This window comes from Acidovorax sp. 35-64-16, from assembly GCF_002281195.1.
In the GTDB taxonomy this organism is placed as follows: domain Bacteria; phylum Pseudomonadota; class Gammaproteobacteria; order Burkholderiales; family Burkholderiaceae_C; genus Acidovorax; species Acidovorax defluvii.
In genome coordinates, this window is the sequence record NZ_NCFM01000004.1 from 1 (window position 1) to 56,423 (window position 56,423).

52 protein-coding genes (1 of these 52 running past the window's edge) are annotated in these 56,423 nt (G+C 63.8%); 24 read left to right on the forward strand and 28 right to left on the reverse strand.

The genetic code is table 11. The annotated features are described in order from the left end of the window. Positions 1 to 195: 195 nt before the first annotated feature. Positions 196 to 1,842: an acyl-CoA synthetase gene (locus tag B7Y64_RS04475; RefSeq protein WP_291328425.1), complete on the reverse strand. Its 1,647-nt coding sequence runs from the start codon at positions 1,840 to 1,842 to the stop codon at positions 196 to 198. Between the two features lie 166 nt (positions 1,843 to 2,008). On the opposite strand from B7Y64_RS04475, the gene dnaG reads away from it, so the two are divergent. Then, entirely contained in the window at positions 2,009 to 3,988 is a 1,980-nt protein-coding gene (gene dnaG, locus B7Y64_RS04480) for a DNA primase (RefSeq protein ID WP_291328427.1), read from the forward strand. Between the two features lie 253 nt (positions 3,989 to 4,241). Beyond that, a complete protein-coding gene (gene rpoD / locus B7Y64_RS04485; protein ID WP_114655255.1) occupies positions 4,242 to 6,611 on the forward strand; it encodes an RNA polymerase sigma factor RpoD in 2,370 nt (789 codons plus the stop codon). Between the two features lie 206 nt (positions 6,612 to 6,817). Here rpoD and B7Y64_RS04490 read toward each other — a convergent pair whose 3' ends face one another. Genes B7Y64_RS04490 through B7Y64_RS04500 form a run of 3 tightly spaced genes read right to left on the reverse strand, consistent with a single transcriptional unit; the run spans position 6,818 to position 8,429 of the window. Beyond that, on the reverse strand, positions 6,818 to 6,991 hold the full coding sequence (locus B7Y64_RS04490) for a hypothetical protein (protein ID WP_236637047.1): 174 nt from the start codon (positions 6,989 to 6,991) through the stop codon (positions 6,818 to 6,820). 38 nt (positions 6,992 to 7,029) lie between these two features. Next, positions 7,030 to 7,185 (reverse strand): tripartite tricarboxylate transporter substrate-binding protein, encoded by a 156-nt coding sequence (locus B7Y64_RS04495; RefSeq protein ID WP_291326570.1) that lies wholly within the window; start codon positions 7,183 to 7,185, stop codon positions 7,030 to 7,032. Further along, complete coding sequence (locus B7Y64_RS04500) at positions 7,182 to 8,429, reverse strand: CaiB/BaiF CoA-transferase family protein (protein WP_291328429.1); 1,248 nt, start codon at positions 8,427 to 8,429, stop codon at positions 7,182 to 7,184. Before B7Y64_RS04500 ends, B7Y64_RS04495 begins: the two co-directional genes overlap by 4 nt. A 17-nt stretch (positions 8,430 to 8,446) precedes the next feature. Here B7Y64_RS04500 and B7Y64_RS04505 point away from each other — a divergent pair, with 17 nt between their 5' ends. From B7Y64_RS04505 to B7Y64_RS04515, 3 genes are all read left to right on the forward strand, one after another. After that, complete coding sequence (locus B7Y64_RS04505) at positions 8,447 to 8,734, forward strand: LysR substrate-binding domain-containing protein (protein WP_291326155.1); 288 nt, start codon at positions 8,447 to 8,449, stop codon at positions 8,732 to 8,734. Between the two features lie 167 nt (positions 8,735 to 8,901). Next, positions 8,902 to 9,210 carry a winged helix-turn-helix transcriptional regulator gene (locus B7Y64_RS04510; protein WP_024814563.1) on the forward strand — a complete coding sequence of 103 codons (309 nt, stop codon included), beginning with the start codon at positions 8,902 to 8,904 and terminating at the stop codon, positions 9,208 to 9,210. Between the two features lie 137 nt (positions 9,211 to 9,347). Further along, complete coding sequence (locus B7Y64_RS04515; protein ID WP_024814562.1) at positions 9,348 to 9,704, forward strand: FKBP-type peptidyl-prolyl cis-trans isomerase; 357 nt, start codon at positions 9,348 to 9,350, stop codon at positions 9,702 to 9,704. Between the two features lie 321 nt (positions 9,705 to 10,025). Here the strand turns inward: B7Y64_RS04515 and B7Y64_RS04520 are convergent, their stop codons facing one another. From B7Y64_RS04520 to ppsA, 3 genes are read right to left on the reverse strand one after another with little or no spacing between them, the layout of a single operon-like run. Then, entirely contained in the window at positions 10,026 to 12,125 is a 2,100-nt protein-coding gene (locus B7Y64_RS04520) for a VC_2705 family sodium/solute symporter (protein ID WP_291326137.1), read from the reverse strand. After that, positions 12,118 to 12,453 (reverse strand): DUF4212 domain-containing protein, encoded by a 336-nt coding sequence (locus tag B7Y64_RS04525; protein ID WP_024814560.1) that lies wholly within the window; start codon positions 12,451 to 12,453, stop codon positions 12,118 to 12,120. Before B7Y64_RS04525 ends, B7Y64_RS04520 begins: the two co-directional genes overlap by 8 nt. 47 nt (positions 12,454 to 12,500) lie before the next feature. After that, positions 12,501 to 14,891 (reverse strand): phosphoenolpyruvate synthase, encoded by a 2,391-nt coding sequence (gene ppsA, locus B7Y64_RS04530; RefSeq protein ID WP_291326139.1) that lies wholly within the window; start codon positions 14,889 to 14,891, stop codon positions 12,501 to 12,503. A 191-nt stretch (positions 14,892 to 15,082) separates the two neighbouring features. Between ppsA and B7Y64_RS04535 the strand changes: the two genes are divergently transcribed. Beyond that, entirely contained in the window at positions 15,083 to 15,904 is an 822-nt protein-coding gene (locus tag B7Y64_RS04535) for a pyruvate, water dikinase regulatory protein (RefSeq protein WP_291328431.1), read from the forward strand. A 182-nt stretch (positions 15,905 to 16,086) separates the two neighbouring features. Here the strand turns inward: B7Y64_RS04535 and B7Y64_RS04540 are convergent, their stop codons facing one another. The 3 genes from B7Y64_RS04540 to ahpC all read right to left on the reverse strand — a co-directional run bounded on the left by B7Y64_RS04540 (position 16,087) and on the right by ahpC (position 19,942). After that, complete coding sequence (locus B7Y64_RS04540; protein ID WP_291328433.1) at positions 16,087 to 17,247, reverse strand: GGDEF domain-containing protein; 1,161 nt, start codon at positions 17,245 to 17,247, stop codon at positions 16,087 to 16,089. Between the two features lie 394 nt (positions 17,248 to 17,641). Further along, entirely contained in the window at positions 17,642 to 19,210 is a 1,569-nt protein-coding gene (ahpF, locus tag B7Y64_RS04545; protein ID WP_291326143.1) for an alkyl hydroperoxide reductase subunit F, read from the reverse strand. Positions 19,211 to 19,378: 168 nt separating this feature from the next. Beyond that, a complete protein-coding gene (ahpC, locus tag B7Y64_RS04550) occupies positions 19,379 to 19,942 on the reverse strand; it encodes an alkyl hydroperoxide reductase subunit C (RefSeq protein ID WP_024814555.1) in 564 nt (187 codons plus the stop codon). Between the two features lie 244 nt (positions 19,943 to 20,186). On the opposite strand from ahpC, the gene bfr reads away from it, so the two are divergent. Continuing rightward, positions 20,187 to 20,663, forward strand: a complete 477-nt coding sequence (gene bfr, locus B7Y64_RS04555) for a bacterioferritin (RefSeq protein ID WP_114655282.1) — start codon at positions 20,187 to 20,189, stop codon at positions 20,661 to 20,663. 203 nt (positions 20,664 to 20,866) lie between these two features. Here bfr and B7Y64_RS04560 read toward each other — a convergent pair whose 3' ends face one another. Continuing rightward, positions 20,867 to 22,792 carry a radical SAM protein gene (locus tag B7Y64_RS04560; protein WP_291328435.1) on the reverse strand — a complete coding sequence of 642 codons (1,926 nt, stop codon included), beginning with the start codon at positions 22,790 to 22,792 and terminating at the stop codon, positions 20,867 to 20,869. A 115-nt stretch (positions 22,793 to 22,907) separates the two neighbouring features. Between B7Y64_RS04560 and B7Y64_RS04565 the strand changes: the two genes are divergently transcribed. After that, entirely contained in the window at positions 22,908 to 23,267 is a 360-nt protein-coding gene (locus B7Y64_RS04565; RefSeq protein ID WP_291326147.1) for a VF530 family protein, read from the forward strand. Positions 23,268 to 23,312: 45 nt separating this feature from the next. On the opposite strand, the gene B7Y64_RS04570 is transcribed toward B7Y64_RS04565, so the two are convergent. The 5 genes from B7Y64_RS04570 to B7Y64_RS04585 form a co-directional block, all read right to left on the reverse strand. Then, positions 23,313 to 24,518: a PLP-dependent aspartate aminotransferase family protein gene (locus tag B7Y64_RS04570; protein ID WP_024814546.1), complete on the reverse strand. Its 1,206-nt coding sequence runs from the start codon at positions 24,516 to 24,518 to the stop codon at positions 23,313 to 23,315. 141 nt (positions 24,519 to 24,659) lie between these two features. Then, entirely contained in the window at positions 24,660 to 25,619 is a 960-nt protein-coding gene (locus B7Y64_RS04575) for an alpha-E domain-containing protein (RefSeq protein ID WP_024814545.1), read from the reverse strand. Next, a complete protein-coding gene (locus B7Y64_RS18990) occupies positions 25,613 to 25,759 on the reverse strand; it encodes an alpha-E domain-containing protein (RefSeq protein WP_114655263.1) in 147 nt (48 codons plus the stop codon). The genes B7Y64_RS04575 and B7Y64_RS18990 overlap by 7 nt, the downstream gene beginning before the upstream one ends. After that, positions 25,753 to 27,216, reverse strand: a complete 1,464-nt coding sequence (locus B7Y64_RS04580; protein ID WP_291326149.1) for a circularly permuted type 2 ATP-grasp protein — start codon at positions 27,214 to 27,216, stop codon at positions 25,753 to 25,755. The genes B7Y64_RS18990 and B7Y64_RS04580 overlap by 7 nt, the downstream gene beginning before the upstream one ends. 80 nt (positions 27,217 to 27,296) lie before the next feature. After that, positions 27,297 to 29,858, reverse strand: coding sequence for a DNA internalization-related competence protein ComEC/Rec2 (locus B7Y64_RS04585; protein ID WP_291326151.1), 2,562 nt, complete (start codon positions 29,856 to 29,858; stop codon positions 27,297 to 27,299). Positions 29,859 to 30,007: 149 nt separating this feature from the next. Here B7Y64_RS04585 and B7Y64_RS04590 point away from each other — a divergent pair, with 149 nt between their 5' ends. Continuing rightward, positions 30,008 to 30,466 (forward strand): RidA family protein, encoded by a 459-nt coding sequence (locus B7Y64_RS04590; RefSeq protein ID WP_024814542.1) that lies wholly within the window; start codon positions 30,008 to 30,010, stop codon positions 30,464 to 30,466. Positions 30,467 to 30,508: 42 nt separating this feature from the next. On the opposite strand, the gene B7Y64_RS04595 is transcribed toward B7Y64_RS04590, so the two are convergent. From B7Y64_RS04595 to B7Y64_RS04610, 4 genes are all read right to left on the reverse strand, one after another. Then, positions 30,509 to 32,296: a methyl-accepting chemotaxis protein gene (locus B7Y64_RS04595; RefSeq protein WP_291326159.1), complete on the reverse strand. Its 1,788-nt coding sequence runs from the start codon at positions 32,294 to 32,296 to the stop codon at positions 30,509 to 30,511. A gap of 142 nt (positions 32,297 to 32,438) precedes the next feature. Further along, positions 32,439 to 34,793 (reverse strand): DNA topoisomerase IV subunit A, encoded by a 2,355-nt coding sequence (gene parC, locus B7Y64_RS04600; protein WP_291328438.1) that lies wholly within the window; start codon positions 34,791 to 34,793, stop codon positions 32,439 to 32,441. After that, complete coding sequence (locus tag B7Y64_RS04605; RefSeq protein ID WP_291328440.1) at positions 34,790 to 35,623, reverse strand: lytic transglycosylase domain-containing protein; 834 nt, start codon at positions 35,621 to 35,623, stop codon at positions 34,790 to 34,792. The genes parC and B7Y64_RS04605 overlap by 4 nt, the downstream gene beginning before the upstream one ends. Before the next feature lie 36 nt (positions 35,624 to 35,659). Next, the gene (locus B7Y64_RS04610; protein ID WP_291325632.1) at positions 35,660 to 37,642 is read right to left on the reverse strand and encodes a DNA topoisomerase IV subunit B; all 1,983 of its coding nucleotides are present in this window, start codon (positions 37,640 to 37,642) and stop codon (positions 35,660 to 35,662) included. 123 nt (positions 37,643 to 37,765) lie between these two features. On the opposite strand from B7Y64_RS04610, the gene B7Y64_RS04615 reads away from it, so the two are divergent. From B7Y64_RS04615 to B7Y64_RS04640, 6 genes are all read left to right on the forward strand, one after another. Continuing rightward, a complete protein-coding gene (locus B7Y64_RS04615) occupies positions 37,766 to 38,983 on the forward strand; it encodes an MFS transporter (RefSeq protein ID WP_291328443.1) in 1,218 nt (405 codons plus the stop codon). Between the two features lie 35 nt (positions 38,984 to 39,018). Continuing rightward, on the forward strand, positions 39,019 to 39,168 hold the full coding sequence (locus B7Y64_RS04620) for a hypothetical protein (protein WP_201740952.1): 150 nt from the start codon (positions 39,019 to 39,021) through the stop codon (positions 39,166 to 39,168). A gap of 80 nt (positions 39,169 to 39,248) precedes the next feature. Next, positions 39,249 to 39,800, forward strand: a complete 552-nt coding sequence (locus B7Y64_RS04625) for a class I SAM-dependent methyltransferase (RefSeq protein WP_024814536.1) — start codon at positions 39,249 to 39,251, stop codon at positions 39,798 to 39,800. 34 nt (positions 39,801 to 39,834) lie between these two features. Beyond that, positions 39,835 to 40,731, forward strand: a complete 897-nt coding sequence (dapA, locus tag B7Y64_RS04630; protein ID WP_291325636.1) for a 4-hydroxy-tetrahydrodipicolinate synthase — start codon at positions 39,835 to 39,837, stop codon at positions 40,729 to 40,731. Between the two features lie 41 nt (positions 40,732 to 40,772). Continuing rightward, the gene (gene bamC, locus B7Y64_RS04635; protein ID WP_291325637.1) at positions 40,773 to 41,861 is read left to right on the forward strand and encodes an outer membrane protein assembly factor BamC; all 1,089 of its coding nucleotides are present in this window, start codon (positions 40,773 to 40,775) and stop codon (positions 41,859 to 41,861) included. Positions 41,862 to 41,873: 12 nt separating this feature from the next. Beyond that, positions 41,874 to 42,653, forward strand: a complete 780-nt coding sequence (locus B7Y64_RS04640) for an MBL fold metallo-hydrolase (RefSeq protein ID WP_291325638.1) — start codon at positions 41,874 to 41,876, stop codon at positions 42,651 to 42,653. A gap of 146 nt (positions 42,654 to 42,799) precedes the next feature. On the opposite strand, the gene B7Y64_RS04645 is transcribed toward B7Y64_RS04640, so the two are convergent. The 3 genes from B7Y64_RS04645 to B7Y64_RS04655 all read right to left on the reverse strand — a co-directional run bounded on the left by B7Y64_RS04645 (position 42,800) and on the right by B7Y64_RS04655 (position 45,026). After that, positions 42,800 to 43,096, reverse strand: coding sequence for a hypothetical protein (locus B7Y64_RS04645; RefSeq protein WP_161555626.1), 297 nt, complete (start codon positions 43,094 to 43,096; stop codon positions 42,800 to 42,802). 275 nt (positions 43,097 to 43,371) lie between these two features. After that, positions 43,372 to 43,890, reverse strand: coding sequence for a hypothetical protein (locus B7Y64_RS04650; RefSeq protein WP_291325640.1), 519 nt, complete (start codon positions 43,888 to 43,890; stop codon positions 43,372 to 43,374). Next, positions 43,887 to 45,026 (reverse strand): cupin domain-containing protein, encoded by a 1,140-nt coding sequence (locus tag B7Y64_RS04655; RefSeq protein ID WP_291325667.1) that lies wholly within the window; start codon positions 45,024 to 45,026, stop codon positions 43,887 to 43,889. The genes B7Y64_RS04650 and B7Y64_RS04655 overlap by 4 nt, the downstream gene beginning before the upstream one ends. Positions 45,027 to 45,080: 54 nt before the next feature. On the opposite strand from B7Y64_RS04655, the gene B7Y64_RS04660 reads away from it, so the two are divergent. Beyond that, complete coding sequence (locus B7Y64_RS04660; protein ID WP_111865348.1) at positions 45,081 to 45,605, forward strand: peptidylprolyl isomerase; 525 nt, start codon at positions 45,081 to 45,083, stop codon at positions 45,603 to 45,605. A gap of 39 nt (positions 45,606 to 45,644) precedes the next feature. Here B7Y64_RS04660 and B7Y64_RS04665 read toward each other — a convergent pair whose 3' ends face one another. From B7Y64_RS04665 to coaBC, 3 genes are all read right to left on the reverse strand, one after another. Next, complete coding sequence (locus tag B7Y64_RS04665; protein ID WP_024814529.1) at positions 45,645 to 46,160, reverse strand: glycine zipper 2TM domain-containing protein; 516 nt, start codon at positions 46,158 to 46,160, stop codon at positions 45,645 to 45,647. Positions 46,161 to 46,364: 204 nt separating this feature from the next. After that, the gene (gene dut, locus B7Y64_RS04670) at positions 46,365 to 46,811 is read right to left on the reverse strand and encodes a dUTP diphosphatase (RefSeq protein WP_291325641.1); all 447 of its coding nucleotides are present in this window, start codon (positions 46,809 to 46,811) and stop codon (positions 46,365 to 46,367) included. A gap of 503 nt (positions 46,812 to 47,314) precedes the next feature. Next, complete coding sequence (gene coaBC / locus B7Y64_RS04675; RefSeq protein WP_291325642.1) at positions 47,315 to 48,538, reverse strand: bifunctional phosphopantothenoylcysteine decarboxylase/phosphopantothenate--cysteine ligase CoaBC; 1,224 nt, start codon at positions 48,536 to 48,538, stop codon at positions 47,315 to 47,317. A gap of 90 nt (positions 48,539 to 48,628) precedes the next feature. Here coaBC and B7Y64_RS04680 point away from each other — a divergent pair, with 90 nt between their 5' ends. From B7Y64_RS04680 to B7Y64_RS04705, 6 genes are all read left to right on the forward strand, one after another. Next, the gene (locus B7Y64_RS04680; RefSeq protein WP_291328445.1) at positions 48,629 to 50,284 is read left to right on the forward strand and encodes a CTP synthase; all 1,656 of its coding nucleotides are present in this window, start codon (positions 48,629 to 48,631) and stop codon (positions 50,282 to 50,284) included. Positions 50,285 to 50,299: 15 nt separating this feature from the next. Next, a complete protein-coding gene (gene kdsA, locus B7Y64_RS04685; protein WP_291325644.1) occupies positions 50,300 to 51,157 on the forward strand; it encodes a 3-deoxy-8-phosphooctulonate synthase in 858 nt (285 codons plus the stop codon). A gap of 3 nt (positions 51,158 to 51,160) precedes the next feature. Next, positions 51,161 to 51,451: a DUF1330 domain-containing protein gene (locus B7Y64_RS04690; protein ID WP_024814523.1), complete on the forward strand. Its 291-nt coding sequence runs from the start codon at positions 51,161 to 51,163 to the stop codon at positions 51,449 to 51,451. A gap of 99 nt (positions 51,452 to 51,550) precedes the next feature. Further along, entirely contained in the window at positions 51,551 to 52,837 is a 1,287-nt protein-coding gene (eno, locus tag B7Y64_RS04695; RefSeq protein ID WP_291325646.1) for a phosphopyruvate hydratase, read from the forward strand. Between the two features lie 120 nt (positions 52,838 to 52,957). Further along, positions 52,958 to 53,236: a septum formation initiator family protein gene (locus B7Y64_RS04700; RefSeq protein ID WP_024814521.1), complete on the forward strand. Its 279-nt coding sequence runs from the start codon at positions 52,958 to 52,960 to the stop codon at positions 53,234 to 53,236. Between the two features lie 29 nt (positions 53,237 to 53,265). Continuing rightward, entirely contained in the window at positions 53,266 to 53,763 is a 498-nt protein-coding gene (locus tag B7Y64_RS04705) for a hypothetical protein (RefSeq protein WP_236637051.1), read from the forward strand. A gap of 8 nt (positions 53,764 to 53,771) precedes the next feature. Here the strand turns inward: B7Y64_RS04705 and B7Y64_RS04710 are convergent, their stop codons facing one another. Together B7Y64_RS04710 and B7Y64_RS04715 are read right to left on the reverse strand one after the other, a co-directional pair. Then, on the reverse strand, positions 53,772 to 54,764 hold the full coding sequence (locus B7Y64_RS04710; RefSeq protein WP_291325648.1) for an Hsp33 family molecular chaperone HslO: 993 nt from the start codon (positions 54,762 to 54,764) through the stop codon (positions 53,772 to 53,774). A 40-nt stretch (positions 54,765 to 54,804) separates the two neighbouring features. Beyond that, positions 54,805 to 55,329, reverse strand: coding sequence for a gamma carbonic anhydrase family protein (locus tag B7Y64_RS04715; protein ID WP_291325649.1), 525 nt, complete (start codon positions 55,327 to 55,329; stop codon positions 54,805 to 54,807). 95 nt (positions 55,330 to 55,424) lie between these two features. Between B7Y64_RS04715 and B7Y64_RS04720 the strand changes: the two genes are divergently transcribed. Together B7Y64_RS04720 and B7Y64_RS04725 are read left to right on the forward strand one after the other, a co-directional pair. Next, positions 55,425 to 56,228 carry a ferritin-like domain-containing protein gene (locus B7Y64_RS04720; RefSeq protein ID WP_291325650.1) on the forward strand — a complete coding sequence of 268 codons (804 nt, stop codon included), beginning with the start codon at positions 55,425 to 55,427 and terminating at the stop codon, positions 56,226 to 56,228. An 89-nt stretch (positions 56,229 to 56,317) separates the two neighbouring features. Then, on the forward strand, positions 56,318 to 56,423 hold the beginning of the coding sequence (locus B7Y64_RS04725; RefSeq protein ID WP_291325651.1) for an HDOD domain-containing protein. The gene runs 1,157 nt beyond the window's last position; 106 of the gene's 1,263 nt are visible here — the first part of the coding sequence; its start codon is at positions 56,318 to 56,320; the stop codon falls past the right edge of the window.

Sequence of the window (56,423 nt, forward strand, 5' to 3'; positions counted from 1 at the left end):
CAAAGTGCTTTCCTTTGCGACTGGCCGGTCAACAAGAGAGCATCCTATGCACTCTTGGCCCAACCTATTGCTTGGTGCACTTCGTTCTGGAATCCGCCACCAAATAGGGCACTAGCCCTTATGGATAAAGCGCAACCAGCTATTAATACAATAGCAATCAAAACACTGCCAGCGTGGCCGGCAGTGCTGCCTCGGTCAGACGTTGATCGCCGTGGCCGAGCCGGCCTGCTTGCGCAGCTCGAACTTCTGGATCTTGCCCGTGGCGGTTTTGGGTATTTCGCCAAACACCACGGCGCGCGGCACCTTGAAACCGGCCAGGTGCTTCTTGCAATGCTGCACGATGTCATCGGCCGTGGTCTGCGCGCCGGCTTTCAGCTCCACGAAGGCGCAGGGGGTTTCGCCCCACTTCGCGTCGGGCTTGGCCACCACGGCGGCGGCCAGCACGTCGGGGTGGCGGTAGAGCACGTCTTCCACCTCGATGGACGAGATGTTCTCGCCGCCCGAGATGATGATGTCCTTGCTGCGGTCCTTGATCTTGATGTAGCCGTCGGGGTATTGCACGGCCAGATCGCCGCTGTGAAACCAGCCTCCGGCAAAGGCTTCCTCGGTGGCCTTGGGGTTCTTGAGGTAACCCTTCATGGCAATGTTGCCCTTGAACATGATCTCGCCCATGGTTTCGCCGTCCCAAGGCACGGGGTGCAGGGTTTCGGGGTCGAGCACCTGCACATCACGCTGCAGGTGGTAGCGCACGCCCTGGCGGGCGTTGAGGCGGGCGCGCTCGCCGATGTCGAGGTCGTTCCAGGCATCGTGCTTGGCGCACACCGTGGCCGGGCCGTACACCTCGGTGAGGCCATAGACATGGGTCAGATCGAAGCCCATCTTCTCCATGCCCTCGATCATCGAGGCGGGCGGCGCAGCGCCGGCCACCATGGCCTTGACGCCTGCGGGCACCCCTTCCTTCATCGCGGCCGGGGCGTTGACCAGCAGGCCGTGCACGATGGGCGCGCCGCAATAGTGGGTAACGCCGTGGTTGCGGATGGCATCAAAGATCGCCTGCGCCTCCACCCGGCGCAGGCACACGTTGACACCCGCGCGCGCCGCCACCGTCCACGGAAAGCACCAGCCGTTGCAGTGGAACATGGGCAGCGTCCACAAATAGACCGCGTGCTTGGGCATGTCCCACTCCAGCACGTTGCTGATGGCATTGCTGGCCGCGCCCCGGTGGTGGTAGACCACGCCCTTGGGGTTGCCCGTGGTGCCGCTGGTGTAGTTGAGGGCAATGGCATCCCACTCGTCGGCGGGCAGTTGCCATGCGAATTGCGGGTCGCCGCTGGCCAGAAATTGTTCATAGGTGCGCTCGCCCAGGCGCTGGCTGGCGGGACCATACAGTGCGTCCTCCACATCAATCAGCAGCAGCGGCGCCTGGCTCTGGCGCAGCGCCAGAGCCTTGGCCATGGTGCCCGCAAACTCGGGGTCCACGATCACGGCCTTGGCCTCGCCGTGGTCGAGCATGAAGGCAATGGCCTCGGGGTCGAGCCGCGTGTTCAGCGCGTTGAGCACGGCGCCCGCCATGGGCACGCCAAAGTGCGCCTCCACCATGGGCGGCGTGTTGGGCAGCATCACGGCCACGGTGTCGTTCTTGCCGATGCCCGAGCGCGCCAGCGCGCTGGCCAGTTGGCGGCAGCGCGCGTAGGTCTGGGCCCAGGTCTGGCGCAGATCGCCATGCACGATGGCCAGGCGGTCGGGATAAACCTCGGCGGTGCGCTCGATGAAACCCAGCGGCGACAGGGGCGCAAAGTTGGCTTCAGTGCGGGGCAGGTGCTGGTCGTAGATACTGGTCATGATGGGCTCTCCGGTACGGGGACCCTCGAACTGTATCCGCCCCGGGATCGGCTGGCGCTGGGGATGACCGAGAGATTGCGAACGTGGACATCATCGTGCGCGTGCACGTTCGCAGCCGCAAAATCGTGGGCTGAGCCGCACGCGCCGAATCGTTCAAAATACCCGGGTGTCGATCCCCCAATCTTTCATCCAGGAACTGCTCGCGCGCGTTGACGTGGTGGATATCGTGGGCCGCTACGTGCAGCTCAAAAAGGGCGGAGCCAATTTCATGGGGCTGTGCCCCTTTCATGGCGAGAAATCGCCCTCTTTCAGCGTCAGCCCCGCCAAGCAGTTCTATCACTGCTTTGGCTGCGGCAAGAACGGCAACGCCATCAGCTTTTTGATGGAGCACGCCGGCATGGGCTTCATCGAGGCCGTGCAGGACCTGGCCCAGCAGGTGGGCCTGCAGGTGCCGGACGATGACATTTCCCCCCAAGAGAAAGAGCGTGCAGCCGCCGCCCGGCAAAAGCAGGCCACGCTGACCGATGTGCTTGAAAAAGCCGCCGAGGCCTACCGCCAGCAACTGCGCACATCACCCCGGGCCGTGGCGTATTTCAAGGGCCGGGGCGTGTCGGGCGCGGTGGCCAAGCGCTATGGCCTGGGCTATGCCCCCGAAGGCTGGCGCAGCCTGGCCAGCGTTTTCCCGCACTACGACGACCCGCTGCTCGAAGAAAGCGGGCTGGTCATCGTGAACGACGAGGACGGCGGCAAACGCTACGACCGCTTCCGCGACCGGGTGATGTTCCCCATCCGCAATGTGAAGGGCGAGTGCATCGGCTTTGGCGGGCGCGTGCTGGGGGACGACAAGCCCAAATACCTCAATTCGCCGGAAACCCCGGTGTTCCACAAGGGCCGCGAGCTCTATGGCCTGTTCGAGGCCCGCACCGCCATCCGCGAGCAGGGCTATGCACTGGTCACCGAGGGCTACATGGACGTAGTGGCGCTGGCGCAGCTGGGTTTCCCGAACGCCGTGGCCACGCTGGGCACTGCCTGCACGCCCGAACATGTGCAAAAGCTGCTGCGCTTCACCGACTCCGTGGTGTTCAGCTTTGATGGCGACACCGCCGGCCGCCGGGCAGCCCGCAAGGCGCTTGATGGCGCCCTGCCCCATGCCAGCGACACGCGCAGCATCAAGTTTTTGTTTCTGCCGCCCGAGCACGACCCCGACAGCTTTGTGCGCGCGCATGGCTCCGACGCCTTTGCCCGCCATATTGGCGATGCCGTTCCGCTGAGCCGCTTCCTGATCGAAGCCGCCAGCGAAAGCTGCGACCTGGGCACGGCAGAAGGCCGCGCGCACATGGCCAGCAATGCCCGGCCGTTGTGGAGCGCACTGCCCGAGGGCGTGCTGCGGCGCCAGGTGCTCACCGAGCTGGCCCAGCTGGCCCAGCTGGACGCGCACGACCTGTCCGACCTCTGGAGCAAGACCGCCGCCCAGGAGGCAGCGCGCCACCCCGGCGCCAGCGCCAGCGCCTCACATCGCCATGCCGCCGCACCGGCAGACGAGCCCCCGTGGGGCGCGCCGGCCGAACCCGGCTGGCAATCGCCCGGCGGCGGCTACGGCTCGCCCCAGAAACCACCCTTTCGCAAGGGCAGCGACTGGAAAGGCGGCAACTGGAAAAAGAAGGACGCCGCACCCTGGCCGCCCCAGCCACGCCTGCCGCGCACCCCCACCGCCAGCCGCGCAGACCACGCCGCACGCCTGCTTTTGTCGCACATGGCGTTTCTGGAAGATCTGACACACGACGACCACGCCGCGCTGTGCGCCCTGCCCGCTCCGCACGGCCCGCTGTTCAGCTGGCTGGAAGGGCAATTGCACGAGCACGGCCCGCTGGCCTGGGCGCTGCTGCGGGAAAGCCTGCGGGGCCATCCCTGTGAAGCCCTGGCAGTGAAAGTGATGACCGGCTCGCACGCCCAGACCGAGGGCGATCTGCACGAATTGCGGCTGGAACTGCGCGATCTTTTGAACCGCATGCTGATCGAAGACATCAACGCCCAGCAAAAAGCCCTGATTCTTCAGGCCGCGCAAGACCCCACTGCGCTCGAACGCTACCGCGCACTGGAGCAGCGGCGCAACATTCTGCAGGGCATCGCGCCGCGTAGCGCTTGAAATACAGTGCGGCCGGTATAATGTAGGGTTTGTCGGCAAGAGCGACAGCAGCACCTCCGAGCCGGACCACCGTGACAAACGCGCACAACCGTCCACCCATCGCAAGGACTGCACACCAAATGTTCGCCCAGACATCTTGCCCTTGAGGATCACTCCTCTACCTGCAGCAGCTCTGCTTTTGCAGTGTCACCCGCGCCGGGATCCGAGGCGCTTGCGTTTTCTTTGTGTCCGTTTTTGACTCCGAGGTTGTTTTATGCCTGCTCAAAAGTCCGCGAAGCCGCTCAAGTCCGCCCCAGGCACCGCCGCGAAGGCTGTCTCCAAAACCGCTGCCAAAGCACCGGCCAAAGCCGCGCCTCCCAAGGCCGCCGCTGCCGCCCCTGCCCCGGCTGCCAAGAAAGTGAAAACTGTGTCCGTGAAAAGTTCTGCCGAGCTGATTAAAGCTGCCGATGAATTGCTGAAGAAAAAGCCTGCCCGCGCCGCAGCGGCCCCGTCCGATGGCGACGAACCCCCTAAAAAGCGCCCCGGCCGTCCGGCCAAGGCCGCCGGCACCGCCGAAGCCAAGGTCCCCGCCAAACGCGGCCGCAAGCCCAAGGCCGCTGCAGGCGAAATCAGCAGTGACGACGCAGACCTGTCCGACATCGAATCCGATCTCGAAGGCGAAGTGGAACCCGAGACAGAAGCCACCCCCACGGCCGAGAAGGTCAAGCCCCTGCGCATGAAGATCAGCAAGGCGAAAGAGCGCGCCTTGATGAAAGAATTCGGCCTGGACGAAACCGTCCTGTCCGAAGAAGACATGGCCAAGCGCCGGGCGCGCCTGAAGACCCTGATCAAGCTGGGCAAGACGCGCGGCTACCTCACGCACGTTGAAATCTCCGACCACCTGCCCGACAAGCTGGTCGATGCCGAAACCCTCGAAGCCGTCATCACCACGCTGAACGATCTGGGCGTGGCGGTTTACGAGCAGACGCCCGATGCCGAGGCGCTGATCATCACCGACAACGCCCCCGCGGGCGCCACCGAAGAAGAAGCCGAAGAAGCCGCCGAGGCCGCACTGTCCACCGTGGACAGCGAATTCGGCCGCACCACCGACCCTGTGCGCATGTACATGCGCGAAATGGGCACCGTGGAGCTGCTCACGCGCGAAGGCGAAATCGAAATCGCCAAGCGGATCGAAGGCGGCCTGATGGCCATGATGGAGGCGATCAGCGCATCGCCCGCCACCATTGCCGAAATCCTGAACATGGGCGAAGACATCCGCGAAGGCAAGGTGGTTATCTCCACCATCGTGGACGGTTTCTCCAACCCCAACGAGGCCGACGACTATGTGGCCGAAGAAGACTTCGACGAATTCGACGAAGCCGATGACGACGACGGCAAGGGCGGCTCCAAGGCCCTGACCAAAAAGCTCGAAGAGCTCAAGAAGCAGGCGCTGGAGCGCTTTGACAAGCTGCGCGAGCTGTTCGAAAAAGTGCACAAGATCTACGACAAGGAAGGCTACGGCACGCCTGCCTACGTGAAGGCCCAGGCCGCCTTGTCCGAAGAGCTGATGACCATCCGCTTCACGGCCAAGACCATCGAGAAGCTGTGCGACATGGTGCGCGGTCAGGTCGATGATGTGCGCAAGAAAGAGCGCGAGCTGCGCCGCATCATCGTGGACAAGTGCGGCATGCCCCAGGAAACCTTCATCAAGGACTTCCCGGCCAACCTGCTCAACCTCAAGTGGGTGGAAAAGCAGGCTGCGGCCGGCAAGCCATGGTCGACCATCATGGCGCGCAACATCCCGCCCATCCAGGATCTGCAGCAAAAGCTGACCGACCTGCAATCGCGCGTGGTCGTGCCGCTGGCTGAACTCAAAGGCATCAACAAGCGCATGAACGAGGGTGAATCGACCTCGCGCGATGCCAAGAAGGAAATGATCGAGGCCAACCTGCGCCTGGTTATTTCGATCGCCAAGAAGTACACCAACCGTGGCCTGCAGTTCCTCGACCTGATCCAGGAAGGCAACATCGGCCTGATGAAGGCGGTGGACAAGTTCGAATACCGCCGCGGCTACAAGTTCTCGACCTATGCGACGTGGTGGATCCGCCAGGCCATCACAAGGAGCATTGCCGACCAGGCCCGCACCATCCGCATCCCGGTGCACATGATCGAAACGATCAACAAGATGAACCGCATCAGCCGCCAGCACTTGCAAGAGTTTGGTTTTGAGCCCGATGCGTCCATCCTGGCAGCCAAGATGGAGATCCCCGAGGACAAGATCCGCAAGATCATGAAGATCGCCAAAGAGCCGATCTCCATGGAAACCCCCATCGGCGACGACGACGACAGCCACCTGGGCGATTTCATCGAAGACGGTGCCAACACCGCTCCCATCGAAGCCGCCATGCAGGCCGGTCTGCGCGACGTGGTCAAGGACATTCTGGATGGCCTGACCCCACGCGAAGCCAAGGTGCTGCGCATGCGCTTTGGCATCGAAATGACCAGCGACCACACACTGGAAGAAGTGGGCAAGCAGTTTGACGTGACGCGCGAGCGCATTCGCCAAATAGAAGCCAAGGCGCTGCGCAAGTTGAAGCACCCCAGCCGCTCGGACAAGCTGCGCAGCTTTATCGACTCGCTGTAAACCGCACCGCAATCACCCTGGCAACAGGGTCTGGTCGCGCAGACGCCCCAGCCACCCACCCGGTGCTGGGGCGTCGTGCTTTGGGGGTGACCTGGTACTGGGAACAGGCCGCTTCAGAGAATATGAATCAAAATAGCCTCCAGCGCTTTATGGATAAGCGCCCATAGCTATATAAATAATAGCAATCAATCCAGCTTGAACCCTGACTACGCCACCAGTTTGGCCATGCGGCTGACCTCGCTGCGAAAGAAGGCGGCCGTTGAATCAGGAGGCGGGCTTTGCAGCTGGTAGCCCTGCGCCAGCAAGGCAACGCGCACCTCTGAAACCGCCACCGCGCTGCGCACCGCCTGGTAGGCGCGCTCCACCCCGGGTTTGGGCACGCCTGCAGGCCCCGCCACCGCCACCCAGCCGTCCAGCGCTAATGGGGCAGGCCCTGCGCGACGATCGTCGGCAAATCGGGCAGCATGGGCGAACGGGTGGGGGACGACAAACCGATGGCCCGCCGTGCGCCCGGCTTCACATGGGACGCCGCCACGGCAATGGCAACGAACGCTATCTGGATCTGGCGATTCATGCCACCGCCCCTTGTGCCCGTAAGGCCTGCACCTGCTCGCCGGTGTAACCCAGCTCTTCCATGAGCTCGACGGTGTGCTGGCCCAGCACGGGCGGCTGCAGGCGCACGCCCAGCCGCTGGCCGTCCATGCGCAACGGGAACAGCGTGGTGCGAGCGGTCTGCCCGGCACGCTCGCCATCGGGCAGCGTGATGTCGGCCAGGCCACCGGTGGCGTTGAGGTGCGGGTCGTCAAACAGCTGGTCGGGCCGCAGGATGGGCGCAAACGGCAGTCCGTTTTTCTCGAAGATGACCGTCAGCTCGGCAGCGCTGTAAGCGGCCAGGCGCTGGCGCAGTTCGGGCAGCATCGTGGCACGCTGGCGCACGCGGTCGTTGTTGGTCGCCAGTTGCGGATCGGCCTTGAGGTCGGCAAAGCCCAGGGCATCACAAAAGGTGATCCACTGCGCATCGCTCACAGCGGCCAGAAAAATCTGCTCGCCATCCTTCACGCTGAACACGTCGTACAGCGCCCACGACGAAATGCGCTCGGGCATGGGCGCGGCAGGCTGGCCGGTGACGGCGTATTGCATCATGTGCTGGCCCACCAGAAACACGTTGTTCTCGAACAGGGCCGAGTCCACCTCCTGCCCGCGCCCGGTGATGCCGCGCTGCATCAGCGCCGCCATGGCCCCGATGGCGCCAAACATTCCGCCCATGATGTCGTTGACGCTGGTGCCCGCGCGCAGCGGGTCGCCGGGGCGGCCCGTCATGTAGGCCAGGCCGCCCATCATCTGCACCACCTCGTCCAGCGCGGTGCGGTGCTCGTAGGGGCCGGGCAGAAAACCGGTGTGGTTCACGTAGATGAGGCGCGGGTTGAGCTGGCTCAGTGCCGCATAGTCGAGCCCGTATTTGGTCATCACGCCGGGCTTGAAGTTTTGCGCCACCACGTCGGCCGAGGCCGCCAGCTTGCGCGCGACCTCCAGCCCCTCGGGGCGGCGCAGGTCGAGCGCGATGCTCTTCTTGTTGCGGTTGAACATGGGGAAAAAACCCGCGCCCGCGCCCAGCAGGTGGCGGGTGCGGTCGCCCTCCACGGGCTCGACCTTGATGACTTCGGCCCCCAGATCGGCCAGCACCATGCCGCAGGTGGGGCCCATGACCATGTGGGTGAACTCCACCACGCGCAGCCCCGCCAGGGGCAAGGGGCGCGATGCGGTGCCAGGGGTGGACGATGAAGCAGGGGCAGCAGGTGACGAAGGTGCAGAAGTCATGGGGCTCACGATAAAGGATACAGTGGAACGATGAAGCCACGGCAGCCGGCGCGCTGACCGCAGCGGCCACTTGCGCCCGGGCCAACCTGGCCATCAGCGTGGTGCCGCGCGAGGTGGCCGGGCCCTTTGCCCGCACGGCCCCGGTGCGCATTGTTCCCCTGAGCGATACCTGGGCGCGGCGCCGCTTTGCCGTGTGTTACCGCAGCAGCCAGACGCTTCCACCCTGCGCACGGCTGCTGGTGGACCACCTGGCGTGTGCCGGCGGGCCCGATCACCTGGTTCGTGGCCAGCATGCAACACTTTGAAATGGTTTGAGGCAATTTACGGGGCAGGTGCATGTGCACTGTGCCTTTTGAGCTACCAAACTTGTAGCAAAACGGGTTCCGCGCTATAGTCGCAGCGCTCCCTCGGACGTGGTGCCTTTCGCGCCACCCCGAAATTTGACCCAACACTCGCGCGAGGAGAAACATCCATGAGCTCCAAAGAAAATGCCGCCATCAACCAGCTGTTTGAACGGCTCGAATGCCGTTACGCACTGCGCGTGCTCTGGGCCCTGCGCGATGGCCACCCCCAGACCTTCCGCCTGCTGCAAGACAGTGTGGGCGGCATCACGCCCAACACCTTGAACACCCGCATCAAGGAACTGCGCGAGGCCGGCTTTGTCGACCACGGCAGCGACGGTTACACCGTCACCCCGTCGGGCGCCGATCTGCTCAAGCGCCTGTCGGACGTGCAAGCCTTTGCCACCCGCTGGGTAGCGGGCCGCGCCAAGAAGGCCTGAAGCAGCGCCCATCCGCTGACCCGCGCTGCCCTGCCCGCTTGCCGGGCTTTTGCTAAAATACGGGCCAAAATGGCTGCTAGCGCACTATCCATAAGCGCTAGCAGCTATATTTTTAATAGCACTCAAGGAATTTCACCATGGCACTGACCACCACCGCATCCGGCCTGCAATACGAAGACACCGTCATCGGCGAAGGCGCCGAAGCCACCAAGGGCCAGAACGTCTCGGTGCACTACACCGGCTGGCTTTACAACAATGGCGAGCAAGGTGCCAAGTTCGACTCTAGCCGCGACCGCAACGACGCCTTCGCGTTCTCGCTGGGCGCGGGTATGGTCATCAAGGGCTGGGACGAAGGCGTGCAAGGCATGAAGATCGGTGGCCAGCGCACCCTGATCATCCCGGCCGCACTGGGCTATGGCGCACGCGGCGCCGGCGGTGTGATTCCCCCCAACGCCACGCTGAAGTTCGACGTGGAACTGCTGGGCGTGCGCTGAAACAGCGGCTCCCCTCTCCCTGCACCAAGGGATGACCTGCATAACTCCCTGCGGTCTGTGATAGCGCGGTCTCGGGCGGTCCACTGCGTTGTTTATCTTTCCAATAGTGGGGCTACTGGCTGCAAAAAGACGCCTTGCGGCCCATCCCGATCCGCACTACCACCGACGCGCGAGGGTTGTGCAGGTCATCCAAAGCGGCCCCTGTGGCCGCTTTTTTGATTGCGGGGTTGTGCAGGCTGGCCGGCACACCTGGCACACTCTGCGCGGTATTGGCTGTCGGCGAAACGGCTCCTGTTGCCCGATTGCGCAGGCTGGCAGTGCCTACATCTCGGAGCGCACCAGGGGCAGCGCGGGAGCCGGTCGGGTGATGCGGCTCACCACCACCGCCACGATCAGCCCTGCGGGCACGCCAAACACCCCCGCAGAAATGGGCTGGATGCCAAACCACAGGCGATCCGCCAGCAACCAGCCCGCCCAGGTGCGCAAGACGGGCACATGCGAAAGCATGTAATACACGGCAATGCCCAGCCCGGCGAGCATGCCGGCCACCGCCCCCTGGCGCGTGGTTCCGCGCCAGAAGATACCCAGCACCATCACCGGCACAAAGGCCGACGCAGCCAGAGAAAACGACGCAGACACGAGCGGCAGAATTTCGGCCGGCTTGAGTGCCGCTACAAACGCCGCCGCCAGCGCCACCGACAGCAAGGTGAACTTGGTCAGGATGACGCGCTGTTCGGGCGATGCCTCCCGGGGAGCCCCGCGGTAATAGAGGTCGCGCACCAGCGCGTTGCTGATGGTCAGCAGCAGCCCGTCGGCAGTGGACAATGCCGCCGCCAGCCCGCCCGCAGCCACCAGGCCCGACACGACATACGGCAGCCCCCCCAGCTCTGGCGTGGCCAGCATGATGAGGTCGGCACCCAGCCGGATTTCGCCAAACTGCACCAGGCCATCGCCGTTCACGTCTTCCACCGACAACAGCGATGCGTCCACCCGGGCCCATTGCGCCAGCCAGTTGGGCAGGGTTTCAAAACTGCTGCCCACCAGGTTCTGCATGACCTCGAACTTCACCAGCACGGCCAGCGCTGGCGCGCTAAGGTAAAGCAAAGCAATGAAAAACAGCGACCACGCCACCGACGTCCGCGCCGCAGCCACCGAGGGCGCCGTGTAGTAACGGGTCAGCAAATGTGGCAGGCCCGCAGTGCCCACCATCAGGCAGAACATGAGCGCCAGGAAGTTGCGCCGCGCCAGTTCATACTCCTTTCGCTCATGCGGCGAGCCGTTGGGGTCGCCTGCGAAGGCCTGGCTGTGCAGTGGCAGGCCTCCCAGGGGGCGGGCGCGCTCATAGTTCTCGCGCATCTCGCGCGTCCAGCGCTCGCGCGCCGATGCCGCATCGCGGGGCAGCGAGACCAGCTCACGGCTGGCCGAAACAATCAGGCCCACATCGGCATTCTGGTCACGCAGGGCACGAACGCGTTCGCGCGCCTTTTGGCGCTCGCGCTCCAGCGCACCCTCCACGTCCTGCAGCCGCGCCTCGAAGTCCTGCGCCCGGCGCAAATAGGCCACCACCACCTGGTGCTCAGCCGGCGAGTCGAGCAGCCGCTCTTCCATATCGGCGATCTTGCCCAGCTGCGCGCCATACACCAGGGGCGCCATCGGATTGCCCAGCTGCTTGTAGGCCAGCCAGGACACCGGGATCAAAAAGGCCAGCAGCACCACCACATATTGCGCCACCTGCGTCCAGGTGATGGCGCGCATGCCGCCCAGAAACGAGCACAGCAGCACACCGCCCAGCCCCAGCATGATGCCAATCTCGAATTGCACCCCCGTGAGGCGCGATGCAATCAGGCCCACGCCATAGATCTGGGCCACCACGTAGGTGAACGAGCACAGCACCGCCGCCAGCGCCGCAATGATGCGCGGCCAGCGCCCGCCAAAACGCACATGAAAAAAGTCGGGCACCGTGTAAAGGCCCATGGCACGCAGATGCGGTGCGATCAACAGGGCCACCAGGCAAAAACCGCCGGTCCAGCCCAGCAGGTAGGCCAGCCCGCCCGCCTGGCCCGGCGTGCCAGAAAAACCCTGCAGATACAGCGCACCCGACAGGCTGATGAACGAGGCGGCGCTCATCCAGTCGGCCGCCGCCGCCATGCCGTTGTAGATGGGCGGAATGCGCCGCCCCGCCACGTAATACTCTTCGGGATCGGTGGTGCGGCCGTACACACCGATACCGGCGTAGACCATTACCGTGAGAAACAGGAAGATCGGGCCGATCCAGTGCCTCGAAAGCCCCCGCTGCTCTGCCCAGGCCATCAGGGCCAAAAATGCCACCACCCCCACCACATACAGGGCAAAGATGCGGTGCAGACGCCAAAGGTAGGCCTTGTCGTCACCCCCCTGTTTAGCACCACCGGGATCAGCCATGGGGTCTGGCCGGTACCGGCGCGCGCTCTGCCATCTGCGCAGCCGCCTGTGCGGCGTCCTGGCGCTCAAAGCGGTTCATGGCCCAGCAGTAGGCCACGACGATGGCAATGAACATCAACACCGCGCCTTGGGCGGCGATCCAGTAACCCAGCGGCCAGCCGCCGGCCACCAGCAACTGCAGATCGCGGGCAAAGAATGTGGCCACAAATGAGACCAGCACCCACAGCAAGAGCAGCCCCCCCTTGAGCCACAGGTGGCGCACATCGTGCAGGTCTGGTGGGAAGGGCCCGGCCAGCTCGGGCTCGTGGGTTTTTTTCAGGGGCCGCATCCAGGGTGCTCGCTACCGTGGGTTGACAAAGTGCAGCCCCTGCTCGCTCAGCGTGCGAGTTGCTGCCAGGTGGCGATCACGCTGTCAGGGTTCAGCGAAATCGACGAAATGCCCTCTTTGGCCAGCCACTGCGCAAAGTCAGGGTGGTCTGACGGGCCCTGGCCGCAGATACCGATGTATTTGCCCTGCGCCAGGCAGGCCTTGATGGCCTGGTGGATCAGCGCCTCGACGGCCGGGTCGCGTTCGTCAAAGTCCTTTGCCAGCAACTCCAGGCCCGAGTCACGGTCCAGGCCCAGGGTGAGCTGGGTCAGGTCGTTGGAACCGATGGAGAAACCGTCGAAGAACTCCAGGAAGCGATCGGCCAGGATGGCATTGCTGGGCACCTCGCACATCATGATGACCTTGAGGTCGTCCTTGCCGCGCTCAAGCCCGTGGGCAGCCAGCAACTTGGTAACGCGCTCGGCCTGGCCCAGTGTGCGCACAAACGGCACCATCACCTGCACGTTGGTCAGGCCCATGTCGTTGCGCACGCGCTTCAAAGCTTCGCATTCCATCGCAAAGGCTTCGCCGAACTCGGTGCTGATGTAGCGCGCTGCACCGCGAAAACCCAGCATCGGGTTTTCTTCCTCGGGCTCGTAACGGCTGCCGCCAATGAGCTTGCGGTATTCATTGCTCTTGAAGTCGGACAACCGCACGATGACGGGCTTGGGCCAGAAGGCGGCCGCAATGGTGGCCACACCTTCGGCCACCTTGTCTACATAGAAAGCGCGCGGGCTGGCATGACCTCGTGCCACCGATTCCACGGCCTTTTTCAGGTCGTTGTCGATGTTCGGGTAGTCAAGAATAGCCTTGGGGTGCACGCCAATGTTGTTGTTGATGATGAACTCGAGCCGCGCCAGGCCCACGCCCTCATTGGGCAACTGGCAAAAGTCAAACGCCAGTTGCGGGTTGCCCACGTTCATCATGATCTTTGTCTTGATGGCTGGCATCTCGCCGCGCTGCACTTCGGTGATCTCGGTTTCAAGCAGACCGTCATAGATGCGGCCGGTGTCGCCTTCCGAGCAGCTCACCGTGACCAGCGTGCCGTCTTTCAGGCGCTCGGTGGCGTCACCGCAGCCCACCACCGCCGGAATGCCCAGCTCGCGGGCAATGATGGCGGCGTGGCAAGTGCGGCCACCGCGGTTGGTGACGATAGCGCTGGCGCGCTTCATCACGGGCTCCCAGTTGGGGTCGGTCATGTCGGTCACCAGCACATCGCCGGGCTGCACCTTGTCCATCTCGCTGATGTTGTGCACGATGCGCACGGGGCCGGTGCCGATCTTCTGGCCAATGGCACGGCCTTCGGCCAGCACGGCGCCATGGCCCTTGAGCTTGTAGCGCAGTTCGGCCTGGCCTTTGGCCTGGCTCTTCACCGTTTCAGGGCGGGCCTGCAAGATATAAAGCTGGCCGTCGGTGCCGTCCTTGCCCCATTCGATGTCCATGGGGCGGCCATAGTGCTGTTCAATCACCACGGCATAGTGCGCCAGCAGCTCCACGTCGGCATCGGTGAGCGAATAGCGGTTGCGCTGCTCGGTGGGCACGTCGATGGTCTTGATGAGCTTGCCGGTCTGGGCCTTTTCGTCGGGCGTGGCAAACACCATCTGGATCAGCTTGGACCCCAGATTGCGGCGGATCACCGACTTTTTGCCCGCCTTGAGCATGGGCTTGTGCACATAGAACTCGTCTGGGTTCACGGCGCCCTGCACCACGGTTTCACCCAGGCCGTAGCTGCTGGTGATGAACACCACGTCTTCAAAACCGCTTTCGGTGTCGATGGTGAACATCACACCGGCCGCGCCCAGGTCAGAGCGCACCATGCGCTGCACGCCGGCAGACAGGGCCACCACATCGTGCGCAAAACCCTTGTGCACGCGGTAGCTGATGGCGCGGTCGTTGTAGAGGCTGGCGAAAACCTCCTTCATCTTGTGCAGCACCTCGTCGATGCCATGCACGTTCAGGAAGGTTTCCTGCTGGCCAGCAAAGGATGCGTCGGGCAGGTCTTCGGCCGTGGCGGACGAGCGCACGGCAAAGCTGGCCTCGGGGTTGCCTTCGGACAGGGTGGCAAAGGCCTCGGTAATGGCTTTTTGCAGATCGGCCGGGAAAGGCTGGGCCTCCACCATGGCACGGATCTCGGCGCCCACGGCAGCCAGGGCACGCACGTCTTCGGTGTCGAGCGCGGCCAGCTTGGCGCTGATGCGGTCGGCCAGGCCTTCAAAGGCTAAAAATTCGCGGAACGCATGGGCCGTGGTGGCAAAGCCCGTGGGCACGCGCACGCCGTGCGGCAGCTGCGAGATCATCTCGCCGAGGGAGGCGTTTTTTCCGCCTACCGCCTCGACGTCGGTCATTCTCAGGTTTTCAAACGGTACGACCAGGGCGGTCGGGCTGAAAAGTGCAGACATGGGAGAGCTCCAGAAGTTAAAACCGGGTCTGCGCGCCCGCCCATGAGGAGCAGGGGGCGAGCGGCCATGCACGGGCTGCAGCTTTGTGGTTGTGGTTGTTGGCCGACCGGGTGCATGGTGAGAATTGGATAATTGACACAATTGTAGGCCTGCCGCACTGGCGACAGCCTGACGCTCTTGAAAAGGCCCCCATGCACTCGCGCACCGTATTCTTTGTGTCTGACGGCACCGGCATCACCGCCGAAACCTTTGGCAACGCCATCCTGGCCCAGTTCGAACTGGTGCCGCGCCGCGTGCGCCTGCCCTTCGTGGACACCGAGGACAAGGCCCACCAGGCCGTGCGCCAGATCAACCACACCGCCGAACTGGAGGGCAAGAAACCGGTGGTGTTCACCACGCTGGTCAACATGGAGGTGCTCAAAGTCATCCAGGAGGGCTGCAAAGGCATGCTGCTGGACATGTTTGGCACCTTCGTGCACCCACTGGAGGAAGAGCTGGGAATCAAGTCGCACCACCGGGTGGGGCGCTTTTCGGATGTGAGCCGCAGCAAGGAATACACCGACCGCATCGAAGCCATCAATTTCAGCCTGGCGCACGACGATGGCCAAAGCCACCGCGACCTGGCGGGCGCCGACGTGATCCTGGTGGGCGTAAGCCGCAGCGGCAAAACTCCCACCAGTCTCTACCTGGCCATGCAGCATGGCCTGAAGGCCGCCAACTACCCGCTGATCCCCGAAGACTTTGACCGCCGTCAGCTGCCACCGGCGCTGATGGAGTTTCGCAAAAAGATCTTTGGCCTGACCATCAGCCCCGAGCGGCTGTCCGAGATTCGCAGCGAACGCCGACCCGAATCGCGCTATGCCAGCCTGCAAAACTGCCGCCACGAGGTGGCCGAAGCCGAGGCCATGATGCGCCGCGCTGGCATCCGCTGGCTGTCTACCACCACCAAATCCATCGAAGAAATCGCCACCACCATCCTGCAAGAGCTACAGCCGGACCGGCTGATCTACTGATGCGGCGGCGCCCGCAAGGGGCGCCCATTGACCGGGGCGACATGCGAAAAACTGCATGGTGCGCGTGTGCTGCGCCCACTATACAAATCCGGGAAAATTTAGAACAAATTCGGCCTTAGGCCGCGCCCATTAAGCGCTAACAGCTATTAATTAAGGAGTTTTTTTGCAACCTGCGTGCCCGTTCATGCAGGGGCCGGTTCGATCCGGTTGCGTCCAGCGGCTTTGCCCCGGTAAAGGGCGGCGTCGGCTTCTCGCATGGCGTCCTCCAAGACATGTGCACTGGCGAAGGGGTGTGAAACCCCAATCGTGATCGTGCAGTGCAGTGGATGGTCGGAGCCAGTGATCTTGATGGCTTGATTTTCGATGGCTGCGCGTAAGCGCTCAGCCAAGTGCATGACGCCCAGAATGTCGGTGTCCAGGCAGATGACAACAAACTCTTCACCACCAATACGGGCTGCCAGGTCGCCACCACGCACAGTGGCACCAAGTACCTCCGCCACCTGGCACAAGACGGCGTCTCCTACCTGGTGGCCATAGGTATCGTTGATGCGTTTGAAGTGGTCGACGTCAACCATCAGCAAGTGCGCAGGCACTGCCTTGCGGGAGGTGAAATACCGTTGCAGCGCTTCTGTGAGTCCGCGGCGGTTGAGTAACTGTGTCATGGGGTCACGCGCAGCCATGTCACGCAGGTCATCGGTCAAGCGGCGCAGTACCAGCCAAATGATCGATGGCGGCAACACCGTTGCCAGGGATGACATGTAGATGTAGAACACCAGCTGAAAATTGCTGTCCATGTGCAGTGCATTCAAACCGCCATCCACAAGCTTCATGAACTTGAGCGCGTTGAGTACGCAAATGCCGCTGATCAAGACGGCAAAAAATATCATCTCCCCATACAAATCCTTGGCAAATGTGCGCACGCCATAAACCACGGTGATGACCATGGCCAAGAAAAGCAGTGCAGACATGCCTGAGAGCATGGCGTAGCGGGCCACCGGGCCCAGGCTCCATTGCACCAGCACCTGCGCGGCGCTGTAGGTCACGGCGACTGCAAGCAGTGGACGCCACAAAGGGACGGAGTGCCCAAAAAACCGCATGGCCCCCAGCCAGTAAGCCACCGGGGAGGCGAGCGTGAAGGTGTGGTTGACAACGCTCACCAGGCTCCAGGCGGGGCCGCCTTCAGCCAATTGCAGCACATAGGCAGAACCCAAAAGAAGGTTGCCCATCGCAAAAAAGTCCATCCCCATCTTTTTGCCGTGCAGGCGTTTGCTAACGAGCCAAAACATCACCGAAAAGCACAGCAGGTGTGCGCACAGCATGCCGACGAGAATGTTTGCAACCATGTTGATGTGGGGAGGTGGGAGCAGACGGTCTGGGCAAAAACCTGCGCTACAACACTGCGTAAAGACGGCTCAAGAACGATGCGATTGCCGATTAGTGTAACTATCGGTAATAACGAAGGGCAGCGCGGGTTGAATGATCTGCATGCGGATTCCACGTCTGCTGACTACGGCATCGGCTAACCAACACACAGCGAGGGTCGGTATTGACCAGAGGCTGTAAAAAGCTTGAACCGATCCACCCAAAAAGCACTGATCGGCTGCTCTTGGCCGAAACCTGGCCTTCCCTGCATACAAAACAAAATCGGCAGGGCTGTTTGCACAGCCCCGCCGCTTTTAATTTGATAGCTGCCAGCGCTTACCCGATAAGCGCTACAGCCATATTTGATCTAAAAACTCAAGCCGATACGCCGCTGCGGATCAGGTGGTCAAACGCGCTCAGCGCGGCCGTGGCGCCAGCGCCGGCGGCAATCACGATCTGCTTGTAGGGCACGGTGGTGCAGTCGCCGGCAGCAAACACGCCGGGCACGTTGGTGTGGCCCTTGGCGTCGATCTCGATCTCGCCAAACTTGCTCAAGTTGACCGTGCCCTTGAGCCAGTCGGTGTTGGGCACCAGGCCGATCTGCACAAACACGCCTTCCAGCGGCACCAGGTGTTCCTGGCCGGTAGCGCGGTCCTTGAACTTCAGGCCGTTCACCTTGCCGTCGGCGCCGGTGATTTCGGTGGTCTGCGCGTTGGTGTGGATGGTCACGTTGGGCAGGCTCTTGAGCTTGTTCACCAGCACGGCGTCGGCCTTGAGCTGGTCGGCAAATTCCACCAGCGTGACGTGAGCCACCACACCGGCCAGGTCGATGGCAGCCTCGACACCCGAGTTGCCGCCGCCAATCACCGACACGCGCTTGCCCTTGAACAGCGGGCCGTCGCAGTGCGGGCAGTAGGCCACGCCCTTGTTCTTGTACTCGGCTTCGCCGGGCACGTTGACGTTGCGCCAGCGCGCGCCGGTGGAGAGGATCACGCTCTTGGACTTGAGCGAGCCGCCGTTGGCCAGCTTCACCTCGATCAGGCCACCGGGCTCGGTGGCGGGGATCAGGCGCTCGGCCAGTTGCAGGTTCATGATGTCCACGTTGTAGGCGCGGGTGTGGGCTTCGAGGGCGGCGGCAAACTTGGGGCCGTCAGTTTCGAGCACCGAGATGTAGTTTTCGATGCCCAGGGTGTCGTTCACCTGGCCGCCAAAGCGCTCGGCGGCCACGCCAGTGCGAATGCCTTTGCGGGCGGCGTACACGGCAGCGGCAGCGCCGGCAGGGCCACCACCGATGATCAGCACGTCAAAGGCTTCCTTGGCGCTGAGCTTGGCTGCCTCTTTGGCGGCGGCGCCGGTGTCGATCTTGGCAACGATTTCTTCGAGCAGCATGCGGCCCGAACCGAACACTTGGCCATTCAGGAACACCATGGGCACGGCCATGACTTCGCGGCGGTTCACTTCTTCCTGGAAGGCGCCGCCTTCAATCACCGTGGTCTTGATGCGCGGGTTGCGGATGGCCATGAGGCTCAGCGCCTGCACCACGTCGGGGCAGTTGTGGCAACTCAGGCTCATGTAGACCTCGAAGTTGAAGTCGCCTTCGAGCGCGTCGATCTGATCGAGCACTTCCTGCTCGGCCTTGGGCGGGTGGCCGCCCGTCCACAGCAGCGCCAGCACGAGGGACGTGAATTCATGGCCGAGCGGCAGGCCGGCAAAGCGCAGCTGGCTGGTGCTGCCCACGCGCTGCAGCGAGAACGAAGGCTTGCGCGCGTCGTTGCCGTCGGTGCGCAGGGTGATCTTGTCGCTGCGCAGCGACTGGATGGTTTGCAGCAGCTCCAGCATTTCGCGGGAGGTGTCGCTGTCGTTCAGGGATGCCACCAGCTCGAACGGCTGCTGCACGCGCTCCAGGTATGCAGAGAGTTGGGTCTTGAGTTGGTCGTCGAGCATGGTGGTGTCCTTATAGATTCGAGTTGTGGGGGAAATGTGTTCGGGCCGCTTTTGGCGCCCTTTGCACGAAATACCGGGCGTAAAAAAGCCGGACGGCATGGCGCGGGCGCCACGGCGTGGTCCGGCTTGGGAGCGCCGGGGCGCTCCGCCGTCAAATGGTTGGGTGGCTTAGATCTTGCCGACCAGGTCCAGCGATGGAGCCAGGGTCTTGGCGCCTTCATTCCACTTGGCGGGGCACACTTCGCCAGGATGCGCTGCGGTGTACTGGGCTGCCTTGAGCTTGCGCAGGGTTTCCTTCACATCGCGGGCGATTTCGTTGGAATGCACTTCCATGGTCTTGATGATGCCATCGGGGTTGATGATGAAGGTGCCGCGCAGTGCCAGGCCTTCTTCTTCGATGTGCACGTCAAAGGCGCGGGTCAACTGGTGCGTGGGGTCGCCCACCAGAGGGAACTTGGCCTTGCCCACGGCGGGGGAGGTTTCGTGCCACACCTTGTGCGAGAAATGCGTGTCGGTGGTAACGATGTACACCTCGGTGCCGGCCTTCTGGAACTCGGGGTAGTTGTCAGCAGCGTCTTCGACTTCGGTGGGGCAGTTGAAGGTGAAGGCAGCGGGCATGAAGATCACGACCGACCACTTGCCCTTGAGGCTTTCTTCGGTGACGGTGATGAACTTGCCGTTGTGGAAAGCTTCGGTCTTGAAGGGCTGAACTTGCGTGTTGATCAGGGACATTGCTGTTTCCTTAGTGGTTGGTTGACTGAACAGGACTGAAGTTTAGGTTTTTTCGACCAATGAATCCAATGAATTGAATTCATTGAATCAATTGAGTATTGCTATTTCGTGACAAATCTGTCCGCCTGTCTGCCTGTGCAAGCGCAGGCCGCCAACGGCAGCGCGCCCCGCGCAAGGGCTTGGGTTGCGCAGTGGGTGTGGCGTCGCGACAATGGGGGCCGAACCAACACACAAGGAATCCACCATGAAGGGTGACGCACAAGTCATTGGCCATCTGCAGGCCCAGCTCAAGAACGAGCTCACGGCCATCAACCAGTATTTTTTGCACTACCGCATGCTCAAGCACTGGGGCTTTGACAAGCTGGCCAAGAAGGAATACTCCGAATCCATCGGCGAGATGAAGCACGCCGACTGGCTGATGGACCGCATTTTCATGCTCGACGGCCTGCCCAACCTGCAGGACCTGGCCAAGATCCAGGTGGGCGAAGACGTGCCCGAAATTCTGGCCTGTGACCTGAGTGCCGAGCAAGGTGCCCAGGCCACCATCAAGGACGGCATTGCCCATTGCGAAACCGTGCGCGACTATGTCTCGCGCGACCTGCTGCAAAAGATCCTGGATGACACCGAGGAGCACATCGACTTCCTTGAAACCCAGATCGACCTGATCGCCAAGGTAGGCCTGCCCAACTATCTGCAATCGCAGATGGGCGAATTGGAGTAACGCGGCACGCGCATTTTGCCCAGGCAACCCAACGGTGCGCCCCTGCGCACCTTTTTTTAGTCTTTTGAGGCTCTAGCCCTTATCCATAAAGCGCAGGTAGCTATTAATTAGATAGCTTTTTGAGTACACACCGCTGGCAGCAAGATCGACGCGGCCGGTCGGTTGTTACAAACCTGCGCGGCTTGCGCCAGCTCGCCGGCCAATCAGCCGCGCTCGCGCAGCGCCCGCTCAATGCGGTTGCGCGCCACGGTGGTCTTGGGCACCTTGAAGGGGAACCAGCTGCGCACGTCCTCTTCGAGCCCGATGCCGTGCATGTAGTTGTAGATGGCTTTCTTGAGCGCGCCGCCCAGTGCATCGTGGTCCACGCCCGTGGGGTCGTGAAAGCCGATGTCGTTCTTGGCAAAGCTCACGGGCGGCAGGGGCTGCAGGGTGACGCCAAATTCTTCGGGGTGCTGTCCCACGGGTGAGTGCACGGTGCAGGCAAAGCGATGAAAAAACCCGCTTTGAATGCAGCCGTTGGCAAACAGCTGGCGCACGTATTCGAGCGCGTCCACGGTGTCTTGCACGGTCTGCGTGGGAAAGCCGTACATCAGGTAGGCGTGCACCAGAATGCCCGCCTCGGTGAAGGCCCGCGTCACGCGCGCCACCTGGTCCACGGAAACGCCCTTTTTCATCAGGCTGAGCAGCCGGTCGGACGCGACCTCCAGCCCGCCCGATATGGCGATGCAGCCGCTGTCGGCCAGCAGGTTGCACAGCTCGGGGTTGAAGGTTTTCTCAAAGCGAATGTTGCCCCACCACGAGATGCCAGCATTGCGCGCGATCAGCTCGGTGGCCAGCGCCTTCAGGGCCTTGGGCGGCGCAGCTTCGTCGACAAAATGAAACCCGGTCTGCCCGGTCTCGCGCACGATGGTGTCGATGCGGTCGGCCAGCACGGTGGCCGATGCGCCCTCGTAGCGGCCGATGTAGTCCAGGCTCACGTCGCAAAAAGTGCACTTCTTCCAGTAGCAGCCGTGCGCCACCGTGAGCTTGTTCCAGCGCCCGTCGCTCCACAGCCGGTGCATGGGGTTGAGCATGTCGAGCAGCGAGAGATAGCGGTCAAGCGGCAAGCCATCCCAGGTGGGCGTGCCCACTTCGGCAAAGGCGATGTCGGCTTCCATCATGTTCACGTACTGCACGGCGCCAGGCTTTTCGCCATCTGCATCGCGCACAAAGGTGCGCACCAGCCGCTGGCGGCCGCGCTGGCCCTGCAGGTGCTCCAGCAGCGCCAGCAAAGGGCGCTCGCCCGCGTCCAGCGTCACGTAATCAAAGTAGTCAAACACGCGCGGCTCGGTCAGCTCGCGCAGCTCGGTGTTGACAAAACCACCGCCCAGCACCGTCACGATGTGCGGGTGCTGCGCCTTGATGGTCTGCGCAATGCGAAAGGCCGCATAGGCCGACCCAGGAAACGGCACCGACAGCAGCACCACTGTGGGCGCATGGCGCTCGATGGCAGCCAGGGTCAAATCGCGCAGCGTTTCATCCACCAGGTTGGGCGCCGCCGCCAGCGCGTGGGCCAGCGGCTCAAAGGTGGGCTGGCTGCCCGCCAGCGACTCGGCGTAGCGCACAAACTCAAAGCGCGGGTCCACCGCATCGCGCAGCACATCGGCCAGGTCGTTCAGGTACAGCGTGGCCAGGTGCTTGGCCCGGTCGTGCAGGCCCAGGGCGCCAAACGCCCAGCCCAGCGGGTCGCCGCCCTCGTCGTCCACATACACATCCAGCGACTCAAAGCGCGGCCCCTCGGGCAAGAAATTGCGGCCCACGATGCGGTGGGCCAGCGTGGAGTCGCGCCCCTGCAAAAAGGCAATGGCGGGCGCGATGGTGGCCAGGTAGCGATCGCGCTGCGCCGCAAAGCTTTGCACCGCAGGGCTGTGCTTTTGGGGCGGTATCGCCTCGACCTGGGCAGCCACCGCGCGCAGGCCTTGCGGCGACAGCAGTTGCAGCACCAGCGCCAGCGCCAGGTCTTCCTGCACTGCAGCCACCCCGCGCGAGCGCAGAAACCCCGTGAGGTACGCGGTGGACGGGTAAGGGGTGTTGAGCTGCGTCATCGGCGGGATGACGGACAGGACGCGAAGTGGAGGCTGGGCGGACATGAAGAATTGAACCGGGTGACCGCCAGTGCAGGACGGGTGCTGGGGCGGGTGCTGATTATCGGCGCCTGCACCCAATGCCGCATCCCGGCCCCGCAATCGCCTTATGCTTGCGGCCATGAATGCCCACGAGCCAAGCCTTCCAAAATCCGCCCCCGAGACACCTTCCAACCCGGGCGCTGTGCCGGCGAACGCGCCCATAGACGCACCCATCGATGCGCCAGCAGACGCCCGCCCCAAGCAGGCGCACAACCCGCTGCACGGTGTGACGCTGGAGGCCATGGTGGTGGGGCTGGCCGACTATTTCGGCTGGCGGGAGCTGGGCGAGCGCATTCCGGTGCGCTGCTTTCAAAGCGACCCCAGCGTGTCGTCAAGCCTGAAGTTTTTACGCAAGACGCCGTGGGCGCGTGAAAAGGTCGAGAGCCTTTATCTTTTCATGCTGCGCGACCAGCGGCGCAACGCGCGGGACGGGGGCTAGCCACTCACCGCAACACACGGCCAGGGCCAGCGCCAGGCGATGGCTTCAAACCCGCGCAAGGGCCTGCGCCACATCGGCCAGCAGATCGTCGCCGTCTTCGATACCCACGCTCATGCGCACCAGGGCATCAGACACGCCGTTGTCCAGGCGCACCGGCTCGGGCACGCTGTGGTGGGTGGTGGATGCGGGATGGCATGCCAGCGAATCCACATCGCCCACCGAAACCGCCTGCGTCACGATGCGCAGGCCGTCCAGAAACTGCCGCGCTGCGGCGCGCCCTCCCCGCAGGTCCAGCGACAGGATGGCGCCAAAGCGCCGCATCTGCTGCGCGGCCACACCGTGGCCCGGATGCGTGGCCAAGCCGGGGTAGTACACACGGGCCACTGCAGGCTGGGCCTGCAGCCACCGGGCCAGTGCCTCGGCATTGGTACAGGCGGCTTCCACACGCAATGGCAGCGTCTTGAGCCCGCGCAGCAGCATGACGGCTTCGTGCGGACTCAGGCACCCGCCCAACTGCCCCATGCCAGCCGCCCTGATGGGCCCCAGCAGTTCGGCGCGGCCCACGGCGACGCCCCCCGTGGCGTCGCCGTGCCCGCTGATGAACTTGGTGGCCGAGTGCACAACCACATCCATCCCCAGCGCCAGCGGGCGCGTGAGGTAGGGCGTAGAAAACGTGTTGTCGGCCATGCTGATGGCCCCTGCCTGGCGCGCAATCTGCGCCACCTGCGCCAGATCCATCACCTCCAGGGTGGGGTTGCTGGGCGTTTCAACATAAACGATGCGGGTGCCAGCATCCAGCCCCGCCCGCAAGGCGTCCACCGTGCGAAAGTGCCGCACCGTGACACCCAGCCGCGGCAGCAAAGAACGCATCACCCCGTCGGTGCCGCCATACAGGGTGCCCACGCAGGCGACCACATCGCCCGCCTTGAGCAAGCCCAGCAAGCTGGCGCTGATGGCCGCCATGCCGCTGGCAAACCCCACCGCGGTCTCGCCGCCCTCCAGTGCTGCCATCTTGCGCTCGAAGGCTGCCACCGTGGGGTTGGCAAACCGGCTGTAAACATAGCCTGGTGCTTCGCCATTGAAGCGCCGCTCGCCCGCCTCGAAATCGTCGTAGGCAAACGCCGACGTGGCCACGATGGGGGGCGCTATGGCGCCGGTGCTGGTGTCGGGCGACTGCCCGGCATGAACGGCCAGGGTGCGAAATCCCCAAGGTTTGCATGGCGCTTCATGGGGTGGGATGTGGGTGCTCATCAGGAAAAACTCCGTCGGTGAAGGCGACAGTGTGCCCTGCGCGCCAACCCCACCATGCAGCGCACACGCACAGCCGTGGGGGCAGCGCGTGCCGACCGGCTGGCGCCCCTCGCCCGGCTTGCCGGCGCACACCCGCCCAGGCTAGTCGCCCGCGGCCACCAGGAAGTCGCGGCTGATGCCGCCACCCAGATCGTTCACGCGGTCGAGAAACTGCGTCAGGTAAGCGTGCAGGCCCGTGGCCAGGATTTCGTCGATACGGCCATATTGCAGATCGGCCAGCAGCCGCCCGGCGCAGCGCTGTGTCTCAGCGGACTGCTCGTTGGCCACCACAGCCAGGTTGTCCACCACCTCGCGCAGGCTGGCGTGCAGCGATCGGGGCATGTCGCGGCGCAGGATCAGCAGGTCGGCCACCCGCCCCGGGGTGATGACGTCGCGGTAGACCTTGCGGTACACCTCGAACGCCGAAACACTGCGCAAGATGGCGCTCCAGTGGTAGAAGTCGTTCTCCTGGTTGCGCTCGCTGGCACGGCCAAAAAAGTCGTTGTTGACGGCGTGAAACTTCACATCCAGCAGGCGCGCCGTGTTGTCGCTGCGTTCCAGAAACGTGCCCAGCCGCAGGAAATGAAAGGCCTCGTCCTGCAGCATGGTGCCCAGCGTGACACCGCGCGACAGGTGCGAGCGGTATTTGACCCACTCAAAAAATTGGGCCGGATCGCGCTCGAAGATGCCACCTTGGAGTTGCCGGGTCAGTTCCAGCCAGGTCTGGTTCTGCGTTTCCCACACTTCGGTGGTCAGCGCACCGCGCACCGCCCGCGCGTTCTCCCGCGCGGCCCGCAGGCACGACAAGATGGACGACGGATTGTCGCCATCGCGCACCATGAATTCGAGCACCTTGGCAGGGGCGACCTCACCGTGCTTTTCGGTATAGGCCGGAATCAGCTCGCTGATCGACAGCAGCCCCAGCCAGCCTTCCTGGGCCATGGCGGCAGACTGCGGCAGCAGCGAGGTCTCGTAGCTCACATTGAGCATGCGTGCGGTGTTCTCTGCCCGCTCGGTGTAGCGTGACATCCAGAACAGATGATCGGCAGTGCGGCTCAGCATGTTTCCTCCCCGGGCAGAGAACCCCGAACGCGCTGCGCGCGCACGCTGTGTTGTGGTGAAAGTCTGCCTTCAGCAGCCTTTTCTGCCCGCTCGGTGTAGCGTGACATCCAGAACAGATGATCGGCAGTGCGGCTCAGCATGTTTTGCCCCCTTCTTGTCCCAATACCCAGGTGTCCTTGGTGCCGCCGCCTTGCGACGAGTTGACGACCAGCGAGCCGTCTTGCAAGGCCACGCGTGTAAGGCCACCCGCCACCATCTGCACCTCCCGGCCGCTCAGCACAAAGGGGCGCAGGTCGATGTGGCGCGGAGCGATTCCGCTTTCCACATAGGTCGGGCAGGTGGACAGGCTGAGCGTGGGCTGGGCGATGTAGCCGGCCGGATTGGCCAGCAGGGCGCGGCGGAAGTCTTCGATTTCTGATTGCGTGGCGGCCGGGCCGATGAGCATGCCGTAGCCGCCGGCGCCGTGCACCTCTTTCACCACCAGTTCAGACAGGTGCGCCAGCACATACTGCAGATCGTCGGGCTTGCGGCACATCCAGGTGGGCACGTTTTTCAGGATTGGCTCTTCACCCAGGTAAAAGCGGATCATCTCGGGCACATAGGGGTACACCGATTTGTCATCGGCCACGCCGGTTCCCACAGCGTTGCAGATGCCCACGTTGCCCGCGCGATAGGCCTCCATGAGGCCCGCGCAACCCAGCGTGGACGTGCGGCGAAACACCTGCGGATCGAGAAAATCATCGTCCACCCGCCGATAGATCACATCCACCCGCTGCAAGCCTCGCGTGGTCCGCATGTAAACAAACCGGTCCTTGACCACCAGGTCCTGCCCTTCCACCAGCTCCACGCCCATCTGCTGCGCAAGAAAGGCGTGCTCAAAATAGGCGCTGTTGTGCATGCCGGGCGTCAGCACCACCACCACCGGCTCTGCCACGGTGGCCGGGGCGCTGGCCCGCAGGGTTTCCAGCAGCATGTCGGGGTAATGCGCCACGGGGGCCACCGCATGCGCGCTGAAAAGCTCAGGAAAAAGCCGCATCATCATCTTGCGGTTTTCCAGCATGTAGGAAACCCCCGAAGGCACACGCAGGTTGTCTTCCAGCACGTAATACACGCCGTTGCCCTGCGCGTCGGCGGCCCGCACGATGTCGATGCCGGCGATGTGTGCATAGACGTCCCGGGGCACCTGCACGCCAGCCATCTCGGGGCGGTATTGGGCGTTGTTCAGCACCAAGTCGGTGGGAACAACGCCCGCACGCAGGATGTCTTGCCCGTGGTAGACGTCATGGATGAAGCGGTTAAGCGCGGTCACCCGCTGTACCAGGCCGCGCTGCATCTGCGCCCATTCGTGGCCGGGGATGATGCGGGGGATCAGATCAAACGGGATCAGCCGCTCGCTGCCGGCGCCGCCTTCGTCCTTGGCGCCATACACCGCAAACGTGATGCCCACGCGCCGAAAGATCATCTCGGCCTCGGCCCGGCGGGCCTGCATCACATCCACGGGCTGGCGCGCGAGCCACTGCCCATAGCGCTTGTAGTGCTCGCGCACATCGCTGCCATCAAAGGGCAGCATGGCGTACATCTCGTCGAATTTTTGCATCAGCGGGCCTCCTGCAATCAGGATAGCAAGTTGCGCGCCCACCGCCAGTGTTGCCCCACAAAAAACAGCGCCCGCACGAACTATGGCGCCATGGTGTGCTGCCAGTAACGCCGCCCGGCATCCCGCTCACACCGCACCTGACGGGGCTGCACCGAGCGCCAGGTGGCGGCGCCACAGCGTGCGGACTCCACCACCTGGATGTCTCGCTCTTGGTAACGCCCCAGCACCTCGGGCGCCGGGTGCCCAAAGCGGTTGCGGTAACCGGCCTGCACCAAAGCGGTACGCGGCTGCACCGCATCCAGAAACGGCGCGCTCGATGAGGTCTTGCTGCCGTGGTGTGGCACCAGCAGCACATCGGCGGCCAGCGGTGCGGCACGGGCCACCAGGGCCTGCTCCTGGGCCTGCTCGATGTCGCCCACCAGCAAGGCCACTGCGGGTGCAGGCCCCAGGGTGGCGATGCGCAGCACGCAGCTGGCGGCATTGGTGCGCACGGCGGGCGCGCTGGCCTTGCCAGCCGCAACGGGCGTGCCCTGGCCCGCCGCCGGGTACAGCACCTCGAAGGCGACGCCATCCCAATCCCAACGCTGCCCCGCCACACAGGGCGTGGCCGGGCGCAGGGCCTGCAATTCATGCTCGGCTTCGATCGAGCCGGTCAAGGCCGCCTGGGGTTGTTGCGCCAGCACGGCGGCCGCGCCGCCGGTGTGGTCAGAATCCCGGTGGCTCAGCATGAGCAGATCCAGCCGCTCCCCCAACGCGCGCAGCAGGGGCACCAACACGCGGTGGCCCGCGTCGCTTTCGCGGCTGAAGCGCGGGCCGGCGTCGTACAACAGTGCATGCGTGGCGGTGCGCACCAGCACGGCATTGCCCTGGCCAATGTCGGCAGCAAGCAGTTCAAATTGCCCCGGCGCAGGCCGCACTGGCTGCCACCACAGCGCGGGCAGCAGCAAGGGCAGCGCCAGCGCGCGCACCGCCCACGGCACACGCATGGCCAGCAGGGCACCCCCCACCACCGCCGCCACACCCGCCCACAACGGCGCCATCGGAACAAACGCCACGGCCTGGGGCCAGGCCGCAAGCCACTGCAAGAACGCGGCAAGGGGTTGCAGGGCCATAGCAGCCAGGCTCCACAACGGTGCCCACAGCACCCCGGCCAGTGCCAGCGGAGTCACCACCAGCGTCACCCACGGTATAGCCAACAGATTGGCCACAAAACCCACCAGAGACACCTGGCCAAACAGCAGCAAGGTCAGTGGGGTGAGCGCCAGTGTCACCACCCACTGCTCCCGTATAAGTGCATAAAAACGGGCTATAACGCTTATTCCATAAGCGCTAGCAGCTATATTATTGCTAGCAAATAACACTGCCACAGCCACAAAACTCAACCAGAATCCCGCCTGCCACAGCGCCCACGGGTCCACCACAACCACCACGGCGCAGGCCAGCAGCCATACCTGTGGCCAAGGCCAGCGGCGCCCACTCAGTTGCAGCGCGGCAATGGTCGCCAGCATCAGCACGGTGCGCTGCGCGGGCACGCCCCAGCCACTGAAGAGCGCATAGGCACCCGCCAGCAAAACACCTGCCACCAGGGCCGCAGAGGGGGCCGGGACGGCCAGGCACAAACGCGGCGAACGGCACCACAGCCGCCGCACCACCAGCGCCGCCAGCCAGGCAAACAGGGTGATATGCAGACCCGAGATGCTCATCAGATGCGCCACGCCGGTGGCGCGAAACACATCCCAGTCGGCGCGGTCAATCGCACGCTGGTCACCCGTCACCAGGGCGGCCACCACGCCAGCGACCCGCACCTGCCCCGCATCCCCTGCTGCAGCACTGCCGGCAAGGCGGGACACGATGGCATCGCGCACCGCTTGGCGCGCACGCTCGACGGGGTGCCGCCAGGTGCTGCCGAGCCGCACCGGCGGCAAGTCGTTGGAACCGGTGCGCACATAGCCCGTGGCCTGCACGCCCTGCTCCCACATCCAGAGCTCGTAGTCGAAACCGTGGGGGTTGCGTGCCCCATGGGGGGCCTTCAGGCGCACCGTCATTTCCCAGCGCTCGCCCGCCCGCAGCGATGGGGGCTGCCGCAATGCATCGGCAGGCTGGGCCATCTCCAGCGCCGCATCGCCATACCACGACACATCCACCAGCGGGGGCAATGTCACCGCAGCGCCTTGCCAAAACGCAGCCTCAACTTCCAGGCGCAAGCGCACGCCCATTTCGTTCACCTGCGGCATGGCAGCGACCACGCCGGTCACCCGCAGGTCACGCCCTTCCAGCCCCGGGGCCAGCGCATGGGAGGCATAGGCACCGGCACGCAGCCCGCACACGGCAAACAAGGCCAGCGCCCCCGCGCAGGCCGCAAAGCCCATGGCCCGCGCACTGCGCCAGCGCCGCTCAGCAGCCAAGGGTGTATGACCCCACCATGCGCGGCGCAGGCTGCTGACCAGCCAGGCCACACCAGCCAAGGCCAGCAGCACGCCATAAACAGGCCCGGGCCAAAGCTGGGGCTGCTGCAACTGCACCGCGGCACCCACCAGGGCCCCCAGCAAGCACGCCGGCAAGCGCCATGCGCCCCCTACGGAACTCTCCTCGTGCGGTTTCGGCGCAGCAGGGCGGAATACGCTGGAGGAAATGGGCGGCATGGGCACATGCTAAACGCAACCCACAGCGCAAAAATGGGCACTTCTCGCACACGCATGTGTAACACTGGCGCCCTCTGCACCGGCATCAGGGCAATGCGCCTGCGCTTGCGCCCCGACCGGTCATGTCTGCCACCCATCCGAGGAAAACCATGAGCGTTTACGACAAGCTGAAAGAACTCCAGATCACCCTGCCCCCGGTTTCCGTGCCGGCGGCTGCCTATGTGCCTTATGTGCAGACCGGCAAGCTGGTGTTTCTGAGCGGCCACATCGCGCGCAAGGACGGCAAGCCTTGGGCCGCCCAGTTTGGCCGCGACATCACCACCGAAGAAGGCAAGGCCGCTGCCCGCGCCGTGGCCATCGACCTGATGGGCACACTGCAAGCCGCCTGCGGGGGCGACCTGAACCGGGTGCAACGCATCGTCAAGGTGATGAGCCTGGTCAACTCCACCGGCGACTTCACCGAGCAGCACCTGGTGACCAACGGCGCCAGCGAGTTGCTGGGCCAGGTATTTGGTGAAAAAGGAGTGCACGCGCGCAGCGCTTTTGGCGTGGCACAGATTCCCATGGGTGCGTGCGTTGAGATCGAATTGATCGCTGAACTCAACTGAAAACTGAGCGCTCAGCGCTCAGCGCCCTTCGGGGTCAGCGACTCAAAAAGTTTCCCAATCGTCGTCCCCACCCTTTGCCACGGCAGTGGCTCGGGGCGCCGGTGCAGCGGGCTTGCGCGGCTCCTCGGCAGAAGGGGCCGGAGCACTGGGCGCGCTGCCCGCACCCGCCAGCCGCTTGGCGGCAGGTTTGCTTGCCACGGCAGGGCGTTGCACCCTGGCAGCGGCTGCAGCCATGCCGGGGGCCGGGGCTGCCACGGCGCGGGCCACCGGGGCCTGTACGCCATAGGCGGCTGCGTTGACCTTGAACACCGACACCATCTGCGCCAGTTGCTCAGCCTGTTCACGCAGGCTTTGTGCTGCGGCTGCGCTTTCCTCGACGAGTGCCGCGTTTTGCTGCGTCATCTGGTCAAGATTGCCCACCGCTTGGTTGACCTGGGAAACGCCTGCACCCTGCTCGGTGGATGCGGCCGTGATTTCGCCAATCATGTCGGTCACGCGCTGAACCGATTGCACGATGTCGGCCATGGTGGAGCCGGCATCCGCCACCAGCCGAGAGCCGGTGTCCACCTTTTCCACCGATGCATTGATCAATTGCTTGATCTCCTTGGCGGCCTCCGCACTGCGCTGGGCCAGGCTGCGCACTTCGCTGGCCACCACCGCAAAACCTCGTCCCTGCTCACCAGCACGGGCTGCCTCGACGGCCGCGTTCAGCGCCAGGATGTTGGTCTGAAATGCAATGCCATCAATGACACCAATGATGTCGGAGATCTTTTTGCTGCTTTGATTGATCTCGTCCATGGTGGCAACCACCTGCGTTACCACCTCACCGCCGCGTCGTGCCACGCCAGTGGCACTGACCGCCAGGCTGCTGGCCTGCTGGGCACTGCCAGCGCTTTGCTGGATGGTGCTGGTGAACTGCTCCATGGCGGCTGCGGTTTGCTGCAGGTTGCTCGATGTCTGCTCGGTGCGCGCGGAAAGATCGTGGTTGCCGGTGGCAATTTCGGCACTGGCGATGGCAATGCTGTCGGTGCTCTGGCGCACCTGGTGCACCACGCGGCCCAGGGCATCGCTCATCGCGTATTGCGATCGCAGCAGATCACCAAACTCGTCGCCACGCGTGACGGTGGCCTGCATGCTCAGGTCGCCCGCTGCAATGCGGGCAGCGAGGTCGTTGGCCTGGGCCAGGGGCTGCTCAATGCTGCGAATGAGGAAATAGGCCCCGCCAATGATCGCCAGCAGCAAGGCGCCCACCGCCACCGCCGCCATTTTCACGGTCAACATGCGTGAAGCCGTCATCTCCGCCAGGGTCGTCTGCGCAGTCTGCTGCTGCATCTGCAGAAAGTCGCCCAACGTCTGCAGATAAGCAGACACCGCAGGGTTGTAGGACTGCTTGACCAGGGCCACGGCCTGCTCTGCCTGGCCATCGGCCTTGAGCTGCCTGGCTTGCGCCCGCAGCTCGGTCATGGTTTTGCGCGCAGCGGCAATTTTGGCCATCTGCGCCCTGTCCTGCTCGGACAAGGCCATGCCTTCCATGGATTTCTGCACTTCGCTGATTTGCGCCGAAGTGGCTGCGATGACGTCCTTGAACTCCAGCTCTACCGCCGGATCGCTGCTGACGATGAGCGCCTGCGTGCGCGCCGCATTGGTCTCGGTCAGGCCAGCCCAGCGGATGGCGGAAGAGACCCGGGCCTCCATCTCTTTGGTCACCGCGTCGGCCTGCGCCTGCACCTTGGCCGACCGGTACCCCGAAAAACCCATTACAGCGATCAGCATGACCACGATAAGGACGACCGCCAGCCACAGCTTGTGGGCAATGCGAAGTTGATTCAGCGTGATTTGTCTCCTGCAGTCCGATAATTCGTAACTGATAGTGCGTGATTTTTCATTTACCTACAAATCCAGGGCATTCCCCCGGGCGTCGCACCTCACCAGGATTTCCGACAGGCGACAAATGCGCCTGCCGACACGGCGGCTATTCGACGCGCGTCACGGATGCCGGTTTGAACCCCAGATCTGCCGCCTTGCCCCTGCGTCCACGGGCTGCGCGGGCGTTGTTGAGCGAGCGGATTTCGAGCGTTTCTTCCCGCAGCTTGCCGCCCCGGCCTACGCCCTCGATGCGGATGCTGCGCGTGTAGGCAACGGCACCCGCCAGCTGATCTTTGGGCTCCAGGTCGATCAGCATCAGGCCACGGCCACCGTTGGCCATGGTCTTGAGTTCGCTGATCTCGAACGTCAGGATGCGCCCCCCCGCCGAGGCACAGGCCACATGCGTGGCGGCAGGTAGCGGCTGACCGCCGGTGCTGCCCGCCGCGTGCGAAGGCGGGCAAACCGTTTCGCCATCACCCAGTGTCAGGAAGGATTTACCCCCCCTCTGGCGCGAGACCAGGTTTTCCACGCTGGCCAAGAATCCATAGCCACCTGAGTTTGACAGCAGCAACACGGCGCTTGCCGGGCCGGCAAAGTAGTGCAGCAGCTGCGTGCCCGATTCCAGCTCGATCAGGGTGGTGACAGGCTGTCCGTCGCCACGCCCACCGGGCAACAGGGCCACCGGCACCGAATACACGCGGCCATTGCTGCCAAACGCGATGAGCTGGTCCACGGTGCGGCATTCAAACGTGGCATACAGCCCGTCGCCCGCCTTGAAGGCAAAACTGGCCGCCTCGTGGCCATGGCCATTGCGCGCACGCACCCAGCCTTTTTGTGAAACGACCACCGTGACGGGCTCGTCCACCACCTTGACCTCGGCCACGGCTTTTTTCTCGGCCTGGATCAGGGTGCGGCGTGGGTCGGCAAAGGTCTTGGCATCGGCTTCGATCTCCTTGACCATGGTGCGGCGCAGCGAGCCGGGGTTGTTCAGGATGTCTTCGAGCTTGCCCTGGCTTTCGCGCAGCTCTTTCAGCTCCTGCTCGATCTTGATGGCTTCCAGCCGCGCCAGCTGGCGCAGGCGGATTTCGAGGATGTCTTCGGCCTGGCGGTCGCTCAGGGCAAAGCGCGCAATCAGTGCGGCCTTGGGATCGTCCGCCTGTCGGATGATGGCAATCACCTCGTCGATGTTGAGCAGCACGGTCTGCCGCCCTTCGAGGATGTGAATGCGGTCCAGCACCTTGGTCAGCCGGTGCTGCGTGCGGCGGGTGATGGTGCCCTGGCGGAAGGCGATCCACTCTTCCAGCATCAGCCGCATGGACTTCTGCACGGGCTTGCCATCCAGCCCCACCATGGTGAGGTTGATGGGTGCCGAGGTTTCGAGGCTGGTGTGGGCCAAAAGCGCCGTGATCAGCTCTTGCTGTGGGGTCTTGCCGGTCTTGGGCTCGAACACCAGGCGCACAGGCGCGTCCTTGCTGGACTCGTCGCGCACCACGTCCAGCACGGCCAGGATGCTGGCCTTGAGCTGTGTCTGGTCCTGGCTCAGCGCCTTTTTGCCGGCCTTGACCTTGGGGTTGGTGATTTCTTCGATTTCTTCGAGCACGCGCTGCGTGCTCACGCCGGGCGGGAGCTCGTTGACCACAAGCTGCCACTGGCCACGGGCCAGTTCTTCGATCTTCCAGCGCGCACGCACCTTCAGGCTGCCACGGCCCGTGCGGTACGCGTCGGCAATATCGCCCGCGCTGCTGATGATCTGGCCGCCACCGGGGTAGTCCGGGCCGGGCACCAACGCCAGCAGGTCTTCGGCGCTGAGCGAGGGCGTCTTGATGAGCGCAATGCAGGCGTCGGCAATCTCGCGCAGGTTGTGGCTGGGTATCTCGGTGGCCAGGCCTACGGCAATGCCGCTGGCGCCGTTGAGCAGCGCAAACGGCAGGCGTGCGGGCAGCTGGCGGGGTTCCTCCGTGCTGCCGTCGTAGTTGGGCATGAAATCGACCGTGCCTTCATCGATCTCGTCGAGCAGCAGGCTGGTGATGCGCGACAGGCGCGCCTCGGTATAGCGCATGGCCGCAGCGCCATCGCCGTCACGGCTGCCGAAGTTGCCCTGGCCGTCAATCAGCGGGTACCGCTGGGCAAAGTCCTGCGCCATGCGCACCAGCGCGTCGTAGGCCGACTGGTCGCCGTGCGGGTGAAAACGGCCCAGCACATCGCCCACCACGCGGGCACTCTTGACGGGCTTGGCCGCCGTGCTGCGCGTGGGGCCGCTGTAGCCCAGGCTCATGCGGTCCATCGAATACAAAATGCGCCGCTGCACGGGCTTGAGGCCATCGCACACGTCGGGCAATGCACGGCCCTTGACGACCGACAAAGCATATTCAAGATAGGCGCGCTGGGCATAACCGGCCAGATCCAGGGAGTCGCCCCCGTCGCCGGCGGTAGTGAAATCGAGAGTGGGTTGGTCGCTCATTCGTTCGGGTTCGGTTCAGTCACGTTCTGTGGCGGGGCCACACGCGTGGCGGGCAGATTGCCCCGGTTCAAGGCGCCGCCCGATAGCTCCATGCGCACACGGCCGGGGCCCGCACGCTGCGCCAGCACAGGCGCTGGCGGCTTGAGCTGGGCATACAGGCCGAGCACGGTGCGCACATAGTTCTGGGTTTCCTTGTAGGCCGGGATCCGGTTACCCGCCCTTTGCACCGCGCCCTCGCCTGCGTTGTAGGCAGCCAGGGCCAGGTCCAGACGGCCGGGAAACAGATCGAGCAGATAGCGCAGGTAGCGGGTGCCGGCAGACACATTCAAGGCCGGGTCCAACAGCTTCTGCGCCACCGTCCGGCGGGTGTCCGCCGCCACGCCAAACCGCCCTGCCGTCGCAGGCATGACCTGCATCAGGCCGATAGCTCCTTTGGGTGACACGGCACCAGCGTCAAATCCCGATTCGGCGGCAATCAGGGCCTGCAGCAACTCGTAGTCCACCCCCTGGCGGCTGGCCGAGGCCCGCAAATGGTGCTTGACGCGCTTGTAATCGGGCGAAATGTCAAAAAATGCCAGCAAGCGCGCCGCGGGAGGTTGCGCCTGCCCAGGGCGCTGATCGCTTGCAGGCGCATCGCGCGAGGAGTCGAATTGCGTTCCGCGGAAAAACAGCTCGTAGCGCGCATCCACCTGCTCTGCGGCAAAGTGGGTCACACCACGCGGGTCCACAAAGGCCCACAGGTCGGCATGCGCTGACTGCTGCGCTATCAATAGCAGCAAAGGCACAGCCAGAAAGCGCAAGAGGCCTAAAAGGCGATGAATGGTGAGCATGTGAAACACCGGCAAGGGGCGGTCAGGCATCTGAGGTCAGATGTCCACTTCCACCGCGTCGCCATGCAGCTCCATCAACTCGCGCCGGGATGCCGCCTCGCCCTTGCCCATGAGCTTGGTGATGAGCACCTCGGTGGCGGCAAAGTCGGTGCCGCCCAACTGCACGGGCAACAGGCGCCGGGTGTCGGGGTTGAGCGTGGTCTCCCACAGCTGCTCGGCGTTCATCTCGCCCAGGCCCTTGAAGCGGCTGATCTGGCATTTTTCGCGCGGCACGCCGTCTTTCGCGCACTTGTCGAGGATGGCGGTGAGCTCGCCCTCATCCAGCGCATACATCTTGGCCGCAGGCTTCTTGCCGCGCGCGGGCACGTCCACCCGGAACAGCGGCGGGCGCGCCACATAGATGTGGCCGGTCTCGATGAGCTTGGGGAAGTGGCGAAAAAACAGCGTGAGCAGCAGCACCTGGATGTGGGAGCCGTCCACGTCCGCATCACTCAGGATGCAGACCTTGCCATAGCGCAGGCCCGACAGGTCGGGTGAGTCGTTGGGGCCGTGCGGGTCCACCCCCATGGCCACCGAAATGTCGTGGATTTCGTTGTTGGCAAACAGCCGGTCGCGGTCTACCTCCCAGGTGTTGAGCACCTTGCCGCGCAGGGGCAGCACTGCCTGGTTCTCCTTGTCACGGCCCATCTTGGCGCTGCCACCGGCCGAATCGCCCTCGACAAGGAACACTTCGTTGTAGGCGATGTCGCGGCTTTCGCAATCGGTGAGCTTGCCGGGCAGCACAGCCACGCCCGAGCCCTTGCGCTTTTCGACCTTCTGGCCGGCCTTCTGGCGCGTCTGTGCGGCCCTGATGGCCAGTTCGGCCAGCTTCTTGCCGTAGTCCACATGCTGGTTGAGCCAGAGCTCGAGCGCCGGGCGCACGAAGCCGCTGACCAGCCGCACCGCGTCGCGCGAGTTCAGGCGTTCCTTGATCTGGCCCTGGAACTGCGGGTCGAGCACCTTGGCTGAGAGCACATAGCTGGCGCGCGCAAACACGTCTTCGGGCATCAGCTTCACGCCCTTGGGCAGAAGCGAATGCAGCTCGATGAAGCTCTTGACGGCGTTGAACAGGCCATCGCGCAGGCCGCTTTCGTGCGTGCCGCCCGCGCTGGTGGGGATCAGGTTGACATAGCTTTCGCGCACGGGCTGCCCGTCTTCGGTGAAGGCCACACACCACGAGGCGCCCTCGCCTTCGGCAAAGCTGTCGTTGCTGCTGTCGGCAAAGCCCTCGCCTTCAAACAGCGGTATCACCGGGTCGCCGTTGAGCGTTTGCTGCAGGTAGTCGCGCAAGCCGCCCTTGTATTGCCAGGTCTGGGTGTCGCGTGTTTTTTCGTTGATCAGCGAGACCGACACGCCCGGCATCAGCACCGCCTTGCTGCGCAGCAGGTGGGTGAGGTCGCCCAGCGGCAAGGCGCTCGATTCGAAGTATTTGGCGTCGGGCCAAACGCGCACCGTGGTGCCCTGCTTGCGCTCACCGGCCTCCAGGGGGCGCGCCACCAGGGGCTCGATCACATCGCCCGCCGAGAACACCAACCGGGCCGATTGCCCCTCGCGGTAGCTGGTGGCTTCCAGCCGGGTGGCCAGCGCGTTGGTCACGCTCACGCCCACACCGTGCAGGCCGCCCGAGAAGCTGTAGGCCCCGCCCTTGCCCTTGTCGAACTTGCCGCCCGCGTGCAGACGGGTGAACACCAGTTCGATCACCGGGGCCTTTTCCTCGGGGTGCAGGCCGAAGGGAATGCCGCGCCCGTCGTCTTCGATACTGACCGAGCCGTCGGCATGGAGCGTGACCTTTATTTTCTTGCCGTAGCCCGCCAGTGCCTCGTCGGCGGCGTTGTCCAGCACTTCCTGAATGACGTGCAGCGGGTTGTCGGTGCGGGTGTACATGCCCGGGCGCTGCTTGACGGGCTCCAGGCCCTTGAGCACACGGATGGAACCCTCGGAATATTCGCTGGCGGACACTGATGACGGTTTGGCAGACATGGGGCGGATTGTAGTGCCGCAGCGCTGTTGGGACTGGATAAATACCCAGCCTGCAGCACGATGGCGCGCCGCGCGTCGTGCAGGCGTCAGGCAAATGCACGCCGGATTGGCTACATTCCTTGCATGCACACGAATCCCCAAAAATTGTCCATGTTCCAGGTGCTGGCGTGCGGTGCCGCCATCGTGACCTTGTCCATGGGCATCCGCCACGGCTTCGGGCTGTGGTTGCAACCCATCACCCAGGAGATGGGCTGGACACGCCAGTCGTTTGCCCTGGCGATTGCCATCCAGAACCTCTCGTGGGGCGTGATCGGCATTTTTGTCGGCATGGTGGCCGACCGGTTTGGCGCGTTTCGCGTGCTGATAGGCGGCGCAGTGCTCTATGGCCTGGGGCTGGCTGGCATGGCGCTGTCACCTACGCCCACCCTGTTTGCACTCACGGCGGGTGTGCTGATTGGCGCGGCCCAGGCCGGAACCACCTATGCCGTGATCTACGGCGTGCTGGGCCGACAGATTGCGCCCGAACGACGCTCGTGGGCTATGGGTGTGGCGGCGGCGGCCGGCTCGTTTGGCCAGTTTCTGATGGTGCCGGTAGAGGGCTGGCTGATCAGCAGTTTGGGCTGGCAACAGGCGCTGCTGGCGCTGTCGCTGATGGTGCTGCTGATTGTTCCGCTGGCCTTCGGACTGCGCGAGCCCGGGTTCCACGCATCCACCCCCGCCCGGCGCGACCAGACCATTGTGCAGGCATTGGGTGAGGCGTTTCGCTACCCCAGCTTTCTGCTGCTGACGGCGGGGTATTTTGTGTGCGGGTTCCAGGTGGTGTTCATTGGCGTGCACATGCCCAGCTACCTGCGCGACCACGGGCTCTCGCCCCAGGTGGCCAGCTATGCGCTGGCACTGATCGGGCTGTTCAACGTGTTTGGCACCTACATTGCGGGCACGCTGGGTCAGCGCATGCCCAAGCGCAACATCCTTGCCTTCATCTACTTTGCGCGGGCCGTGGTGATTTCGATTTTTCTGCTGGTACCGCTTTCGCCGCTGTCGGTGTACGTGTTTTCTGCCGTCATGGGGGCGCTGTGGCTGTCCACCGTGCCCCCCACCAACGCCATGATTGCGCAGATCTTTGGCGTGCAGCACCTGTCGATGCTGGGCGGTTTTGTCTTCTTCAGCCACCAGGTGGGCAGCTTCATGGGGGTGTGGCTGGGCGGCTATCTGTATGACCGCACGGGCAGCTACGATGTGGTGTGGTACAGCGCGATCGGGCTCGGTATTTTTGCGGGGCTGGTGAATCTGCCCGTCAAGGAAGCCCCCATCCAGCGCGGCACGCCACAGCCCGCCTGAAAAACGACCAGTAACCCAACACCCTTGACGGCCCCATGCACATCCCCACACCGCGCCTCACATCCCGCTTTGCCCGGCTGCTGGGCTGGGTGGCCGCCTTGCTGATCTTGCTGGCGGTGTTTGCGATGTACACCGTGCCGGGGTTCATGGTCATGCTGGCAGACCAGATGTGGGCATGTTTTTGATATTTTTAAGCCTTTTTAGCCTCTAGAGCTTATACAGCAAGCGCTAGCAGCTACTATTTTTATAGCGATTATTCTCCTCAATGCACGGTACTGAAGCACCATCCGACTGGGTTCGCCGCTGGTCAACCCTGGCGCCGCCAGGCAGCACCGCGCTGGACGTGGCCTGTGGCGCGGGCAGGCACCTGCGCTGGATGCACCAGCACGGCCACCCCACCGTGGGCGTAGACCGCTCGGCCGATGCCGTGGCGGCGTGCGCGGCCTGGGGTGAAATTCACTGTGCCGACATTGAAGACGGCCCCTGGCCTTTCGCTGGCCGACAGTTTGGCGCGGTGATCGTCACCAACTACCTCTGGCGCCCGCTGCTGCCCCTTCTGGTGGACAGCGTGGCCCCTGGCGGTGTGCTGATTTATGAAACCTTTGCAAGCGGCAATGAAACCGTTGGACGCCCTGCGCGGGCCGATTTTTTGCTGCAACCCGGCGAGTTGCTTGCCGCCTGTGCGACCCTTCGCACCGTTGCGTACGAAGACGGCTTTGTGGACGCGCCCGCACGTTTCGTGCAGCGCATTGCGGCCGTGCGCGAAACCGCGCACCCACGCCAGCCCGTTCGATACCGTCTGGACCTTCCGGTCTAGTTAGAATGCCCTTTTACCGTTTTCACTTGCGGACATGACCTCTTCTTCCGTCCCCCTTACCGGCAGCATCGTCGCCCTCGTCACCCCCATGCACGAGGACGGTAGCGTGGACTACCCCGCCCTGCGCAAACTGATCGACTGGCACATTGCCGAAGGCACCGACTGCATCGGCGTGGTGGGCACAACGGGCGAATCGCCCACGGTCAACGTCGAAGAGCATTGCGAGATCATCCGCGTGTCCGTGGAGCAGGCCGCCAAGCGCGTGCCCATCATGGCCGGCTGTGGCGCCAACTCCACGGCAGAGGCGATCGAGCTGGCCAAGTTTGCCCGCGGCGTAGGGGCCGACAGCCAGCTGCAGGTCGTGCCCTACTACAACAAGCCCACGCAAGAGGGCCAGTACCAGCACTTCAAGGCAATTGCCGAGGCCACGGGCGACCTGCCCATGGTGCTCTACAACGTGCCTGGCCGCTCGGTGGCAGACATGCTGCACGACACCGTGCTGCGCCTGGCGCAGGTGCCCGGCATCATCGGTATCAAAGAGGCCACCGGCAACATCGAGCGCGCCCAGTGGCTGATCCGCGATTTGCCCAAGGACTTCGCCGTGTATTCGGGCGATGACCCCACCGCCGTGGCCCTGATGCTCTGCGGTGGTCACGGCAACATCAGCGTGACCGCCAACGTGGCACCCCGCCTGATGCACGAACTGTGTGTTGCGGCGCTTGCCGGAAATGTGCGGCGCGCCATGGACATCCAGTTCCAGCTGATGCCGGTGCACAAAAACCTGTTCATTGAAGCCAACCCGATTCCCGTCAAGTGGGCCATGGCCCGTATGGGTCTGTGCGCAGGCACCATGCGCCTGCCCATGACACCCCTGAGCCAGGGCCACGAAGCCACCGTGGAAGCAGCCCTGCGCGCCAGCGGCCTGCTTTAACCCGACCGCCCTGACACCCGAGACACTCTGAGGATTTCCGCGTGAATCACACTGCACGATTGGGCCTGCTGGGCCTTGCCATGGCGCTTTCCGCCTGCTCCGTTCTGGAAAACGACAAGATCGACTACAAAAGCGCCACCCAGGGGGCCACACTGGAGGTGCCCCCCGACCTGACGCAACTGTCCCGAGAAAACCGCTATGCGGTACCCGGCAGCGCGGTATCTGCCGCAGCCTACCAGGCTGGCCAGAACACCAAATCGTCTGCCACCTCCGGAGCAGCAGCCACGAAAATCGGCGATGTCCGCATCGAACGCAACGGCGCCCAGCGCTGGCTGGTGATCGACCGACCGGCCGACCAGTTGTGGGACCCGGTGCGGGAGTACTGGCTGGAGAACGGTTTCAACCTGGTTGTCGACCAGGCTGACCTGGGCATTCTGGAGACCGACTGGGCGGAAAATCGCGCCAAGCTGCCGCAGGACGTGATTCGCGCCACCCTCGGCAAGGTTTTTGATTCGCTGTATTCCACGGGCGAGCGCGACAAGTTCCGCACGCGCCTGGAGCGCAATGCCGCCGGCGGCACCGAGATTTACGTCACCCACCGCGGCATGGTGGAGGTTTACACCAGCACGTCCAAGGACAGCACCGTCTGGCAGCCCCGCGCCGCCGACCCCGAACTCGAAACCGAATTCCTGCGCCGTCTGATGGTCAAGCTCGGTGTGCCCCAAGAGCAATCCCAGGCCGTGGTGGCAGCGCCGGCCTTGAAGGCCGCGAGCGTGCGCATGACCTCGGTCAACAACGTCCCGGTCGTGCAGATGGACGAAGGTTTTGATCGCGCGTGGCGCCGTGTGGGCCTGGCCCTTGACCGCACGGGCTTCACCGTCGAAGACCGCAACCGCAATGACGGCCTGTATTTTGTGCGTTACGTGGCGCCCGGAACCGACAAGAAGGAGCCAGGCTTCTTCAGCAAGCTGCTGGGCGGATCTGCCGCCACTCCCCCGCTGAAGTACCGTGTGGTGGTGCGCAGCCAGGGGGAAGCCACCACGGTTTCCGTGCTGAATGAGGCCGGTGCGCCCGAATCGTCTGCCAACGCCGAACGTATCCTGCGCGTGCTGGCAGACGACCTGAAATAAGCACGCCTGCCGATGCTGCGCTTTCGCAGCTTGGGCAGCGGCAGCTCAGGCAACGCCACCGTGGTGGAAGCGGGCGACGGATTGCAGGTGCGCCGCCTGTTGGTGGACTGCGGCTTCGGCATCCGGCAACTTGCCACCCGGCTGGGTGCGGCAGGGTTGGGCATCGACCAGATCGATGCCATTTTCATCACGCATGAACACGCAGACCATGTCGGCTGTGCCCATACCGTGGCAATGCGGCACCGCATTCCCGTCTTTATGAGCCGCGGCACCCATGTGGCGATAGGTGCGCCAGATTTTGACGGGCTGCTGCAGATGGCCCACGACATGGTTCCCATCGATCTCGGCACGGTGTGCGCAGTGCCCTTTACCGTGCCGCACGATGCGCGGGAACCGCTGCAATTGCGCTGCACCGATGGCGCTTCTCACCTTGGCCTGCTTACCGACCTGGGCCACGCGAGCCCCCATGTGCTGCAGCAATTGCAGGGTTGCCACGCGCTGCTGCTGGAGGCCAACCACGACCCGGACATGCTCGCAGCATCCGGCTATCCCGCTTTTCTGAAGCGACGCATTGCGGGTGTGCATGGGCATCTGGCCAACCACGACGCTGCCGGCATCCTGGCGGCCGTTCGGCACACGGGTCTGAATCGCGTGGTCGCGGCACACCTCAGCGCGCAGAACAACCAGCCCCGGCTGGCGCAGCAAGCGCTGGCACACTCCATGGGTTGGCCCGCTGACGCTGTGGACATTGCCTCGGCCACCGCAGGTACGGACTGGATCAACGTGGTGTAGTCGCCGCAACTACGCAGCGCATCCCCTTGGCAAAAGACTCAGCGGCAAATTGCCGCGCAAGAGCTACCCAGCCTCTGCAGTCATCGCAACACAATGGGCAGCAACAAAAAAGCCCCGCACCTGTGAACAGGTCGGGGCCCTTGGTTTCAGAGGCTCCAGCAAGGCTGGCAGGCCCTGAAATCCGTGCCGGCTTTACTTCGCAGCGGAAGCAGCGCTGGTAGCAGCCGTTGCAGCAGCGTCCACAGCAGCCTTGGCATCGGTTGCAGCGGTTGCAGCAGCGTCAACGGCGGTCTGTGCGCCAGTTGCGGCAGTTGCAGCAGCATCGGCAGCAGCCTTGGCGGAGTCTGCAGCAGAAGCAGCGGCTTCGGCAGCAGGCGCAGCAGCGTCAGAAGCAGGCGCAGCGGCGGCAGGTGCCTCCACGGGAGCTGGCGCAGGAGCAGCAACAGGCTCTTCCTTCTTGCCACAAGCGGCGAGGGCAGCAGCAGCGATCAGGGTAGCCAGAACGAGCGATTTCTTCATTTCAATTTTCCTAGTTGGACAGACAAAAAACCGGAGTAGCCACCACGACCAGACTGTGCAGCCGTTGACGCGTTGGCCGAATGCATGGGCGTGCGTTTCTGCGCAATCGACAATTATATTGGGATTTCGTCAATCCCGAATAACGCTGAATTCCCACATGAAACGCAATTCATTTTTCATGCATTGAGCACTATCAACGTTACAACCCCAATGTGGTTGACGGGAATCCGGATGAACTTTTGCTTCGCAACCATTCATTGAGTGATTCCCGCAATAAAACGCGGCGTTCCGGCTCAAAGCCGGCAACCCCCACACAGCGTACGGGATCGAGGCGGTGCATCACCCAGGCTGGCGACCAAAAGGCACTGGGGAGGTCAAGCGGGTCTGCCGAAGGGCTGCGCCGACAGCTGATGATGTGATCCCATGTGCCGCGCCAGCGCACAAAACGCGGATGCCGCCGTATCACCTCGTCAAACGTGCAAGCCAGCATGGTGAACCGACGGCCACTGTGGGCCCACTGCTGCAACGACTCGATGACAGCAAGCTCTCCCAGCGGCCAGTCATAAAAGTTGGAATCACTCACAATAATCTCTGACCATCCGTCACGCGCCGCTGTGGCCAACCCATCACGCACAAGCTGCATGAACGCCTCGCGACCAGTGAACCGCCCAGAAGGCAAATCAGGCAATGAAGGGGCTGGGGTTACCGCATCGGTCATGGGGTTTCCTGTGGGTCTTTGCAGGCATGGGCCCAGCCAGCGTCGCACCAGGCAGACAGCAGTTCCAGGGCATCGTCAGTGGCACGCGCCAGATCACGGCTGTTCAAGCGGCGTTGATCCGCCAGGCGCCGCATCAACGTGGCGTCGCGGCCTGCCGCGCGATAGCTGTCGCCATTGATGAACACGTGGTGCGCGTCGTACATCATGCGGGTACGCCGGTCCAGTGCCAAACCCTCCAGCATCACACCTGCGTCATTCGGCTCAAACCATACGCTGGGCTTAGGCTCGGTCAGGTACTCACCCAGCGCGCGTTCGAGCACCAGGGGCTCGCTCAATGCGCGTTTCAATGCATCCCGGGCAAATTCGTGCAACCGCTCGGGAATGGCAGCGGGCTGCTCCACGGCATCCTGGCCCGCATCGCGGTACAAAACCGGGACAGCTTCCTCGTCCGCATCTTCTGCCACCCGCAGCAGAAGCTCATTGGCCAGTTCGGCACGTGCCGGAACCCGAAAACCGATCGAGTAGGTCATGCACTCCCCTTCGGCGATACCGTCGTGGGCATATCCGGGCGGAAGGTACAGCATGTCCCCGGGCTCGAGCACATACTCTTGCTCGGGTTCGAACTGCGCCAGCACTTTCAGCGGAATATCGTCCCGCAGGCTCAGGTTTTTTTGGCGACCAATGCGCCAGCAGCGGCGACCATGGGCCTGCAGCAGAAATACATCGTAGCTATCAAAATGCGGGCCGACGCCTCCGCCATCACTGGCATAGCTAATCATGAGGTCATCAAGGCGCGCATCCGGAACAAAACGGAATTGCTGCATGAGGGCGTGCACCTGGTCGTTGTGCAGATCCACACCCTGTACCAGCAGCGTCCAGTTGGGCTGCTGGAGGGCAGGCAATGACCGGCGTGAAAACGGGCCGTGGCGCAACTTCCAGACATCCTTGACCTGCTGCACCAGCCGGGACTCCACGCCCTCCTGCGCAGCCAGCGCAAACAGCTCGGACCGCAACACCGGCGGTGTGAATTGCGCGATGGCCTGGCGCACCAGCAAAGGCTTTTTTTGCCAGTGCCGACGCATGAATTGCGCGGGGCTCAGGCCGCCGAGCAGGGAGAGGGGTTGCTGGATATCCATGAGAACCTGTCCGCCCATTTACAGGGCCGTTGATCAAACTGCGACAATTCTCCTATGGAAATTACCCAACAATGCGTGGTCGCTCTGACCTGGACCCTTAAAGACACCCTGGGCGAAGAACTGGACGTGCTCGACGACCCGGTGGAATTCCTGGTGGGCGGCGAAGACCTGCTGCACCGCATCGAGGAAGCACTGCAAGGCCATGGCCCAGGTGCAACGCTGGCGCTACACCTGGAACCCGAGGATGCTTTTGGCGACTTCAACGACCAACTGCTTTTTTTGGAGCCCCGCGAACTGTTCCCGCCTGAGATTGAGGAGGGCATGACGTTTGATGGGAGCGCACTGCCCGAGGGCGTCAACCCCACTGCGCCCCGCAGCGGTCTTTACACCGTGACAGAAATCTACCCAGAGCATCTGGTGCTGGACGGTAACCATCCACTTGCCGGAATCGCCTTGCGATTGCAACTCACGGTGCAAGGCGTTCGCGAAGCCACAGAGGAAGAAATCGGCAAAGGCACGGCGGGTACGGGCTTTTTTCGCATACAGCCCCAGGCACCAGGCAACTCGCTGCTGCACTGAAATGGCGGCCCTTGCGGGCCACCACGTCGCGCTGGCTGCTTACTGGCGGGAAATCTGACCGTTGTACAAACGCACCCGGTCGCCCGTACGCAGGTCGCCCGGATTGCTTACGTCGTAAGAGCGATAGCCGCCCTGGTCAAGCTGAATCGAAATGCGATAGCCCTGCACCTCGCCGCCGCTGTTGTTGTTGCGCCCTTCGATGGCATTGCCTGCAAGCGCTCCGCCAATGACACCCACGGCAGTTGCGGCAGTGCGGCCCGATCCGCCACCCACCTGGTTGCCCAATACTCCACCCACCACGGCACCCAGGACTGCGCCTGCACCGGTAGTTTGCCCCTGGCTGCGACCCTGCAACACCTCAATATTGGCAACACGGCCGTATTCCGTGCCCATGGCATTGTTCGAATAAACCGGTGCATTGCTTTGGTAGCCACCTGACGTGTAACCGCCCGATGGATACTGGCTCGGATAGGTCTGCTGTGGCGCACATGCGGCCAAGGCTCCGAGCATAAAGACAGAGCCCACCAAGGTGGCGGTACGTGTGATCTGGCGCATATCAGTTCTCCTTGAAATATCTCGATGAGGGCAGCGTCCTGGCGAAGCCATTCACCACCCGATGCAAAACGATTGGAGCATGGGCCCGAGACACCCTTGGGCGGCAAAGCACGACCGTACAGGTCGGCATTGGGCTCTGCGCCGCGTAGGAATGCGCTGACACAAGGACACGGGCATGAAACAGTGCAGGGACGAAAAAACCCCTCACCCCTTGCCCGTGGACCCGTAGCCGCCTTCGCCCCTCTCGGTGGCCTCGAACTCGGTCACCACGTTGAACTGCGCCTGCATTACGGGAACAATGACCAACTGGGCCAGCCGCTCCATGGGCTCCAGCGTGAAAGGCACCGTGCTGCGATTCCAGGCACTCACCATGAGCTGTCCCTGGTAATCGCTGTCGATCAGGCCCACCAGATTACCCAGAACAATGCCGTGCTTGTGCCCCAGCCCCGAGCGGGGCAGGATGAGCGCAGCGTATCCGGGGTCTTTGATAAAAACGGCAATGCCCGTAGGCACCAGGTGCCAGGCATTGGGTGCCAGCACCAAGGGCGCATCGATGCAGGCCCGCAGGTCCAGGCCCGCACTGCCCGGCGTAGCATAAGTCGGCAACTGATCCGCCATGCGCGAATCAAGAATTTTGACGTCAATCTTCACTTCTTGCTTTCTGCTTTGCCCTGCGGGGCCCGTGCCCGCAAGCGCTGTCGCCAGGACTCTACGCCCTGATTTTCGGCGTTGCGGGGAAGTGAGAGCAGTCCGGGGAGCATCTGCACTACCCTGCCCAATCCCCACCACAACACCGCCATGAACATCAAAACCGGCAGTGAGCCCCGGCCAAAACCCAGCCAGGCGATGGCGTGGATCCCTATCGCCACCAATAGCACGACACGTGCGCCACGAAGCCTGCCCCCAAGCTGCCCGGCCATCACAGCCAGGTCAGGGGGAGGTGCTTGCACGGGTGGTTTCGGTGCGCTCTCGCCACGCTGGGGCGCCTCCTGCAGACGGGTCGGCCCGGCAGGCCCTGCCGCATTTGTGTTCGGGGGGGGCGCCGCAGCCGGCGCATTGGCACCCAACCGATCCACATAGCGGGCGAAATCACCATCGGGAGGCGTATCCCAGTCGGGGCGGACAGGCGGAATCACCATGGAAATCCTTTGCGGTCAGGCCTGCAAAGCAGGCAGGCGCTGGGCAATCTCGGCAATCAGCTGCTGGGCCAGGATGCGCTTGGATGCCCGGGGCAACTCGCGATGCCCCTGCGCGTCCACCAGCAGCAGGGCGTTGTCGTCCTGCCCGAAGGTGGCGGGGCCAATATTGCCCACCAGCAATGGCACGCCCTTGCGCTGGCGCTTGGCCGTAGCGTGGGCCAGCAGATCGTGGCTTTCTGCCGCGAAGCCCACACAGAACAGGTCGCCCACCAGAGCGTGCTGCGACTGCGCCACGGTGGCCAGGATGTCCGGGTTTTCGACAAAACCCAGCACTGGCGTCTGGCCAGAGCCATCCTTCTTGATCTTCTGCTCCGACTGCGTGGCCGGACGCCAGTCAGCTACCGCCGCAGTCGCTATAAAAACAGTAGCTTTCTGCGCTTTCTGCATAACGGCTTCAAGCATATTTTGTGCAGACTGCACGTTGATGCGATGCACACCGCGCGGCGTGGGCAGATGCACGGGGCCCGCCACCAGCGTGACCTCGGCGCCAGCCTCGCGGGCCGCGCGCGCAATGGCAAAACCCATCTTTCCGCTGGAATGGTTGGTGATGCCGCGCACCGGGTCAATGGCCTCGAACGTAGGGCCCGCCGTGACCAGCACCTTCTGGCCCGCCAGCACCTTGGGCGTGAAAAAGGCAATCACTTCTTCCAGCAACTCCTCCGGCTCCAGCATGCGGCCGTCACCGGTTTCGCCGCAGGCCTGGTCGCCGTTGCCCACGGCCAGCACCGTGGCGCCATCCTGGGCCACCTGGGCCAGGTTGCGCTGCGTGGCCGGGTGCGCCCACATTTCGCGGTTCATGGCCGGGGCCAGCAGCAAGGGCACACGCTCCTGTGGTCGCGCCAGGCACAGCAGGCTCAACAATTCATCCGCCCGCCCCTGCGCCAGGCGCGCCACAAAGTCGGCGCTGCAGGGCGCAACCAGGATGGCATCGGCCTCGCGGCTAAGGTTGATGTGGGGCATGTTGTTGGGCTCGCGCGCGTCCCATTGCGAGCCATGCACCGGCCTGCCCGACAGGGCCTGCATGGTGACCGGCGTGATGAATTGCCTGGCTGCCTCGGTCATCACCACCTGCACGGTGGCCCCCTCCTTGATGAGCTGGCGGCACAGATCGGCCGCCTTGTAGCAAGCCACGCCTCCACTCAGACCCAGAACAATGTGTTTGCCAGCAAGCTCATTCATGGCGCGAATTTAGCAGACAGAAGAAGGCCCCGCCGCGGCCGCTTGCCGGGGGGCCATCTATAATCCCAATTTCCCACCACCAAAAAAGACATGACCAAATTTGTCTTCGTCACCGGCGGTGTGGTGTCTTCCCTGGGCAAGGGAATCGCCTCAGCCTCCCTTGCCGCGATCCTCGAATCGCGGGGACTCAAAGTCACCCTCATCAAGCTTGACCCCTACATCAACGTAGATCCGGGCACCATGTCGCCGTTTCAGCACGGCGAGGTTTTTGTGACCGATGACGGCGCAGAAACCGACCTCGACCTGGGCCACTATGAGCGTTTCATTGAAACGCGCATGAAGAAAACCAACAACTTCACCACGGGCAAGATTTACCAGTCCGTGCTGGAGAAAGAGCGCCGCGGCGACTACCTGGGCAAGACCGTTCAGGTCATTCCCCACGTCACCAACGAAATCCAGGAATTCATCAAGCGCGGCGCCGGCATCGGCACGCCCGATGCCGTGGATGTGGCCATTGTCGAAATCGGCGGCACGGTGGGAGACATCGAGTCGCTGCCGTTCCTGGAGGCCGTGCGCCAGATGAGCCTGCGCATGGGCCCCAACAACGCGGCGTTTGTGCACCTGACCTATGTGCCCTGGATTGCTGCGGCTGGCGAGCTCAAGACCAAGCCCACCCAGCACACCGTGCAGAAGCTGCGCGAAATCGGCATCCAGGCCGACGCCCTGCTGTGCCGCGCCGACCGGCGCATCCCGGAAGAAGAGCGCGAAAAAATCTCGCTGTTCACCAACGTGCCCGAATGGGGCGTGATCAGCATGTGGGACGTGGACACCATCTACAAGGTGCCCCGCATGCTGCACGAGCAAGGCCTGGACGGCCTCATTTGCGACAAGCTGCGCCTGAACACCCCCCCCACCAACCTCAAGCGCTGGGACGACCTGGTTCATGAGACCGAGCACCCCCGGGGCGAAGTGCGCATCGCCATGGTGGGCAAGTACGTGGAGCTGTCCGACAGCTACAAGTCTGTCAACGAGGCCCTGCGCCACGCCGGCATGCGCAACCATGTGCGTGTGCGCATCGACCACCTCGACTCCGAATCCATCGAAGGCCAGGAAGCCGACAAGCTGGCCTCCTACGACGCCATCCTCGTGCCTGGCGGCTTTGGCTCGCGCGGTGTGGAAGGCAAGATCTGCACGGCCAAGTTCGCCCGGGTGCACAAGGTGCCCTACCTCGGCATTTGCCTGGGGATGCAGGTCGCCACCATCGAATACGCCCGCCATGTGGCAGGCCTGCCCGGTGCCAACTCCACGGAATTCGATCCGTCCTGCAAGCACCCGGTGATCGCCCTGATCACCGAGTGGAAGGATGCCGACGGCACCATCAAGACACGCGACGCGAACTCCGATCTGGGCGGCACCATGCGCCTGGGCGCGCAAAGCTCCGACGTGGCACCCGGCACGCTGGCGCACAGCATCTACGGCGACGTGGTCACCGAGCGCCACCGCCACCGCTACGAGGCCAATGTCAACTACCTCGACCAGCTGCGCAAGGCTGGCCTGGTGATTTCGGCGCTGACGCAGCGCGAGCACCTGACGGAAATCGTCGAGCTGCCACACAGCGTGCACCCCTGGTACATCGGCGTGCAGTTTCACCCCGAGTTCAAGTCCACGCCCTGGAACGGCCACCCGCTGTTCAACGCCTTCATCAAGGCGGCCGTAGAACACCAGGCCGCCAAGGCCGCAGCGTAAGCAAGGAGCATCGCCATGAAACTCTGCGGCTTCGACGTCGGCCTGGAACACCGCTTCTTCCTGATCGCGGGTACCTGCTCCATTGAAAGCCTGCAGATGTCGCTGGACGTCGCAGGCCAGCTCAAGGAGACCTGCACGGCACTGGGCGTTCCCCTGATTTACAAGGGGTCGTTTGACAAGGCCAACCGCTCGTCTGGCACCAGCCAGCGCGGCGTGGGGATGGAAGCGGGCCTCAAAATCCTGGATGAAGTGCGCCGCCAGCTGCAGCTGCCCATCCTGACCGATGTGCACGAGGCCTCCCAGGTGGCCGAGGCGGCCAGCGTGGTGGACGTACTGCAGACGCCGGCCTTCCTCTGCCGCCAGACCGACTTCATCCGTGCCGTGGCGCAGAGCGGCAAGCCGGTGAACATCAAGAAGGGCCAGTTCCTCGCGCCCTGGGACATGAAGAACGTCATCGACAAGGCCCGTGCCGCTGCGCAGGAGGTCGGTCTCTCGGAAGACCGCTTCCTGGCCTGCGAACGCGGCGTGAGCTTTGGCTACAACAACCTCGTGGCCGACATGACCAGCCTGGCCGAGATGCGCAACTCCGGCGCGCCCGTGGTGTTTGACGTGACGCACTCGGTGCAAAAGCCCGGCGGCCTGGGTGCGGTGAGCGGTGGCGCGCGCGACATGGTGCCGGTGCTGGCCCGCGCCGGCGTGGCCGTCGGCGTGGCGGGCCTGTTCATGGAAACCCATCCCAAGCCAGCCGAAGCCTGGTCCGACGGCCCCAACGCCGTGCCCCTCAAGCACATGAAGGCACTGCTGGCCACCCTGGTGGCCCTGGACGACATCACCAAGAAAAGCGGATTCCTCGAAAACAATTTTGGAGCCTGAAACATGAGCAGTGGTTACGTCATCGCATCCGTCACCGTCACGAACCCCACGCAGTACGAGGAGTACCGCAAATGGAGCACCGTGGCCATGCAGGCCCACGGCGCCGAAGTATGCGTGCGCGGCGGCAAGGTTGAAGTACTGGAAGGCGACTGGAACCCCGGCCGCACCGTGATTCTCAAGTTTCCGAGCTTTGAAGCGGCCCGCGCTTTCTACGACACACCCGAATACCAGAAAGCCAAGGCAGCGCGCGAAGGCGCGGCGGTCATGCGCATGGTGTGTGTCGAAGGCGTCTGAACGCGCATTCGATCTTCGCTCATTAATTAATAGCTGCTAGCGCTTATCCAGCAAGCGCTAGAGCCCGATTTGATTTAAAACTTCTGCAAAAGGAAAACCATGAGTGCCATCGTTGACATCGTAGGTCGCGAGATTCTGGACAGCCGCGGCAACCCCACCGTCGAGTGCGACGTGCTGCTCGAATCGGGCGTGATGGGCCGCGCCGCCGTGCCTAGCGGAGCGTCCACCGGCAGCCGTGAAGCCATTGAAATGCGCGACGGCGACAAGAGCCGTTACCTGGGCAAGGGCGTGCTCAAGGCCGTCGAGCACATCAACACCGAAATCTCCGAGGCCGTGCTCGGCCTGGACGCGTCGGAACAAGCCTTCCTGGACAAGACCCTGATCGACCTCGACGGCACCGACAACAAGAGCCGCCTGGGCGCCAATGCCATGCTGGCCGTCTCCATGGCCGTGGCCCGCGCCGCCGCCGAAGAGTCCGGCCTGCCCCTGTACCGCTACCTGGGCGGCATGGGCGGCATGCAGCTGCCCGTGCCGATGATGAACGTCATCAACGGCGGCGCGCACGCCAACAACAGCCTCGATCTGCAAGAGTTCATGATCATCCCTGTGGGCGCCCCCACTTTCCGCGAAGCCGTGCGCTGGGGTGCCGAGGTGTTCCATGCTCTCAAAAAGATCATCCACGACAAGGGCATGAGCACCGCCGTGGGCGACGAGGGCGGCTTTGCGCCCAGCGTTGAAAACCATGAAGCCGCCATCCAGCTGATCCTGCAGGCCATCGAAGCCGCAGGCTACACCGCCGGCGAGCAGATCGCCCTGGGCCTCGATTGCGCCGCCAGCGAGTTCTACAAGGACGGCATGTATGTGCTGGAGGGCGAAGGCGGCCTCAAGCTCACCGCCCAGCAATGGACCGACATGCTGGCATCGTGGTGCGACAAGTACCCCATCATCAGCATCGAAGACGGCATGCACGAAGGCGACTGGGATGGCTGGAAGATCCTGACCGAGCGCCTGGGCAAAAACGTGCAGTTGGTGGGCGACGACCTGTTCGTCACCAACACCAAGATCCTCAAGGAAGGCATCGACAAGGGCATTGCCAACTCGATCCTCATCAAGATCAACCAGATCGGCACGCTGACCGAAACCTTCGCCGCCATCGAAATGGCCAAGCGCGCGGGCTACACGGCCGTGATCTCGCACCGCTCGGGCGAAACCGAAGACAGCACCATTGCCGACATCGCCGTGGGCACCAACGCAGGCCAGATCAAGACCGGCTCGCTGTCGCGCTCGGACCGCATCGCCAAGTACAACCAGCTGCTGCGCATCGAGGAAGACCTGGGCGAGATTGCCCACTACCCGGGCCGCGCGGCGTTCTACAACCTGCGCTAAACCATGCCAGCTGCCCGGTCCTGCTGCGATCGCTCAGGCGCCCCCCGGCGCCCTGGGGCGGCGCCAGCACGACCGGACGCAACGCATGGTGCGGCCCCGGCAAGGCGTACCATTTAGGCCATGGGTTTTCGTCTTGTGCCCGTTGTCCTGCTGGCCCTGCTGGCAGTCCTTCATGCCCAGCTCTGGCTGGGCCGGGGAAGCATTCCCCGTGTCCAGGAAATGCAGCGTCAGCTCGATGAGCAGATCGCCGCCAACGACCGGGCCCGGCAGGCCAATGAGCGCCTGAACTCCGAGGTGCACGACCTCAAAGAGGGCCTGGACATGGTGGAAGAAAAGGCACGCAGCGAGCTGGGCATGGTCAAGCCCAACGAGGTTTACGTGCACTACATGCCCCGCTGAGCTGCCGGGCTGCATCCTTCATCGCCACCGTGCCTGCACAGCAGACCATTGCCCTGCTGGGTGCACCCGGCACCGGCGCCCCCGCATTGGCCGAGGCCCTTCAGCACCGACTGGCAGACTCCGCCATGACGGCACAGGAGATTGCCGTGGCAGACGCTCCACAGCTGCCCACCGCGATCCGCCACACCCTGCACAGCGCCGCCATCACCTTGCTGATGGGGCTGGACCTGCCCTGCGCCGCACCCGAACAAGCCCGGCGCGAGGCCTGCGATGCACACCTACGCGCCTTGCTGGCGGATGCTGCCGTGCGCTACCACGTGGTGTATGGCCAAGGTCCCGAGCGGGTCGAAAACGCGCTAAACGCTATTAATTCAATAGCTGTTAAGCCTTATGCAATAAGCGCAAACGACGTGTCGGATGCTAAACCCATGCGCCTGCGCGCCTGGGACTGCGAGAAATGCAGCGACCCCGAATGCGAACATCGCCTGTTCAGCGCCCTCACCGGCCGGGGCGCTGCCGACCGTTGAGGGGTGAATTATTGAATGGCAGGCGGCACAGGCTGCTGGCTGATCATGGGAGAGACAAAAATCTGCGCCGCATCCACCGCGTCAAAACGGTATTGCTGCCCACAGAATTCGCAGCCCACCTCGACGTCATCGCGCTCGGCCAGAATGCTCTCGATCTCGTCCCGGCCCAGGCTGCGCAACATGTTGCCCACGCGCTCGCGGCTGCAGCTGCACGCAAAACGAGGTCCGGTGTCGCCCTGCTGCGGCTCGAAACGCAGCAGCTTTTCTTCCCAGAAAAGGCGGCGCAGGATGGTGTCCACGTCCAACGTCAGCAGCTCTTCGCGGGTCAGGCTTGATGCCAGGTGGGCAATGCGGTTGTAGTCCTCGTTGCGGCCGATCTGGTCTTCGTTTTCGCGGTGCGTCAGGCCCGCAGCCAGATTGCCCTCGCCCTTGAGGGGCATGCGCTGGATCAGCAGGCCGGCCGCCACGGTGTCGTTGGCAGCCAGCACCAGCACCGTATCAAGCTGCTCGGACTGCAGCATGTAGTGCTGCAGCACATCCGACAGGCGCTCCAGCTTTTCATGGTGGTCGCCGTGCAGTGGCACCACGCCCTGATAGGGTTGCTGGCCCGGGTGGCGGTCCTTGGGGTCGAGCGTGATGGCACAGCGTCCGCCACCGGCCACATTGAGCATCTGGCTCAGCCGCGCATCGTCGGCCACAGGGCCGTTCACCGTGGCTGTGGCACGCAGGCTCAGGTCGGATTGCACCTCGGCCACCGCCAGCTTGACCGGTCCGTCGCCAAAAATCTGCAGCACCAGCGCGCCGTTGAACTTGATGTTCGACTGCATCAGCACGCCGGCTGCGGCCATTTCGCCGAGCAGTTCGCTCACGGGTGCGGGGTAGGCGCCGGTGGCGGAGTTGCTTGCGCGCACGCGCAGGATCTCGGTCCAGGCATCGGTCAGGCGCACCAGCATGCCGCGCACGGGAAGACCATCGAAAAGAAACTTGTGGAGTTCAGACACGCAGGGATTCCAGAAAAAAGTCGGGCTCGGTGGGCTGGCTTCAGGCCAGCTTGCGCAGGCCGCTTTGGAAGCGGCGCGCGTTGTCCATGTAGTGACGGGCACTCTGGCGCAGGCCTTCGATGTGCTCGGGGCTCAGTTCGCGCACGGCCTTGGCAGGGCTGCCGATGATCATGGAGCCATCGGGAAACTCTTTGCCCTCGGTCACCAGCGCGCCCGCGCCCACCAGGCAGTTCTTGCCGATTTTGGCGCCGTTGAGCACGATGGCGCCAATGCCGATCAGCGTTTCGTCGCCAATGGTGCAACCGTGCAGCATGACCTGGTGGCCCACCGTCACGCGCTCACCGATTACCAGCGGCTGGCCGAAGTCGGCGTGCAGCACGCTCGCATCCTGGATATTGGTGCCTGCACCAATGGTGATGGCCTCCGTGTCGCCGCGCACCACCGTGCCAAACCACACGCTGGCGTTCTCGCCCAGCACCACGTTGCCGATCACCTGCGCGGTGTCAGCCACCCAGGCCGAGGCCGCCATGCGCGGGGCCAGGCCATCGAGTTCGTAAATCGCCATGCAACACACTCCGTAAAAAATGGACCTGCCTGTTGGTTACAAAGCAACTGCTCTGGCCCTCCAACCAACTCCAGGCAGGGCCTAGAATTGTAAGGATGGAGCTTCGCCAACGTGCACTGCAGGTCTTGTGCCTCTCAGACCCTGAACAAAAAGCAGCCGCAACGCTTGACCTTCAAGCGCAAGCAGCTACGCTTTCAATAGCAGAACAAGCCCCCGCAGCCCCGGCAGATGCCGGCGCCCTGCCCGGCCACCCCGAGCGCCCCGCCCTGCTGCGCCACACCGAGGTCGCGCGCCGCTCCCCGGCCACCGCACAGGGCCGTGCCATCCTCATCCATGCCATTGCGCACATTGAGTTCAACGCCATCAACCTGGCCCTCGATGCGGTCTGGCGTTTTGATGGCATGCCGCCGGCCTATTACCTCGACTGGCTGCGCGTGGCGGCCGAAGAGGCCCAGCACTTCAGGCTGCTGCGCGACCACCTGCGCCGCCAGGGCCACGACTATGGCGATTTCCCGGCCCACCAGGGTCTGTGGACCATGTGCGAGAAAACGCAGCACGACATCGTCGCCCGCATGGCCCTGGTGCCCCGCACCATGGAAGCGCGCGGCCTGGACGCCACGCCGCAGATCCAGCGCAAGCTGCGCCAGGTGGGCACCCCCGATGCACTGGCTGCCGTGGACATCCTGGACACCATCCTGCGTGACGAGGTGGGCCACGTGGCCATTGGCAACCACTGGTACCGCTGGCTGTGCGCACGCCAGGGGCTGGACCCCGAAAGCCTTTATGGCCAGCTCGTGCGCCAGTACGAGGCGCCCCGGCTCAAGCCCCCGTTCAACGAGGCCGCACGCCGCAGCGCCGGCTTTACCGAAGCCGAATTGCTGTGGCTGCAGCAGGGGTGATCCAGGCGCCCTAAACGCCGAACTTTTCTACAATCCGCCAACGCCGCGTCCGGCATTCTTGGCACGCTGAAACCAACACCCCCCACCCCATGTCCACACATCCTGCCAACGGTGCCAACTCGCCGCCGCCCCCCAACCAGTCGTCTGTTGCCATGATTGCGCGGCAGGCGATCGTGAACGCGCAGCACATGGTGG

Excerpts from the sequence above, each read along its gene's own strand:
- B7Y64_RS04475 (WP_291328425.1), bottom strand. The coding sequence starts at position 1,842 with ATGACCAGTATCTACGACCAGCACCTGCCCCGCACTGAAGCCAACTTT.
- rpoD (WP_114655255.1), top strand. The coding sequence starts at position 4,242 with ATGCCTGCTCAAAAGTCCGCGAAGCCGCTCAAGTCCGCCCCAGGCACC.
- B7Y64_RS04495 (WP_291326570.1), bottom strand. The coding sequence starts at position 7,185 with ATGAATCGCCAGATCCAGATAGCGTTCGTTGCCATTGCCGTGGCGGCG.
- B7Y64_RS04500 (WP_291328429.1), bottom strand. The coding sequence starts at position 8,429 with ATGACTTCTGCACCTTCGTCACCTGCTGCCCCTGCTTCATCGTCCACC.
- B7Y64_RS04510 (WP_024814563.1), top strand. The coding sequence starts at position 8,902 with ATGAGCTCCAAAGAAAATGCCGCCATCAACCAGCTGTTTGAACGGCTC.
- B7Y64_RS04515 (WP_024814562.1), top strand. The coding sequence starts at position 9,348 with ATGGCACTGACCACCACCGCATCCGGCCTGCAATACGAAGACACCGTC.
- B7Y64_RS04520 (WP_291326137.1), bottom strand. The coding sequence starts at position 12,125 with ATGGCTGATCCCGGTGGTGCTAAACAGGGGGGTGACGACAAGGCCTAC.
- B7Y64_RS04525 (WP_024814560.1), bottom strand. The coding sequence starts at position 12,453 with ATGCGGCCCCTGAAAAAAACCCACGAGCCCGAGCTGGCCGGGCCCTTC.
- ppsA (WP_291326139.1), bottom strand. The coding sequence starts at position 14,891 with ATGTCTGCACTTTTCAGCCCGACCGCCCTGGTCGTACCGTTTGAAAAC.
- B7Y64_RS04535 (WP_291328431.1), top strand. The coding sequence starts at position 15,083 with ATGCACTCGCGCACCGTATTCTTTGTGTCTGACGGCACCGGCATCACC.
- B7Y64_RS04540 (WP_291328433.1), bottom strand. The coding sequence starts at position 17,247 with ATGGTTGCAAACATTCTCGTCGGCATGCTGTGCGCACACCTGCTGTGC.
- ahpF (WP_291326143.1), bottom strand. The coding sequence starts at position 19,210 with ATGCTCGACGACCAACTCAAGACCCAACTCTCTGCATACCTGGAGCGC.
- ahpC (WP_024814555.1), bottom strand. The coding sequence starts at position 19,942 with ATGTCCCTGATCAACACGCAAGTTCAGCCCTTCAAGACCGAAGCTTTC.
- bfr (WP_114655282.1), top strand. The coding sequence starts at position 20,187 with ATGAAGGGTGACGCACAAGTCATTGGCCATCTGCAGGCCCAGCTCAAG.
- B7Y64_RS04560 (WP_291328435.1), bottom strand. The coding sequence starts at position 22,792 with ATGTCCGCCCAGCCTCCACTTCGCGTCCTGTCCGTCATCCCGCCGATG.
- B7Y64_RS04565 (WP_291326147.1), top strand. The coding sequence starts at position 22,908 with ATGAATGCCCACGAGCCAAGCCTTCCAAAATCCGCCCCCGAGACACCT.
- B7Y64_RS04570 (WP_024814546.1), bottom strand. The coding sequence starts at position 24,518 with ATGAGCACCCACATCCCACCCCATGAAGCGCCATGCAAACCTTGGGGA.
- B7Y64_RS04575 (WP_024814545.1), bottom strand. The coding sequence starts at position 25,619 with ATGCTGAGCCGCACTGCCGATCATCTGTTCTGGATGTCACGCTACACC.
- B7Y64_RS18990 (WP_114655263.1), bottom strand. The coding sequence starts at position 25,759 with ATGCTGAGCCGCACTGCCGATCATCTGTTCTGGATGTCACGCTACACC.
- B7Y64_RS04580 (WP_291326149.1), bottom strand. The coding sequence starts at position 27,216 with ATGCAAAAATTCGACGAGATGTACGCCATGCTGCCCTTTGATGGCAGC.
- B7Y64_RS04585 (WP_291326151.1), bottom strand. The coding sequence starts at position 29,858 with ATGCCGCCCATTTCCTCCAGCGTATTCCGCCCTGCTGCGCCGAAACCG.
- B7Y64_RS04590 (WP_024814542.1), top strand. The coding sequence starts at position 30,008 with ATGAGCGTTTACGACAAGCTGAAAGAACTCCAGATCACCCTGCCCCCG.
- parC (WP_291328438.1), bottom strand. The coding sequence starts at position 34,793 with ATGAGCGACCAACCCACTCTCGATTTCACTACCGCCGGCGACGGGGGC.
- B7Y64_RS04605 (WP_291328440.1), bottom strand. The coding sequence starts at position 35,623 with ATGCTCACCATTCATCGCCTTTTAGGCCTCTTGCGCTTTCTGGCTGTG.
- B7Y64_RS04610 (WP_291325632.1), bottom strand. The coding sequence starts at position 37,642 with ATGTCTGCCAAACCGTCATCAGTGTCCGCCAGCGAATATTCCGAGGGT.
- B7Y64_RS04615 (WP_291328443.1), top strand. The coding sequence starts at position 37,766 with ATGCACACGAATCCCCAAAAATTGTCCATGTTCCAGGTGCTGGCGTGC.
- B7Y64_RS04620 (WP_201740952.1), top strand. The coding sequence starts at position 39,019 with ATGCACATCCCCACACCGCGCCTCACATCCCGCTTTGCCCGGCTGCTG.
- B7Y64_RS04625 (WP_024814536.1), top strand. The coding sequence starts at position 39,249 with ATGCACGGTACTGAAGCACCATCCGACTGGGTTCGCCGCTGGTCAACC.
- dapA (WP_291325636.1), top strand. The coding sequence starts at position 39,835 with ATGACCTCTTCTTCCGTCCCCCTTACCGGCAGCATCGTCGCCCTCGTC.
- B7Y64_RS04640 (WP_291325638.1), top strand. The coding sequence starts at position 41,874 with ATGCTGCGCTTTCGCAGCTTGGGCAGCGGCAGCTCAGGCAACGCCACC.
- B7Y64_RS04650 (WP_291325640.1), bottom strand. The coding sequence starts at position 43,890 with ATGACCGATGCGGTAACCCCAGCCCCTTCATTGCCTGATTTGCCTTCT.
- B7Y64_RS04655 (WP_291325667.1), bottom strand. The coding sequence starts at position 45,026 with ATGGATATCCAGCAACCCCTCTCCCTGCTCGGCGGCCTGAGCCCCGCG.
- B7Y64_RS04660 (WP_111865348.1), top strand. The coding sequence starts at position 45,081 with ATGGAAATTACCCAACAATGCGTGGTCGCTCTGACCTGGACCCTTAAA.
- B7Y64_RS04665 (WP_024814529.1), bottom strand. The coding sequence starts at position 46,160 with ATGCGCCAGATCACACGTACCGCCACCTTGGTGGGCTCTGTCTTTATG.
- coaBC (WP_291325642.1), bottom strand. The coding sequence starts at position 48,538 with ATGAATGAGCTTGCTGGCAAACACATTGTTCTGGGTCTGAGTGGAGGC.
- B7Y64_RS04680 (WP_291328445.1), top strand. The coding sequence starts at position 48,629 with ATGACCAAATTTGTCTTCGTCACCGGCGGTGTGGTGTCTTCCCTGGGC.
- kdsA (WP_291325644.1), top strand. The coding sequence starts at position 50,300 with ATGAAACTCTGCGGCTTCGACGTCGGCCTGGAACACCGCTTCTTCCTG.
- B7Y64_RS04690 (WP_024814523.1), top strand. The coding sequence starts at position 51,161 with ATGAGCAGTGGTTACGTCATCGCATCCGTCACCGTCACGAACCCCACG.
- eno (WP_291325646.1), top strand. The coding sequence starts at position 51,551 with ATGAGTGCCATCGTTGACATCGTAGGTCGCGAGATTCTGGACAGCCGC.
- B7Y64_RS04700 (WP_024814521.1), top strand. The coding sequence starts at position 52,958 with ATGGGTTTTCGTCTTGTGCCCGTTGTCCTGCTGGCCCTGCTGGCAGTC.
- B7Y64_RS04715 (WP_291325649.1), bottom strand. The coding sequence starts at position 55,329 with ATGGCGATTTACGAACTCGATGGCCTGGCCCCGCGCATGGCGGCCTCG.
- B7Y64_RS04720 (WP_291325650.1), top strand. The coding sequence starts at position 55,425 with ATGGAGCTTCGCCAACGTGCACTGCAGGTCTTGTGCCTCTCAGACCCT.